Below are 41,425 nucleotides of genomic sequence, written 5' to 3' on the forward strand. Positions count from 1 at the left end.
CGCGGTGCAGCCGTCGGCGTCGAGCACGGGCTCACCCATCATGTGCAGCGTCCGCACGCGCCCGTCGGTCCGGACGATCCGGAACTCGCCGTCGATCGGCTTCCCGTCGACCAGACAGCCCGTCACCATGGCGGTGAGCAGCGCCTGGTCGTCGGCGAACACCATCGAAGGCAGTTCGTCGAGCGACATGGCTCCGCTCTCGGGCGCCCGTCCGAATATCTGGAAGAGCTCCTCGGACCAGTCCACCGCGTCCGTGAGCAGGTTCCACTCGGCGCTGCCGACCCGGCTGAGCAGGGATCCGGGCAGCGGGTCGAGCGCGAGCTCGGGCTGCGGCTCCGCTTCGTCGGTCGCCTCGGGGGCGGGCTCGGGGTGGAGTCCCTCCTTCAGCTGGTCCAAGTGCGTGCCGAGGTCGTCGAGGTGATGGACCGCCAGGTCGCACAGGGCGCGCTGCCAGCGGCCCTGCGGGTCGTCGTCCACGAGCGCGTCCCGCCGTACGGCGTCCACTCCGCCGCGCAGCCGACGGGTCTGTGTGATCAGCGCGTCGACCGTTTCCCGCTCCGGCGGTTGCGGGCTGGGACGGTCCGCGAACAGATGGGACGGCATGACGTACTCCGATACAGGCGCAGCACTGCAAGTCGGAAGGATGGACCGGTAACGACTGTTGCACAGGGAGCGAGGCCCCGTAAGGGATTTGGCAACACTCGATACGGTGGTGCTTCTGGCATATGCCTGCGGCCGACCGGAGGCATTCAGTGCATCCGCCGCCGAACAGGGAAACCATGGGTGCGTGCGGTCCAAACCACCAGTACAGCACCGATTACGAGCGGCAGGGCCGTCCAGGGCAGCGCCCCCGCGCCCGCGTTGTCCAGAACCACGCCTCCGGTGAGCGATCCGGCGGCGATCCCGACGTTGTAGACGGTCGCCTGGAGCGAGGTGGCCACATCGGCGTGCTCCGGTCCCGAGACGTCGACCAGAGCGGTCTGGATCAGCGTCGGGGCGCCGCCGAAGGCCGCGCCCCACAGCGCGACCGCGACCACCAGGACGGCGGGCACCCGACCCAGGGCGCCAAGTGCCGCCATCACCAGGGCGATCAGGGCCAGGGCCCCCAGCAGGGCGGCCCGCAGCCTGCGGTCGGCCAGCGCGCCCGCGAGCCAGATGCCTCCGACGGTCGCGGCCCCGAAGACGAAGAGGACCAGGCCCGCGCGCCCGAACCCGGCGTGCTCGGCGAACGGCATCAGGAACGTGTACACCGCCTGGTGGCCGAGGAGCAGCAGCAGGGTGACGGACAGGACGGTCCGGATGCCCGGCAGGACCGCGATGCGCCGCAGCGGGGTCCGCCCGGCGCTCGGCTCGCCGGGGAAGTCCGGCACGTACCGCAGCGCACACAGGATGAGGAGTGCGGCCAGGACGGCAAGGCCGGCGAAGCCCGCGCGCCAGCCCACGGTGTCCGCCAGCGCGGTGCCCAGCGGCACACCGAGCGAGAGCGCGGCCGTGATGCCCGCGAGGACGATCGCGATGGCGCGGCCCCGGCGTTCGGCGGGGACCATCCGGGCGCCGTACCCCGCGAGCATCGCCCACAGGGTGCCGCCCACCGCCCCGGCGAGCAGCCGGGCCGCACATGTCAGGAGGTAGGAGGAGGAGAGCGCGGTGACGGCGTCGGCGAGCGCGAGGCCGGTGAGCGCGCCGGTCAGGACCGTGCGCCGGGGCAGCCCGCGCAGCAGCGCGGTGAGCGGTATCGCGGAGAGGAAGGAGGCGGCCGCGTACAGGGTCACCAGGAATCCCACCCGGCTCTCCGACACCCCCAGGCCGCCGCCCATGCCCGGGAGCAGGCCCGCGGGCAGCAGCTCGGTCAGCGCGGCGGTGAACGCCGTGGCGGCGAGCGTGAGCAGGCCGCCCAGCGGCAGTGCGGCGGGTCCGGTGGCGGTCGGCGCGGCGGTGCGCGCCACAGGTGCGGTCGACATACGCCCATGATCGAACCCTCACATTAGTGTGAAGGGCAAGTCCCTTTTCCCCGGGGACCGGGCTGACCTGCGTCGGAACCGGTCCCGGGGCGGGGAGCGAGGTTCCCGGCTGTTCATGACATCCTGTGTCGTCACAGCTCGCCGGACAGATCGGCGGACGTCCGGGGGGTTACAGGGGAAGGTCGATGAGGCTCTGCTTTCTGGTGGAGGAGCACTACCGCCACGACGGCATGCCGGTGGAGGTGATCCGCCAACTCGTCGACTGGGGTCATCGAGTGGACGTGCTGCGCCCCGGCGGCTCCCTGCTGCGGATGTCCGAGGCGGTCAGCGCGGGCAGCCATGACGCCTGGGTGCTCAAGACGGTGTCCGGCGGCCCGGGCCTCACGCTCCTGGAGGCCGCCGCCGCGGTCGGCCTGACCACCGTCAACGACGCCCGGTCGATACGGGGCGTACGGGACAAGGCGCTCGCGGCGGCCATCGGCCGCAGCCGGGGCCTGCCGATGCCGACGACGTATGCGGCGGCCGTCCCCGAGCTGCTCGCGGAGATACCCGAGTCCGAGTTCCCGCTGGTGGTCAAGCCCGCAGACGGCAGCGCCGGGCGCGGGGTGTGCCTGGTTCCCTCGCCGGACCGGCTTGCCGCCATGACGGGGCAACTGGCGGGCCAGGGGATGCTGGTGGCTCAGCCGTATGTGCCCAATTCGGGCGTGGACCTCAAGGTGTACTGCGTGGGCGGCGAGCTGTACGCCACCGAGCGCTGCTCCCCGCTCCACCCCGACCACGCGGTGCGCGAGCGGCAGGTGGCGCTGCCCGCAGAGGTGGCCGCGACCGTCGCGCAGGTCGGCGCGGTCTACGGCCTGGACCTGTACGGCGTCGATGTGCTGCTCGGCCCCGACGGGCCGGTGGTGGTCGACGTGAACGACTTCCCGAGCTTCCGTCAGGTCCCCCAGGCGGCGGCGCGGGTGGCGCGCGCGGTGCTCGAACTGGCCCGCACGGGCCGGGGGAGCGGTCCGGACGCCTTCCCCGCCGCCCGCATCCCGGAGCAGCAGCCGGGGGCGGCGGTATGAGGATCGGGCTGATCACGCCGGAGCCCGGCCATCCGCTCCTCGCCGCTGCCACCGCCCTGCTCGTCCGCGAGCACACGGTGGAGCCGGTGGACCCGGCTTCGGCGCCCCCGGACCGCATCGCCGACGTCTACCTGCTCAAGTCCCGTACGCCCCGCGCCCTCGCGCTCGCCCGGGAGCTGGAGCTGCGGGGCGCCGCCGTGCTGAACTCCGCGTCCGCGACGGCCCTCTGCCAGGACCGCACGGCGATGGCGGAGCTGGCCGACCGGGCCGGGCTGCCGTTCGCGGCCACCCGCGCCTTCGCCGCGCTCGCCCAGCTGCCGGACGACCCGGACCTCACGTATCCACTGGTGGTGAAGAGCCGCCACAGCCGCCGCCACGACCTGGTCGCCCGCGCCGACGACGCCGCCGGGCTGCGGGCGCTGGCCGGGGTGTGGGCGCAGGAGCCGGTGGTGGTGCAGGAGTTCACCGCCAACAGCGGCTGGGACCACAAACTGTGGGTGATCGGCGACCGGGTCTTCGCCGCCCTGCGCCGCTCCGAGCTCGCGCCCGGGGGCCGTGGCCCCACCCGCTCGCTCTGCCTCGACGTGCTGCCGCCCGGCTGGGCCGAGCTGGCGCTCCGGGTGGGGGAGGTCTTCGCCCTGGACGTGTACGGGGTGGACCTCATCGACGCGGGCGGTGGGAGCCCGCTCGTGGTGGACGTCAACGCCTTTCCCGGGATACGGGGTCAGCGGGGCGCCCCCGAGGCGCTCGCGGAGCTCGCCCTGGCGGCAGGCGGCGGCCGCCTCATCCCACGGGCGCGGGCACGTCCTGCGAAAGCGTGTTCCACGCCGTGAGCACGGGCCGGCCGTGCTCGGTCCCCAGCCGCGACACGGCCCCGGTGCCGAGCAGGAACAGCGACCCGGCCGAGGCGGGCAGCCCCGGATAGCGGGCCGTCAGGACGCGCAGGAAGTGCGAGTGGGCGACGAGGACGACGTCGCCCTCGGAATCCTCCGGCGAGGCGAGCGCGGCCCGTGCCTCCGCGAGCACCCGGTCGGCCCGTTCGCCGACCTGCTCGGCGCTCTCGCCCGGGTGCGCGGCGGGCGCGTCACCAGGCGCGAGGTGGGGAGGGCGCGGTGGGCGCGCAGGGCGCCCTCGTAGCGGGTGGCAGGGTCGCGTACGGAGTTGAGCATCAGGACGGGCGGCAGGCCCTTGCCGGTGACCTCGACGTGCGGCGGCTTCGAGCGCGGCCAGGACGCGCAGATCGACGCGAACGTCAACTCCAGGGCGCCGGCGAGCGGGTAGGCGCGAGCCGCCTCGGCGCTCTCGCGGACCCAGTGGCCGCTGTCCCGGTTCCACGGAGTGTCGCCGCAGGGTCACGGTGGAGAAGTGGGCGAAGAAGTCCGCGCCCATGGCGTGCTGGAGGCGCCGGGCGAGGGCCTTGCGGTCGGCGGGCGCGGCCGTGTCGGGGTGTTCCAGGACGCCGAGGGGAGACGAATACCCGCTCCCGCCGACCGGTCGGCGAGGAAGGCGAAGGCGCGCAGATCGGAGCCGATGACGTGGTGCTGCTCCAGCGCCGGCGCGGCCAGCGAGGGCACCGTGGTCGAGCCGTCCGCGATCCACGGCACCAGCCGGTTGGCGTCCTTCGCGGGAGCCGGCTCCGCCGTGACCCTCTCCACCAGTTCCCGGGCCGTGCCTGCCATGCGGGACCCCTCCTCCGCCTGAGCTCGTGGTGCTGGGAGCCCCGGGCTCTCATGCGCACACGGGGCGAGACGGCCCAATGCGGCAGAAATCAGCCGGATTGTGCGGCACGGGTGATTCGGCCGAACTCTGCGTAGACTACTTAGCTGCCTTGGGCATGTAGTGGAGATCGGCAAGACGGACTCTTCGCTTGCGAGGTTCACCCATGACCGGATCTGTCTCCTTCCCCCAGGACCGCACCTGCCCCTATCGGCCGCCCACCGCGTACGAGCCGCTGCGGGAAGCGAGCCCGCTGTCGCGCGTGACGCTCTTCGACGGCCGCACCGCGTGGTTCGTGACCGGCCACGCCGAGGCACGGGCGCTGCTCGTCGACCCGAGGCTCTCCTCCGACCGGCTCCACCCGGCCTTCCCGGCGACCACCGAGCGGTTCGCGGCGCTGAACGAACGCCGCACCGAACTCCTCGGCGTGGACGACCCCGAACACAACACCCAGCGTCGCAAGGTCATCCCCGGCTTCACCCTGAAACGCACCGCCGCCCTGCGGCCGATGATCCGGCGGACCGTCGACGGCCTGCTGGACGCCATGGTCGAGAAGGGACCGCCGGTCGACCTGGTCTCCGCGTTCGCGCTGCCGGTGCCGTCCATGGTGATCTGCGCGCTGCTCGGCATCCCCTACGACGACCACGACTTCTTCGAGGAGCAGTCCCGGCGGCTGCTGCGCGGTCCGGCCCCGTCCGACACCCAGGACGCCCGCGACCGACTCGACGGGTATCTCGGCAAGTTGATCGGCCGAAAGGTCCGCGAGCCGGGTGACGGGCTGCTCGACGAGCTCATCGAGGACCAGCTGCACACCGGCGGCATGGACCGGGCCCAGCTGGTCAGGATGGCGGTGCTGCTGCTCGTCGCCGGGCACGAGACCACCGCGAACATGCTGTCGCTGGGGACCTTCACGCTCCTGGAACACCCCGAGCGGCTCGCGGAGCTGCGGGCGGACGCGTCGCTGATGCCGGTGGCGGTCGAGGAACTGATGCGGTTCCTCTCCATCGCCGACGGCATTCTGCGGGTGGCGACCGAGGACATCGAGGTGGCCGGGACCGTGATCCGCGCCGAGGAGGGCGTGGTGCTCTCCACCTCCCTGATCAACCGGGACGGCTCGGTCTATCCGGACGCCGACGCGCTCGACTGGCACCGGTCGGCCCGCCACCACGTGGGCTTCGGGTTCGGCATCCACCAGTGCCTGGGGCAGAACCTGGCGCGGGCCGAGATGGAGATCGCCCTGGGCGGCCTCTTCGCGCGGCTGCCGGGGCTGCGGCTTGCGGCGCCCGCCGACCGGATTCCGTTCAAACCGGGCGACACCCTCCAGGGAATGCTGGAACTCCCCGTCACTTGGTAGTGGAGTGGGCTCATGAAGATCAGCATCAATGGTGACGTCTGTATCGGCTCGGGGCAGTGCGCCCTGACGGCGCCGGGTGTGTTCACCCAGGACGACGACGGCTTCAGCGAGTTGCTGCCGGGGCGCGCGGACGGCGGGGGAGACCCCATGGTCCGCGAGGCGGCCCGCGCCTGCCCTGTACAGGCCATCTCGCTCGCGGACTGAGACCGCGCCGGTGGTACGGCACCGGTTCGTGTGCCGTACCACCGGTGGCCGCGCCGTCAGCGGTCCGTGCGCCGCAGCCGTACGACGGGGATGTCCCGCTCGGTCTTGTTCTGGTACTCCGCGTACGGCGGGAACACCTCCACCAAGTGCGGCCACACCCGGGTCTTCTCCTCCGGGGAGAGGGTCTCGGCGCGGGCCGGGAACCGCTCGGTGCCGACCCGGACGCTGACGTCCGGCTCGTCCACGAGGTTGAGGTACCAGAGCGGGTGGTCGTCGGATCCGCCCTTGGAGGCCACGATCAGATGGTCGTCGCCGTCGCGCCCGTAGATCAGCACGGTGCGCCGTACGGTGCCGGTGCGACGGCCGACGTAGTCCAGGAGCAGACAGGGCGCGCCGTGCAGGGTCGTTCCTTGGGTGCCGCCCGACTCCTCGTACAGCTGGGCCTGTTTGGCCACCCAGCCGGTCGGGCTGATCTCCACCGCGCCGCCTTCTCCGGGTTTCGGAGCCACTGCGTCCTCCCTTGCCGAGGGTGATTCGCCTTCCAGCCTGCCCCACTCGGCGGGGGCGAGTCGTCGGGGCGCACCCGGGCGGCCGGAAACGTTTCCGCGCGGAAGCCCGGCCGCCCGGCCGTCAGCCTCCGGTGGTGGAGCCGGGCCGCAGGATCATGAGGACGGTCACCGCCGCCCACAGGAGGTTGAACACCCCGGTGAACATGGCCAGTCGGACGGTCCGGCGTACGTCGACGGCGGTTACCGGCCCGGTCGGCGCGCCCGTGGAGGCCGCGTCGAGCTCGGTGAGTATCGCGTCCTGGCGGGGCAGGACGAGCGCGATCAGCGCGCCCGCCGCGAGCGTCGTCAGCACGATGGAGACGATCAGCCAGGTGTCGCCGAGGATGTGCATGTTGTTCGCCGTGGCGAACCCGAAGACGGGCACCGCGACACCCACGGCGGCGTAGACCCGGCAGATCCGGTACAGCAGCCGCACCGACGCCAGCGCCTGCGCGTCGTCGGGCGCGGCCAGTGCCCGCCGGGCGGTGGGCGGGAACATGCTGGCGGCCACGGCGACCGGTCCGACGGCGAGGATCGCGGCCAGGATGTGCACGGTGAGGAGGAACTTCGTCACGAGCTGGGCACTTTCGTACGGGTGCGAGGCTCCCGGACGGGGGCCCCGGCCGACGTTATGGCGTGCGCGTGTGCCGGAGAAGTGGCGGGAGTGCCAGCATCCAACGGATTCCCGCCAACTCGCTCGGGCGGGTGCGCCGCCGTCCGTACACAGGGCTCCCGGGGCGTTGTCAGTGCCGGAACCTACGATGGTGGAAGATCACTTCCATTCGGAGTGGTCGCCCGCTCGGCGCCGGAGGTTCGTTGTGGAGCAGAAGTCCGTCACCGTCGTCACCGGCGGCAGCCGCGGTATCGGCGCCGCGGTCTGCGCCCGTCTGGCCGCCGACGGCCACGACGTGGTCGTGGGCTACCGCTCGGACGCCGCGGCCGCCGAAGCCGTCGCCGAGGAGGTGCGCGCGGCGGGTCGCAAGAGCCTGGCGGTGGCGGTCGACACGGCGGACGAGGCCTCCGTGGACCGGCTCTTCGACGCCGCTGCCACGCTCGGCCCGGTCACCGGGCTCGTCAACAACGCGGGGGTCAGCGGCCCCAACGGCCGTCTCGCCGACGCCGACGCGGAGGGGATGCGCCGGGCCATCGACGTCAATGTGCTGGGCTATCTGCTCTGCGCCCGCCGGGCCGTGCGCGACATGGCGGCGCGGGGCGGCGGGGCCATAGTCAACATCTCCTCGGCCGCGGCCACCCTGGGCAGCCCCGGGCAGTACGTGCACTACGCCGCCACCAAGGCGGCCGTCGACGCCATGACGGTCGGGCTTTCCAAGGAGGTCGCGGCCGACGGCATCCGGGTCAACTGTGTGGCGCCGGGCATCATCTGGACCGGCTTCCACGAGGACCCCGAGCGCCCCGCGAAGCTCGCCGACGCCATCCCGATGGGCCGGGCCGGGCGGCCGGACGAGATCGCCGGAGCGGTCGCGTGGCTGCTCTCCGACGACGCCTCGTACGCGACGGGGACCGTCATGCGGGTGGCGGGCGGGATGTAGCCGGGAGCTGCCCCGGCGTCAGGTCAGCGGACCCGGCGAGGGCATCGGTTCCGGTACGGGGTCGGGCCCCGGCGGGTTGGGTACGGGATCCGGCTCCGGCACGGGCAGGGGCCCCGGCAGCGGTCCCGGCCCCGGCGCGGGCGGGCCGGGCGTCGGCCCCGGAGTGGGCGTCGGCGGCGCGGGATCGGGCGGGCCGGGGGTCGGACCGGGGCCCGGGGTGGGCCCCGGCGTCGGCGGGTTGGGATCGGGGTACGGGGGCTGGGTCATCGGGACCTCCTGGCTGCTCCGGCCCTGCTCCGGGCCGATGGGCGGGGCGTCGGCTCCGCGCCCGGGACCTGGCCCGTGCGGGCCGACGCCGTCTCCACTGTCTCCTCCAGCGCGTGCCCACGCCCGTCGGCCGTACTCCATCCGTCGTCTAGCACGGCCCCTTCCGGGCGGTCCGGGGGCCGGGTCAGTCGACGCCGTCCCCGAGGGATTCGAGGAGTTCGCGCAGGGTCCCCGCGAGTGCGTCCCGCCGGTCCGCGCCGAGGGCGGCGAGCAGCCGTTCCTCCGTGGCGAGGTGGTCGGGCAGCGCCCGGTCGATGAGCGCGCGGCCCTCGGCGGTGAGGGCGACCTCGACGACCCGGCCGTCGGTCGCACTCGGGGAGCGGGTCACCAGGCCGCGCGCCTCCAGCCGGTCGAGGCGCTGCGAGACGGCGCCCGAGGTCACCATCGCGGAGCGCATCAGCTCGGCGGGGGTGAGCAGATGGGGCGGCGGGCTGCGGCGCAGGGTCGCGAGCACGTCGAAGGAGGCGGGGTCGAGGCCGTGCTCGGCGAAGGTGCGGCGCAGCTCGGTCTCGATGAGCCGGGAGAGGCGTTTCAGCCGCCCGATCACCGCCATCGGCGATACATCGAGGTCGGGGCGGCGCTCGCCCCACTGCGCGAGCAGGAGGTCCACATGGTCGGTCACGGACCCACACTAGCCAATCTCTTAGTGGTGAGGTACTTTTCCCTTAGCGCTAAGAGAAACCTTCCAGCGCGACCGGACGAACCAGAAGGAGCGGACACTCATGCGTATCACCGTCTTCGGAGCCGCGGGGAACGTCGGCAGCCGTGTCGTGGCCGAGGCCGTCGCCCGGGGGCACGAGGTCACCGCCGTCGTGCGTGACCGGGCCCGCTTCCCCGACCTCCACCCGGCCGCCGTCGCCCGTACCGGCGACGCGCAGAACGTCGACGACATAGCCGAGCTGAGCGCCGGACAGGATCTGGTCATCAGCGCCACCCGGCCCGCCCCGGGCAGCGAGGGCGACCTCGTCACGGTGACCAAGGCGCTCCTGGCCGGGCTCGCCGGAACCGGAGTGCGGGTACTGGTCGTCGGCGGCGCCGCCACCCTGACGCTGCCCGGCGCCGGCGGCGCCACCGTCGTCGACGACCCCGACTTCCCGGCCGACTGGCGGCCCATCGCGCAGGCGTGCACCGAGCAGCTCGCCGTCTGGCGCGCCGAGACCGAGGTCGACTGGGCCTACCTCAGCCCGGCCGCCCTCCTGGAGCCGGGCGAGCGCACCGGCACCTACCGGCTCGGCGCCGACGAGCTCCTGGTGGACGACCGGGGCGAGTCCGCGATCTCCATGGAGGACCTCGCGGTGGCACTCCTCGACGAGGCCGAGGAGCCCCGCCACCACCGGACGAGGTTCACCGTGGCGTACTGAGGCGCCGCCCTCAGTGCCCGAGCAGCACCCTCAACTCGGGCTGGAGCAGCTCCCCGTGGGCCTGGACGAGATCGTCGCACAGGTCCCAGATCCGCTCCACCGGCAGCGTGGCGGCGGTCGCCGCGTCGGTCATCGCGGCGTGCCGCACATGTCGGGGCTCGCCCTCGGTGGCGGCCCGGACCACCAGATCGGTGACGCTCGCGTACGTACGGTTCAGTGCCGCGCACTGCGGCGGGAGCGCGCCGACGTGGGTCGGCTGCACGCCCGACGCGTCCACCAGACACGGGACTTCGACCACCGCATCGGTCGGCAGATTGCTGATCAGACCGTCGTTGGGGACGTTGCCGTAGATCGTGCGGACCGTGCCCGTCACCATGCTGTGGACGATCTGCGGGGCGTACTCCATGGTGCCCTCGACCGGCAGCGGCCGCCCCGCCGCCAGGGCGCTGCGGGTGCGCTCGTAGCTGACCGTGTTGTCCTCGATGATGTCGAGGTACGCGCCGATCGGCAGCCGCAGCCGCTCCACCTCGCTGTCGTGGTGCAGGTACCACGGCACGTATTCGGAGGAGTGCTCGCTGGTCTCGGTGGGGTAGTGGCCGAGCCTGCGGTACATGTCCACGCGGACGCGGCGCAGCAGTTCGCGGTCCTTCTCGATGGCGGCGTCCAGGAGCGGGTGCAGATCCCGGCCGTCGCGCTCGAAGCGCAGCACCCACGCCTGGTGGTTCATCCCGGCGGCCAGGTACGACACCTCGGAGAAGTCCACGCCGACCAGCTCGGCCAGGTCGTGCATCGTCCAGTACACCGAGTGGCACAGGCCCACCGCCTTCAGCCGGGGGGCGATCCGGTGCAGATAGAGGAGGTTCATCGCCATCGGGTTGGTGTAGTTCAACAGCCACGCGTCCGGGCAGAGTTCGGCCATGTCCTCGGCGATCGACCGCAGCACCGGGAAGGTGCGCAGGGCCCGGAAGATGCCGCCGACGCCGAGCGTGTCCCCGATGGTCTGGCGCAGCCCGTAGCGGGCGGGGACGGCGAAGTCGGTGCGGGTCGCCGCGTTCATGCCGACCTGGACGGTGTTGATGACGAAGTGCGCGCCGTCGAGCGCGCCGCGCCGGTCGGGGTGCGCGGTGATGACGGGCGCGACCTTCAGCGCCCCCGCGATGTGCCGGGCCGCCGCCTCGCTGGTCGCCAGCCGCTCGGGGTCGATGTCGTGCAGCGCGATCCGCAGCCGGGTGAACTCGGGGAAGGCGAACAGGTCGGCCAGCAGCCCCTGGGTGAACACCACGCTGCCCGCGCCCATGAAGGCGATCTTCACTTCGGCCGGTTCGGCCATCTCGGTGACTCCAGTCGTCTCGGTCGTCGTCTCGGTCATGCGGAAACTCCGGTAACTCTCGTGACTCCGGTGACTCCCGTGCTCGGAACGCGGGCGACGGCCTCGTCCCAGGTGGGCTGGGCCGCGGTGCCGCCGCGGCCGCGGGTGGACAGCGAGCCGCAGGCCGCTGCGAAGGCCAGCGCGTCCGCGAGGCCGAGCCCGCGCAGTACGGCGGCGACGAATCCGGCGTCGAAGCTGTCCCCCGCCCCGACCGTGTCGAGCGGCTCGACGGCCAGGGCGGGAGCCGTGGTGACCCGCGTTCCGTCGTGCGCGAGCGCCCCCTCGGCGCCGTTCTTGACCACGACGAGCGGGCCGCGCCGGGCCAGTGCGGCCGCCGCCTCGGCCACGCCCTTGGCGACCCCGGTCATGGCGCGCGCCTCGGCCGCGTTGGGCAGTACCTGGTCCGTCACCTTCAGGACCGGGTCGAGCAGTTCCGGGTCCCAGCGGCCGGACGGGTCGTCGTTGGTGTCGAGCGAGGTGGTCGCGCCGAGCTCGCGCGCCCGCGCGAACATCTCGGCAAGCGCCCCGGCGAGCCGCGGCATCAGGAAGAACGAGGCCGCGTGGACGTGCCGGGTCCCGGCGAGCAGCGCCTCGGGGACGTCCCCGGGTCCGGTCGCGGTCAGACACCCCGGCGCGGTGAGGATCGCCCGGTCGGCGCCCCGGGTGAGGACCGCGGTGAGCGGGGTGGCCCGTTCGGGGTCGGTGGTCAGGGCCGAGGTGTCGACTCCGCGTGCGGCCAGGGCCGTACGGACGAAGGCGCCCGCCGGGTCGTCGCCGACGCGGCCCGCGAACGCCACGCGCAGCCCGAGCCGGGCCGCGCCGCACGCCATGATCGCGGCGGAGCCGCCGAGGACGAGGTCGGCCCGCTCGACGAGGTGTTCGCGCTGGCCGTACGCGAGGTCGCGCGGCACCGGGCCGAGGACCACGTCCGGGTTGGCGTCGCCCACGACGAGCAGGTCGAAGGGGCGCGCGGAAGGCGGGGGCGCCGGTGGTGGGGGCGCGGGTGGTGAAGGCATGGCGAAGGGCTTTCTGGTCCGGGGGAGTCGAGTGACGGGATGCAAGGGGAGCGGCGGCTCCGGGTGGCGTCGGCCGGGCGGACGCCCGGCCCGCGTCAGCCCTTCAGCCCGCTCGACGTCAACGACTGGATGAAGGTCCGCTGGGCGAACAGGAAGGCGAGCAGCACCGGCAGCACCGTGATGACGTTGCCCGCCATCACCGCCGCCCACTGGGTGTGGTGCTGCCCCTGGAAGGTGGTCAGCCCCAGCTGGAGGGTGTACTGGGTGTCGTGGTTGATGGCGATCAGCGGCCAGGACAGGTCGTTCCAGGTGGCGAGGAAGGTCAGTACCGCGACCGTGGCCAGCGCGGGCCGGGCCAGCGGCGCCACGATCGAGAAGAGCACCCGCAGCCGTGAGCAGCCGTCGATCCAGGCGGCCTCCTCCATCTCCCTGGGCAGCCCGAGGAAGAACTGCCGGAAGAGGAACACCGCGAACGGCGTGACCAGCGAGGGCACGATCAGCGCGCCCAGCGTGTCGATCAGCCCCAGCCACTTCATCACCAGGAACGTGGGGATCATCGTCAGCTGGAAGGGGATCACCATCGTCGCCAGCATCAGCGCGAGCAGCGCCCGCGAACCCCGGAACCGCATCCGGGCGAACGCGTATCCGCCGAGCGCCCCGAGCACCAGGTTCGAGCCGACGGCGACGACCGAGACGATGCACGAGTTGGCGAACCAGCGCGGGAACATCGCGTTGCCCAGCACATAGCGGTACCCGCCGAAGTCGATCCCCTTGGGCCACAGCGCCGGCGGGAACCGGTTGATCTCGGCGTTGGTCATGAACGAGCTGAGCACCAGCCACACCAGCGGCAGCGCGAAGCAGAGCGAGAGCGGCGCGAGCAGCAAGTGCCAGGCGCTGAACGGCAGTCGGCGTCGCCGAGTGGTGCGCGCCGCCGGGGCGGCCGCGGGTGCGGCGCCCTCGGTGACCACGGTGGAGGCGGTCATCGGGCCACTCCTTCCGCGCGCCGCAGTCCGGGTGCGGCACCGGTGGTGCGCTCCCGGTGGCGGCGGTAGAGGGTCACGGCTGTGCCCGCGAGGAGCAGGGCGACGGCGAGTACGTATGCGGCGGCGGCGCCGTAGCCCGCGGTGAAGGTGCGGAACGCCTGCTGCCAGACGAAGTACACGATGACCGTGGTCGACTCCAGCGGACCGCCCTTGGTCGTCACGTACACCAGGTCGAACACCTGGAGCGCGGTGATGAGCTGCCACAGCACCAGGAACGCGGTGACCGGGGCGAGCGTCGGCAGCGTGACATACCGCAGGACCTGCGCCCGGCTCGCCCCGTCCAGGCGTGCCGACTCGACGAGTTCGGCGGGTACGTCCTGGAGCGCGGCGAGGAAGACGACGACGCAGAAGCCGATCCCGCTCCACAGCGAGATCGCCAGCAGGACGTACAGCGACTGGCCGGGGTCGGTCAGGAAGCCCTGCGGCGAGACGCCCAGCTTGTGCAGGATCGAGTTGGCCGCGCCGAACTGCGGGTCGAAGATGAAGGAGAACAGCACGCCCTGCACGGCGGCCGAGACGACGAACGGTATGAAGACGAGGGTGCGGTAGACGCCGACGAACCGGATCCGCCGGTTCAGCGCGAGGGCCAGCGCGAGCCCGCCGGCCAGGCTCAGCGGCACATACAGGCCCGCGTACGTCAGGGTGTTCTCGACGGCCTTGCGGAATCCGGGGTCCTTCGACAGGGCCCGGTAGTTGTCGAAGCCGACCCAGCGGCCGGGGGTGACCAGGTCGTCGGCGCGGAACGACAGCAGCAGCGACCAGACGACCGGCACCACGCTCAGCCCCAGGATGACCAGGACCGACGGGGTGATGAACGCCCAGGCGGTGGCCTGCTCGCCGCGCGCCCGCCGACGCCGGGCGCGGCGCCGTTCGGCGGGCTCCCGGTCGCCTGGCGCCAGGGTGAGCGGGCGGGGTGCGCCCGTACGGGATCCTCGGTCCACGACGACCCTCCTCATCGGGGAATCAGCAGGGCGGCGTCCGCCTTGTCGGCGCACCGGCGCACCGCCTTGGCGGGGGAGGCGCGGCCGAGCAGCACGGATACCACGGCCTCACCGGTGGCCTGCGAGATCTGCGGATAGGCGGGGTGGATGGGCCGCACCCTGGCGGTCTCCAGGGCCTTGGTGAACACCGGGAGGCCGACGGTGTCGGCGGAGTGCCGCTGCCAGGCGCTCTCGGCCTCGGTCTGTCTGCTCAGCGGCAGACTGCCGCCCCCTACGTCCCAGCGCACGTCCTGCGCGGGAGTGATCAGCCAGCGGACGAACTCCACGGCCGCCCGGGCACGCGCCTTGCCGTTGTCGAAGACGGTCCAGGTGTCGGGCCCGGAGATGGTCAGCGGCTTTCCGCTGTAGGTGGGCATGGGCACCACGTCGTACGGCAGCTTGGACTCCACGATGTTGGGCAGCTGCCACGGTCCGGTGATCACCATGCCCATCCGGCCGGAGGTGAACACCTGGTACATCTGCTCGCTGCCGGGCTTGGGGTCGATGTAGACGCTCTTGTCGGCGACCAGTTGGGCGACGGTCTCCAGGGCCCGCCGTCCGGCGTCGGCGAAGCCGATGCTCTTGCCGTCGGGGCCGATCACATCGCCGCCGAGGTCCCACACCATCGGCCACAGCCGCCACACGGTGTCCTCGTCGCCCGCGCCGGGCCAGCCGGTGCCGAAGACGCCGTGTCCGGCGTCGGTGAGCTTCCTGGCGGTGGCCACGAACTCGGGCCAGGTCCAGCCGGGTTTGGGCAGCGGGATTCCGGCGCGCCGGAAGAGTGTGGTGTTGCAGGCGACGGCCAGCGAGTCGAGCAGCGAGGGCGCGGCCCGTACCTTGCCGTGCAGGGTGACCGCCTCCCTGACGGAGGGCCAGAAGTCGTTCCACGGCGGCGAGCCGTCGTGCAGCGCGCCGGTCAGATCGACGACTTTCGGGCTGCGGGCGATGCTCGCGAGGTCCGAGCCGAAGATGTACGCGATGTCGGGATAGGCACCGGCCGCCAGCGCGGCCGTCACCTTCTGGAGCATCGCGTCCGCGACCACGCCGCCGCCGCTCGCCTTCACCCGGATGCGGGACTGCGAGCGGTTGAAGTCGGCGGCCAGCCCTTCGACCGCCTTGGCACCGATCTCGTTCTGGCCGTGCCACATCTCGATGTTGACGCGGCCGTCGGCGCCGACGCCGTCGGAGGTGGTCGAGGCGCAGGCGTCGAGCAGGGGAAGGGTCGCGGCCCCGGCGACGACGCCTGCTCCGGTGCGCAGCACCCGGCGGCGCGGGAGACCCGGGGCGGGGTGGGGCTTGCTGGTGCGGTCCTGACCGGCGGGCATGGTCGTCCATCCCTTCGCGGATGCGCCCCGCCTCGGACGCGGGACACACGTCCTGGCGACTCGGGCCGGACTCCGGATCGGGTCGGGATCCGCTACCGGCTGGGCGCACCTCTCGAAGCGCCGGGCCGCGTGGGCCCTGCACTGGCTGGATGAAAGCGCCTCGGGGGTCACGCGTCAAGTACCCGAGAGCGGTGCCGCTCCGCGTGCCGTCCGTCACTACACGTCACTCCACGGCACAATGGTGCGCTTCCGGCCCGGGTGGTGATCTTTCGGCCTAATTGCGCGGAGGAGATCTCCAAGTGTCGCCACCACCGCTGGATGTGAGGGCCCATCACGTTGCTCGTCCGCGTTGGCCGTCCCCCTGGCCATCACCTTTCAGGAGGTTCATCGGTGAATCCGTTCCGCAGGCTGCGTGTCCTCATGGGCATCGGCGCGTCCACCGCCGCGCTCGCCGCGACCGGGCTGATCGGCGCCGCCCCGGCGCAGGCGGCCGCGCCCGCCGAGGGCACGGCCGCTAGCGCCAGGACCGCGTCGCCACCGGTTGCCCCGGCGGCCTGCTCGGGCATGTACGAGGGTGACGAGCGCCTCGGCCCGCAGTACCTGCCGAAGCCCTGGCAGGACCCGGTCGGCCCGCTGCTCTTCGGCTACCACCGCACCGGCCGCCTCAGCCCGACGGCGTTCCTCGCCACCTACTGGGACACCACGGCGGGCAGTTGGAAGTACCCGCCCAACGACGGCTTCGCCAACCGCCCCGACGGCAGCCTCGACAAGCGGGTGGTACGGCTGCACGTGGGTGAGGACCTGGACCGCTTCGGCTCCGAGTACGGCGCGTTCCTCGCGCCGGCCGGGGCGGGTTACGGCCGCCGGGCGCTGCCGCCGCAGAGCCTGATCACGCGTGAGGCGGCTTACCCGTGTGCGTACCACGCGTACGAGGTGACCAAGAGCTTCACCGTCTGGGAGGGCCGGATCGCGCCCTGGTTCGAGCAGCGTGGTGGCGGCGAACAGGTGAAGCTGGACCCGACGTTCGTCGACCCGGGCGAGGGCCAGAAGCTCAATGTGAAGTGGCTGCTGGACCACGGGTATCTGAAGGCGGAGACGAATGTGGGGGCGGAGAGGAGTGCGCTGGCGGGGGTGGCGACCGGCTGAGCGCGGGTTCCGGTTCCGGTTCTGGCTTTGGTCCGCTTCCCGCTAGGGGGCGGTGAACACCAGCTCCGACCACCGCACCCCGGGGCGGCCGTGCAGATCGGCGCGGCTGCCCCGGTGGGCGACTCGCAGCCCCGCCGCCTCGGCGAGCGTGAGGGTCTCGGCCTCCGGCACGTCGAACATGCGCCGCCCGGACGGCACCGGGCCGCTGCGTACGGTCATCGCCAGCGTGCCGCCGGGCGCGAGCAGCGCGGCGACGGCCCGCATGCCCCGGGCGCGCTCGGCGGCGTCCAGGTGCATCCACACCGCCGTGAGCAGGATCAGGTCGAACCGCTCGCCGAGCTCGGTGAGCACCGGCACGTCCGGCAGCGCGTCGTCGAGCCAGGTCAGAGCGGGTTCCGGATGCAACCGCTCGCCGTGGAGGCGGAGTTCGGCGGTCGGCTCGACGGCCGTGGCCGTGTGGCCGAGGCGGGCCAGTGCGGCCGCGTCCCGACCGGTCCCGGCGCCGAGGTCCAGGGTCCGTACGGGCGGGGCCGGGTAGAGGTGCAGCAGACCGCCGTGGACCTCCTCGAAGGTCACGCTCTCGTACAGCTCGGCCAACGCGTCGGCGTCAGCGCCGTACCCCTGCGTCCCCGCGACGGTGTCGTTCACACGGTCAGGCTAAACGATCAGTGGCCGGGCATGACCAGCGAGGTAATCGCCAACGGGCCCCGCTCCCCGCACGATTGATCACACAAGCACCGCCGCGCGAGGCGGTCACCCACGGGGAAGGACCCAGCGCCATGCCGTACTTCGAGACCAGCACCGACGGCACCCGCCTGCACTACGTCGACGACGGGCCGCGCGAGGGCCGGACGATCGTCTTCGTCAACAGCTCCTACTTCGGTACGGAGATGTGGGAGTTCCAGATGCTCCCGCTGGCCGCCGACGGCTACCGGTGCGTCGGGCTCGACCGGCGCGGGCACGGGCGGTCCGACGACGTGTGGGACGGCTTCGACCTCGACACCCTGGCCGGGGACGTCGGCGCGCTCCTCGACCATCTCGACCTCACCGACATCACCTTGGTCGGACACTCGATCGGCACCGCCGAGGTCGTCCGCTACCTGACCCTGCACGGCAGCGGGCGGGTGGCGCGGGTCGCCCTGGTGGCCGGGATGGCGCCCGGCCCGGCCCGCTCGGCCGACCACCCCGAGGGCGTGGACCCCGCCCTCATCGCCGCCGGGAACGCGGTCTTCCGCAAGGACCGCCCGGGCTTCTTCGCCGACGGCGCCGCCGCGTTCTTCGCCCTGGACCGCCCGGGCAACGACGTCTCGCCCGCCCACGTCCAGTACTGGGAGAACCGCTGCGCCGGCGCCACGGCCCGCGCCGCCAACGCCCTCGGCGACCTCGTCGTGACCCTGAACGTCGCCCCCGAACTCGCCAAGATCGACATCCCGGTCCTGGTCGTCCACGGCACGCACGACGCGTCCGCGCCGATCGCGCTGACGGGGGAGCGGGCCGCCCGCCTGATCCCGGGCAGCACTTACCACGTGTACGAGGACGCCGGTCACGGCCTGTTCGTCACCCACGCGGACCGGCTCACGGCGGACCTGCGGGAGCTAACGGGCCGCTGACCCCGCCATGGGATGAGCCCGGCCGGCCGACGAAGAGCTCCGCCGGCGCTCAGCCCCCGCCGATGCCCAGCGCCCCCCGCACCTCCCGGAAGAGCCGCTTGTCCAGCCCGTTCACGCTCATCCGGTTCTTCGTCACGGCGAAGGAGAAGCGGTGGGCCGGGTCGGCGGAGGCGGCGCTGCCGCCTGAGCCGTTTGTGCCGAAGCCGCCGTCGGGGGAGCGCACCACCGAGCCCGCGCCGCCCAGCATGAAGCCGTAGCCCTTCAACAACGGGAAGCCCAGGGAGCGGTCCTCGCCGCTCGTCCTCGGGGTCGTCGCCTCCTTCAGGGTGGCTTCCGACATCAGGCGTACGCCGTCCAGCTCGCCGCAGGCCAGCGCCGCGTACACCCGGGCCGCCGCCCGGGCCGTCATCGTCCCGTTGGCCGGGAGCGCCGCCCGGCGGAAGTCGGCGCGGTTGGCCAGCGCGGCCACCGGCAGCACCGGACGAGGGGCGAAGGTGAAGAAGGGGGAGCCCGACGGCATACGGTCCAAGTACGCCGACCAGCCGCCGTCATAGCACGTGGCCACCCGGTCCACCAAGTGGTCAGGGACCGAGAACAGCAGCGAGTCCGCCACCCCGAGCGGCGCCGCCAGCTCCTCCCGCAGCAGCTCGTCGCACGTACGGCCGGTGGCCCGGCGCAGGGCCTCCGCCAGCAGTACGCCGTACGTCCAGCCGTGGTAGCCGCTCGCCGTGCCCGGCTCCCACAGCGGTGCCTGCCCGGCCAGCCAGTCCCCGACCGCCGCCACGTCGAACAGTTCCTCCGGGGTCACGTCGGGGGGCAGCTGCGGCAGCCCCGCCGAGTGCGACAGGACGTGGCCAAGGGTGATCCCCGATTTGCCCCGCGCCCCGAACTCCGGCCAGTGTTCGGCGATCGGGGTGTCGTAGCCCACCCTTCCCCGGTCCACCAGGACCGCCACCAGCGCCGCCGCGACCCCCTTCCCCGTCGACCACGAAGGCACCAGCGTCTCCGCCTCCATCGGACGGCCGCCCTCCACATCGGCCAGGCCCGCCCACGCGTCCACGACGAGTTCGCCGTCGAGATGGGCCGCCACCTGGACGCCGGTCTCCTCGCCGGACGCCGTCACCTCGTCCAGGATCTCCTCGGCCCGGCTCTGGGCGGCATTACGCGGTCGTGCCTCGGTCATCCCACTGCTCCCCACTCGCGCGGACGGCCGCCCGCCGCGCAGAGCGACGGACGGCCACCACATTCGTACCCGCAGGCTACATAGCTACATAGCTACATGCGTCCGAACTCCGTACCCGTGGTCACCTGGAACGGCAGCCACGTCGAAGTCGCCGTCCCCGGCAGGCTGTTCTGCGTGCGCAGCGTCGTCAGCTCGTCCCCCGACAGCGCCTTGCGGATGATCCGGAACTCGTCCAGCGAGCCGGTCAGAGGGTTGGTCCCGTCCGGCTTCGCGCCCAGGCGGAAGCCGTCCACGGCGTACGTGTCACCCGTGGTCACCGAGCCCGCCGGGGCCGCCGCACTGCCCAGCGTCACCCCGTCGACGATCAGCCGGAGCTGTCCGTCCGCCCGTTGCAGGGCCACGTGATGCCAGGCACCGTCGCCGAAACCGGCCGCCCCCGAGTCGTCCACCGCCGCCACCACCGTGGTCGCCGTGTCCGTCTCGAACGCGGCGTACAGCCGGTCCTGCGCGGGCTGCGCCCGCAGCCAGATCTGCCGCTCCGAGGCGCCCGTCCCGTACGCCCACACCAGCACCTGGTCCGGACTGGCGGTGGTGGCCGAGTACTTGAGCCAGGTGCTGACGGTGAAGTCGGCCGAGCCGAGCGCGGTGGCCGCGCCGTACGGCAGGTCGACGGCGTCGTTCGACCCGTCGAAGGCAAGCGCGTTACCGAACCTCCCCGGCACGGTCGCCGCGCCGCCGCGCACGAAACCGTGGCCGCAGTGGACCGTCGAGTCCGGGGTCGCCGGACCCGCCGCGGGCCGCACCACGTCCTTGGCGCCCGTGTACTGGTTCTCGAACGACCACCACAGCGCCGGAAGATCGGCCGGGTAGGAACCGGAGGAGCCCGCCGTGGAACCCGCCACCGTCGAGATCTCCGCCGTCGCCAGCGCCCGGTGGTAGATCCTGAACTCGTCCACGTCACCGTCGAACACACTCGTGTTGTCGAGCTTCGAGCCGACCCGCACCCCCTGCTGGCCGCTGCCCTGCGCGGGCGTCAGCGAGCCGGTCAGACCGCTCACCGTGACCGGCGTACGGGCGTCCACGCCGAGCGAGACCTTGTCGGCCGACCGGGTCAGCGTCATCAGATGCCAGGCCCCGTCCCCGAACGACCTCGTCGACGTGGTGTCCGGCAGCGCGACGGCCGCCGTGCCCGTGTCCGTCTGCACCCAGGCGTAGAGCCGGTCCTGCGACGGCTGGGCGCGCACCCACAGCTGCGGGCTGCTGCTCCCCGTCCCGTACGCCCACACCAGCGCCTGGTCCGGCGTGGTCGAACCCGCCGCGTACCGGAACCACAGGCTGTACGTGAAGTCGCCCGCGCCGACGTCCAGCGTCGGCGAGAACCCGGTCTCCGTGCCCGGGTGGGTGCTGTCGACGGTCGCCGCCAACGACCCGATCCGGCCCGCCGGCAGGGTCGGCACACCGCCGAGCAGGGTGCCGCTGGCGCAGTGGCCGGAGACGTCGTCCTCGATGGTGATGCGGCGCCGGTCCGGGACGACCGCGGTGTCGATCACCTGGAAGGGCAGCCGCGCCCCCATCGAACGGGTGGCCGCGTCCGTGTCCAGCTCCGTCGCGTTGGCACGCACCTGAGCGAGCCCTGCATCCGTCAACGCCGAGCGGTAGACGCGGAATTCGTCGATCGCGCCGCCGAACGCGTCGCTCACCCCCGTGTCCGACTTGGCGCCGATACGGATCCCCTCGACGCCGTTCTGCGGCGCGTCCGTGACCGAGCCGGACACGCCGGTCGCCGTTTCGGTCACCGTGCCGTCGACGGTCAGCCGGATCTGCGCGCCCGAGCGGATCAGCGCCGCGTGGTGCCACTGGTCGTCGCCGAACGCCACGGCCGACGAGTCGTCGGGCAGCGCGAGCCAGGCGCCGCCGCCCGCGCCCTGCACCCAGGCGTAGAGCCGGTCGTCGGCGGGCTGGGAGCGCAGCCACACCTGCGGCTTGGTGCTGCCCTGCCCGTACGCCCAGAACAGCGCCTGCTGCTTGCTCGCGGTCGTCGCCGCGTACTTGAACCACAGGGAGTACGTGAAGTCGCCCGCGCCCGGGTCGATCGTCTTGGCGTACGGCACGTCGGCGTAGTCGCCCGTGCCGTCCAGGACCAGGCCCTGCCCGAACCGGCCGCCGCCGAGGGCCGCGTTGCCCTGGAGGTAGGCGTCGTTGGCGTCAGGACCGGCGTCGGGGCTGGTGCGGCCGGCCGTCGGGCTCTTCTGCGGGGAGCCCTTGCCGGTGAACGTGCCCGGTATCCCGAGTGCGCCCGGCGTGGTCACGTTGAAGCGGATCTCGTCGGCGGAGTTGCTCGGGCCGCCCTCGTAGAGCAGGCCGAGCTCACCCGTGTCCAGCTCGGCGAGGTCGGAGTAGGAAGCCCGGTCGTTGCTGATCAGACCGTTGGAAGCCGCCGTCCACGTGGTGCCCTGGTCGGTGGAGTAACGGATCTTCATCAGCTTGCGGTCGGAAGGGTCCGACGGCGCCGAGAAGACCATGGTGTCGCCGGGCGTGCGCTGATACGTCTGGCGCAGGGTGAGCGCCGAGCCTTGCACCTCCGGGGTGATCAGACCCGGGATGACCGTGGAGGCGGGGACCGTGGTGCCGCCGTCGGTGCTCACCGCGCGGGTGCGGTGGTTGGCGCTGCCGCCGATCTCGTTGCGGGCCGCCAGATACACGCTGCCGCCGGGAAGCTCGGTCACGGAGACCTCGCCGGGCTTGACCGCGCCCGCCACATACGAGTTGGCGGTGGAGCTCGCCTGCCAGGTGGTGCCGTGGTCGTCGCTGTAGAGGACCCCCGCGTAACGGGTCGTCGCGTCGGGGTTCTGGTGGGCGCCGACCACCAGGCGTCCGGCGTGCGCGCCTTCGGTCAGCTGGACGCCGTGCGAGGGGCCGGTGGCGAACCAGCCGGCGTTGGCGCCGGTGAAGGTGGGCAGCGCCTTGGGTGCGCCCCAGCTCACCCCGTCGTCGTCGCTCCGCTGCACCCAGGGGAGCCGCAGGCCGGTCGGCGTCTGCTCGTTGGAGGTGGTCAGGAGGAACACCGAGCCGGTCTCGCGGTCCACCACGGGCGCCGGATTGCCCCGGGTGAAGGGCGCCGTACCGTCGGCCGGGCTGCCCTCCAGAACCACATGCGCCGGGCCCCAGGTGCGGCCGTCATTGGTGGAGCGGCGCATCACCAGATCGATGTCGCCGCGATCGGCGCAGGTGGGAGACTTGCGCCCCTCCGCGAACGCGAGCAGGCTGCCCGCCTTCGTCTTCACCAGGGCCGGAATGCGATAGCAGCCGTAACCGCCCACACCGGAGCGGAACAGCACCTGCTCGGCGCCGACGAGAGCGCGCGTGGACGCCAGCGGGCCGCTCGCGTACGACGAGGGCGCGGCGAGAAGGAGGGAGACGGCCGCGACGGCGAGGGCGAGCAGCCCTGCGAGGGCCCTGGCGGGCGACGGTCTGCACCGTGGGAAGGAAGCGCCACCTGGTGCCGGTGAGTTGTACGGGGTGAACGACATGGAGATCATGGTGGTGATCGTCCCGTACCGGATTCGACCAACACCTGGTGACCAGCTGTTGAACGCCGCGTGAAGGTCTGTTCACTTCCGGGCGAGAGCCGCCCGGAACCGGAGGTGACCGGTCCCGGACAGCCTCGCGTACGACCGTTTCAGTCTCCTGCGCGACCGCTTCTGCGCGTAACGGTCTACGTATGCGGCCGGTGGCTTCTCTCCTGGCGCGGGAACGACTGGTCGGCGCCGGGCAGCGTCGCCACCTCCTTGGGCAGAGGCCTCAGGCCCGCGCCGCCGCCAGCAGCGCGGCCGCCGCTTCGCGGGCCTGGAGCGCGGGGTCCGGGCTGTGGAAGATGCCGGCGGTCACCATCGCGCCCTCGGCGAGGAGCGCCAGATGGTCGGCGAGACGCTCGGGCAGCCCCGCGTCCGCGACGAGCGAGCCAATGTAGTCCCGGAACGCGCTCTTGTGGGCGCGTGCCTGGGCGGCGACGCGCGCCGAGGAGGCGCCGAGTTCGCCGTACGCGTTGATCCATGCGCAACCGCGGAAGCCGGGCTCGCCGAACCAGCCGCGCAGATGGTCGAAGACCGCCAGAATCCGCTCCTCCGGCTCCGCGCGCTGCTCGACGTACTCCGCCAGGCGCCCGCGCCACACCGTGTCCCGGCGCTCCAGATACGCCTCCACCAGCTGGTCCTTGGCGGGGAAGAGGGCATAGAGGCGCTTGAGCGAGACACCGGAGGCGCTGCGGATCTCGTCCATGCCGACGCTCTGGATGCCCCGCCCGTAGAAGAGCGTCCCGGCGGCGTCGAGCACCCGCTCCCGTGCGACTGCGCTGTCCATGGCCTCATCACTCCTTGAACTGAGAACGTTCGTTCTCTAGAGTAGCGGCACCACGGGGAGAACGCTCGTTCTCACTCGTTCCCCCTGCCCGTTCGCGTTGGCGCCATTCGACCGGAGGTCTCGCCATGACCGCTCGCCCGCCCCTGCCCCCCTTCGACCTGCATACCGCCCGGCAGAAGGTCCAAGCCGCCGAGGACGCCTGGAACACCCGTGACCCCGAGAAGGTCTCGCTCGCGTACACCGAGGACTCCCGCTGGCGCAATCGGGACACCTTCGTCACCGGGCGGGCCGGGATCGTCCAGCTGCTCACCGCCAAGTGGGAGCGCGAGCTCGACTACGCGCTGCGCAAGGAGCTGTGGGCGTTCGACGGCAACCGCATCGCGGTGCGTTTCCAGTACGAGAGCCGGGACGCGGCGGGGCAGTGGTGGCGCAGTTACGGAAACGAGCTCTGGGAGTTCGACGAGAACGGTCTGATGGACCGCCGCGAGGCGAGCATCAATGATGTGCCGATCGATGAATCGGAACGTCGGATCTTCGGAACACGCCCCGATTCCGAGCGGGGCGTTGCCTTTCCGCTCCGCTGAACAGGCGAATTTTGGAGTGATCGGCTCGTCGGTCTCGTTCTTCCAGGCGGCACCTGTCCGTCAAGAGGTCCGAGCCCCGGAGGGATGGAAGTACCCAGGAAGCTCACCAAGAGGGCCGGCCTCGCGGCCATGATGACGTGCATGGCCGCGGCGGCGGCGGTCACGCCCGCCGCGGCCGGGTCGTCCGTACCCGTCGCGGTCCCGCTGGAAGGTCTGGAGACGACGCTGCCGTTCGAATCCCCCACGGTGAGCACTGGCGTACCCATCCCGGTGCCGGGTTCCCCGGGCGGGCCGCGCCACGTCGTCGACTCGCTGATGCCGTCGCCGCTCATGTCGGCCCTGCCGGTCACCTCGGAACTGCCGTCGACGCTGGTCAAGGCGCCGCTGACGGATCCGCTCACCGACGACAAGCTCGGCTCGGCGGCCCTGACCACGCCGTCCTCCCCGCTGCGCGCGGAGAGCCCAGGGGTGATCCTCGACGCGCCGCTCAGCCCGCCGCAGGCCGAGCTGTTCGGGCTGCCCGCGCTCGACGAGCCCCAGGCCGGACTGCTCGCCCCGACGCGGCGCGGCGCGCCCACCGCCAACCTCGGCCTCCGGTAAGGCCTTCCGGCGCCCAGGTGCTCCCGTCCACCTCTCAGGAGTCGCTAGCGCATCACGCGTTCATCTGTCAAGGGCACTAGAAATACGTCGACTTGGGCTCGTAACGTGCTGAACAGCCCCCACTGTTGCACGAAGGAGCTCTTCCGTGGACCACTCCCGCCTTGTCGAGGTCAGTGAATACGTCAACCGCAATGCCCCTCACCTCGCATTCGAGAAGTCGTCATTCAGCGACCTCGACCACTCCAAGGATTGCGTCGGATTCGCTGTGGACGGGGAGCGGATCGCCGTGACGCATACGAAGGACGCCGACGCACCGGTGCTCCGGTACACCCGGTCCGAGATCGCCGCCATGGTCCGCGCGGCGAAAGCGGGACAGCTGGACAAGTTCTGCTGAGCCCGTCCTCCCTCCCCAGCCGCCCGCGGCCGCCACCGACGCGGCCGCGGGCGGTGCGGTGTCGTGATCACGACGCCCCGGTGAACGCAATGTTCCGGCCGAATCGGCGCTGCCGCGGCCGGGATTGTGAAGCCTTCACCACAAGCCGCGCCACCCGCCCCGGGGCCCGCGGCACCGCTGGTAAAGGCGCCAGGAGCGGGGGACCAGCCCGTTCGACGAGGAGATCGGCCGTCGCCGTACGGGGTAAGTGATCCGTGCGGGCCTGCGAATTTGCGACACCGTACGCACAGTTTCCACATCCGCGGGCGAATTTGTTCGCGAAGTCGGTCACTATCACGGCCGTTGAGTACGTCATAGATGCGTATACCGAACAACGCCCGGCGACCGGCCGCCGGTGACTGTCCCGACGAGGGGGGCGACATGGAAGAGATCTGCGTTCCGTTGTATGTCGAACTACTGCACGAGGGTGATGCCATGACCCCCGTGGAGGCCTTGATGGCTTACGACCCCGCCGACCCGCTCGCCGTTTCGGTGGAATTCGTCTGCGGCAATGGCATGCATACGACATGGACCATGGGCCGTGATCTCGTGGCGGAGGGGCTGACCTCGCGCTGCCCGGTCGGCCTCGGCGACGTGCGGGTCTGGCAGTACGGCGAGAACGGGCTGCGGATCCGGCTGCACTCGGACGAGGGCAGCGCGGACCTCCTCGCCGAGATCGAGGACGTCGCGGACTTCCTCTCCCGTACGTATCAACTCGTCCCGGAGGGCAGCGAGCTGGACGACGTCGACGTCGACGAGGTGATCCGGCTGCTGCTCGCCACCACACCGGTGCAGGGGCGCTGCTGGTGCGGCCGGGAGTACCCGTGTCTGAACCACGGCGCCGAGTGAGCCCTGTCGCCCCTGCCGCACCAGAGCGCCTCAGCCCAGTTGCGAGGCGCCGAAACGCGCCAGCCGGTCCGCGGTCGTACTCCCCGGCGGAGGGGTGAAGAGCACCAGGCGGTGGTCGCCCTCGGGGGCGAGCAGCACCTGGCAGAACAGGTCGAACGGGCCGAGCTCCGGGTGGAGCACACGGACCCGGTCGCGTCTGCGCACGGCCACCTCGTGCAGCTCCCACAGCGCCGTGAACTCGGGGCTGACGCTCTGCAGCCGGGAGATCAGCCGTGCCGACTCCGCGTCGCCGAAGCGGCGCGCCGCGGCCGCACGCAGATCCGCCACGTGGAGGTGGCTGTAGTAGCTGTGCTCCTCCTCGGGGTACGGGGCACGGGCGGACGGTTCGGTGAACCAGCGCCAGACGACGTTGCGGCCGTGCTCCGTGACCGTGCACACCTCACCCAGGAGCTCCCGCGCCATGGGGTTCTGGACGAGCACGTCACCGAGGTCGCTCAGCACCACGGCCGGGGTGCTGGTGAGCTGTTCGAGCAGATGCAGCAGACCGGGGCTCACCTCGCCGTCGGACGAGTGCGCGACGGGCGGCCGGTGCCCGGCGAGCAGATACAGATGGTCGCGCTCGTCGTCGTTCAGCCGCAGTGCGCGGGCCAGCGCGGTGAGCATCTGGGGCGAGGGCTGCGGTCCCCGGGCCTGTTCCAGGCGGATGTAGTAGTCGGCGGACATCCCGGCGAGCTGCGCAACCTCCTCGCGCCGGAGTCCCGGGGTGCGGCGGCGCGGCCCTGCGGGCAGTCCGGCGTCCTGCGGGGTGACCCGGTCACGGCAGCGGCGCAGGAAATCAGCGAGCTGGCGGCGGTCAGTCGTCATGATCATCATCATGACGGAACCCGGCCGCCGGAACCAGGGACCGTCGGTACCAGGGTCCGCTGGACCCGCGCTCGACCCGGTGCCGGGACGGGAACTCCCGGCCCGCAAGGCAGGTGTAGGGCAACCGACAGAGCCGCGGCCACGATGGGTGCGTGGAGTCTGCGAGGGGGATCCGCGAACCGGCCGAACGGCTGCTCGTGGAGATCGTGGCAGCGGTGCCGACTCGCACGGGGGTCGGGCCGGCCGCCTCGGGCCGTGGAGGCTGCGGGCTGGGTGGTGCTCGCCGACGAACGGCCGGAAATCGCGGCCGAGGCGGCCCGCCAGGCGGCGGGCGAACCCGGCGCCCAGGCCTGCCGTCCGGTCTTCGCGGAGCTCCTGGAGCTGGAGGCGATGTGCACCCGCGAACCCCGCGTACGGGAGCGGCTCCTGGAGGACGCCCAGGCGATGTGGACGGCCGCGCGCCCGTGGCGGTGGCCCGGGAAGGCGCCGCACGCGCCCTGCTGCCCGGAGCCGGCGGCCCGGATCTGCGCGAAGCGGTCGGCGCGCTGCGGCAGTCGGGGGTGCGCGAGCGCGCGGCGGACGCGGCGGGCCCTCCCCGTTCCCGCGCCCGGACCGGTGCGCCCGGGGCCCCGCCCGCCAGGCTCAGCGCGGCCGGGACTGATACAGCCGGGCGTGGTAGCGGCCCGCGCTCTCCAGTCCGGCCGGGTCGTGGCCCGAGAGAACGACCTGCCCGATCGCGTAGTCACGCTCGACCGGGCCGGTGAACAGCCGCTGCCGATAGGCCCGCGAGGCATCCGACAGGGTGACCAGGCCGTGTGCGGCGAGCGCCGAACCCACCGGCGCGTACGAGACGGTGCGCAGGGCGAACGCGCTCACCCACACCGGCAGCCGCGCACACCCGAGCAGCGCCTCGAAGGTGCGGTGGCCGATGTAGCCGATGCCTCCGGTGACCGTGATCAGACCGGTGCGCGCGACCGCCCGGCGCAGCGGCTCGCTCGGCGGGGCGAGCTCCAGGTTCTCGGCGTACGCCTCGTCGAGCAGCCCGACCGCGAGCGCGTAGCCGACGGCGTGCCGCGCCGCGTCCAGACCGACGACCGGGCTCGCGTCGGCCCGGCGCCGGGAGGCGTAGAACGAGCGGTCGTACGCGATGAGTTCGGCCGTCGACAGCTCCGCCGCCTCGGGGCCGGTGTAGTGCGCGTACAGCTCGGCGAGGGTGAGGTGGTGGTTGAGGAGCGCCGCGTTGATCCCGTACGAGCAGCACAGGTCGAGCACCGTGACCGGGCCGCCCGGACCGCAGGCCGCGGCCCGGGCGGCCCGGTCATGACGGAAGACCTCCTGCGCATGATGTGGAATCTCGTACTCCAGCGGGGCGAGGCGGCGGAAGTAGGCGCGGGGGTCGGGTGCGTCGTAGATCTCGTCGAAGCGGGTCTTGCCCGGCGACGAATGGCTCGGTCCTCGGCTCATGGGGCGTACCTCCGCAGGCAGGTGGCGGGTGTTCCGCGGATGAACCTCTATCGGACTCCTGGAGTACGCCGGTAGGCCGCCCGGTCCGAACCGGCCACCGGGGGCCGGGCGGTGGGAGGGCCGACGTAGGCTGTGATCATCATGAGTCTCTTTGCCATCAGTGACCTGCACGTCGGCCACGCGGAGAACCGCGCGATCGTCGACGAGTTGCGGCCGGACTCGTCCGAGGACTGGCTGATCGTCGCCGGGGACGTGGGGGAGAAGGCGGACGACGTGCTCCGGGTGATGGAGCACCTCGCGGGCCGGTTCGACACCGTCGTCTGGGCGCCCGGCAACCACGAGCTGTGGACACCGCCGGCCGATCCCGTGCAACTGCGCGGCGAGGCACGCTACGAGCATCTGGTCCAGCGGCTGCGCGACCTCGGGGTGGCGACGCCGGAGGACCCCTACCGCCAGTGGCCGGGCCCGGACGGACCGGTCGTCGTCGCGCCCCTGTTCGTGCTGTACGACTACACGTTCCGCCCCGAGGGCGCGCACACCAAGGAAGAGGCGCTGGCCGTCGCCCACGGCACCGGCGTGGTGTGCATGGACGAGTACCTGCTGCACCCCGACCCCTACCCCAGCCGCGACGCGTGGTGCCGGGCGCGGCTCGCGTACACCCGCTCGCGGCTGGACGCCGTCGACCCGGCGCTGCCGACCGTGCTGGTCAACCACTTCCCGCTGGTGCGCCGACCCACCCGGATCCTGCGCCACCCGGAGTTCGCCCAGTGGTGCGGCACCGAGGCCACCGCCGACTGGCACGTGCGCTACCGGGCCGCCGCGGTCGTCTACGGGCATCTGCACATCCCGCGCGCCATCGACGTCGACGGGGTGCCGCACCTGGAGGTGTCGCTCGGCTACCCCAGGGAGTGGGGCGGCCGCTCGTCGCCACCCCAGGGGCTCTGCCGCATCCTGCCCGGACCGGCCTCGGTGCCCCGATGGTGACCCGCGCGCTGCTCGAAGGGCTGCTCCCGGTGCGGGTGGTGGTGGCGGAGCTGTTCGCCGACCCGCCCTCGGTCGAGCTGTTCCCGCAGGAGGCCGAGGTGGTGGCCAAGGCCGTCGACAAGCGACGGCGCGAATTCGCCACCGTACGGCTGTGCGCGCGCACCGCGCTCGCCCGGCTCGGGCACGCGCCCGGCCCGATCCTGCCCACGGGGGAGGGCCCGGCCTGGGCCCAGCGCGCCCCGCGCTGGCCGGACGGCGTCGTCGGCAGCATGACGCACTGCGACGGCTACCGCGCGGCGGCCGTCGCCCGCGCCTCGGCCGTCGCCTCGGTCGGTGTGGACGCCGAGCCCAACGCGCCGGTCCCCGACGGGGTACGGGAGATGGTCACCCGGCCCGAGGAGCGCGTCACCCTGGACCGGCTGGCCGCCTCGCATCCGGCCGTGGCCTGGGACCGCCTGCTGTTCAGTGCCAAGGAGAGCGTCTTCAAGGCGTGGTTCCCGCTGACCGGCCGCTGGCTGGACTTCGGTGACTGCGTGGTCACCCCCGACCCCGAACGCGGCACCTTCACCGGTGCGTTGCGGGTGCCGGGCCCGGTGGTCGACGGCGTCCGGATCGACGTGTTCCGGGGGCAGTGGCGCACGGTGGAGGGGGAGAACGGCGGTCTTCTGGCCACCGGTGTGGTCGTGGGGCGGGAGGGCGCGGGGGGATGAGAGGCGGGGGCGTGCCGTGCTCGTACGCCCCGCGCGCCCGCCCCTCAGCCGTCCCCCCGCTCGCCCTTCACCGTGCCGTCGTCGCCTCCACGTGGTCGAGGACCTCCTGTGCCACGGCGGGCAGATGGGCGTCCAGGAAGAAGTGGCCGCCGGTGAAGACCCGCATCCGGAACGCCGCCGAGGTGTGCCGCTCCCAGCGGGCCACGTCGTCCGGGTCGACGACCGGGTCGGCGTTCCCGCACAGGGCCACGACCGGACAGGCCAGCGACCGGCCCGGATCGGGGACGTGCGTCTCAAGCACGCGGTAGTCGCCGCGCAGCGCGGGCAGCACCATGCGCAACAGGCCCTCCTCCGCGAGCAGTTGGGCGTCCGTCCCGGAGAGCTCCCTGAGATGGCGGACCAGCTCGTCGTCGTCCGCCAGGTGGAGCCGGCGGGAGAGGGGGACGGAGGGCGCCGAGCGGCCGGACGCGAACAGACCGAGCGGCCGGACGCCCTTCTCCTCCAGCCGCAGCGCTACCTCGTACGCGACGGAGGAGCCCATGCTGTGGCCGAAGAGCGTGAGCGGACGGTCGGTCCACGGCATCAGTTCCTCGGTGATGCGGTCGACGAGGGTGCCCATGTCCTCGATCGGAGGCTCGGCCAGCCGGTCCTGCCGCCCGGGGTACTGCATCGCCAGCACGTCCACCTCCGGCGACAGCGCCTTGGCGGCGGCGAAGAAGGACGTGGCCGAGCCGCCCGCGTGCGGGAAGAAGACGAGGCGGGTGGGGGCCTGCGGGGCGGGGTGGTACCGCTTGATCCAGGGGCTGTTCACTACCGCTTCGCCCCCACCCGGTGCTGGTGCACCCGCAGGTGCAGCGTGGCCAGGTCGAGCAGCGGTGTGGACACCGACAGGGCGCGGGCGCGTGCGGTCAGGTCGCCGAAGATGTGCTCCACCTCGGTGGGGGAGCCGGACACCACGTCGCGGTACATGGAGGACGCGAAGGCGGAGCCGGCCTGGGTGACCAGGGAGGTGGTGAGGGCCCGTTCGCTCTCGGGAACGGGGAAGCCCGCCGCGGCCGACACCGCGGCGCCCTCGGCCAGGGCGGCGGGGCCGATCCCCGAGCCGCCCGGAACCGCGTTGACGTCACCGACCTCGCCGCGCATCAGACAGGTCACGGTGGACAGGGTCGTGATGAAGACCCACTTGTGCCACATCGAGGCGAGGATGTCGGGCGACACGCTCGCGTCGATGCCCGCCCCGGCCAGTGCGGCGCGGATCTCCTCGGTACGGGTCGAGGTACCGCCGTCCTGCTCACCGAGGGCGAGGACCGCCAGCGGGGCCAGCCGGACGATGTCGCCCTCGTCGTTCAGCGTGGTGATGACCTTGGCCACCCCGCCGAGGACAGGCCTTGTGCCGAAGCGGGCGTTGAGCACGTCGAGGTGGCGTATGCCGTTGAGCAGCGGCACGATCGCGGTGTCCGGGCCGACTGCCGGGGCGAGGTCCTCGACGGCCTGTTCCAGGGCGGTGGACTTCACCGACAGCAGGACGAGGTCGTACGGTTCCGTGATCTCGTCGGCGGTGATCAGGCGCGGTGTGAGCACCTCGTCCTCGCCCGCGCCCGTCAGCCGCAGACCCCGCTCGCGCAGGGCGGCGGCGCGTCGTGGCCGTACCAGGAACGTGACGTCGCGTCCCGCCCGGGCGAGCAGGGCGCCGAAGTAGCCTCCGGTGGCTCCTGCGCCGACGACCAGGATCTTCATGTGCGTACACCTTTCGTCGTGGACATCGTCGTGCGAGAGGTTGTGCGAAGGGTTTCTTTTCGGCCGAGGGTTTCTCGGCCGAGGTCTCTCAGTCAGGGTTTCTCAGTCGGGGTTTCTCAGCCGCGAAGTGGGTGGAGCAGGCGGTGCGGGCGGCTCAGGGCCACCGTCACCGGGTCGTCGTCCTCGCCGCCCGGGCCGAGGCCGGGGCCGGGCGTGACGAGGATGTCCCGCACCTCGACGGCCGTATCGCAGCGCGTGCACCGCCCGTCGGCGGCGATCGGCGCGTCGTCGGCGGTGTGCCGGAAGATCCGGCGCGGGCCGCCCGTCGCGTAGTGCTCGTCGCCCCAGCCGGTGAGTGCCCGCACCACGGGCCACAGCGACACGCCCTTCGGCGTGAGCTCGTACACCTCGCGCCGCCCGGTGCCCGGCACCCGCGCGAGGACCTCCGCCTCGGTGAGGGTGGTGAGCCGGTCGGTGAGGACGGCGCGAGGGACGCCGAGGTGCGCCGCGAAGTCGCCGAAGCGGCGCACCCCGTAGAACGCGTCCCGCACGATCAGCAGCGTCCAGCGCTCGCCGACGATCTCCAGGGAGCGGGCGAGGGAGCAGGACTGGCCGGTGTAGTCGCGGGGCAGGGTCATGGACCGACCCTAACCCAGAACAGTTCGGTGACTGAACTAAAATCTTGAACGTCCTCCACGCCGTGGTTACCTTGGTGTGGACCCCCATGTGCGGCGTGTGTTCGACCTGGTGCACGATCTGGGGGTACGTGGGGAGCTGCGCCGATTGTCGTGACCGCCTGGCGCTGCAGCGTGAGGGGTTGATCAAGCAGTGTTCCGAGTTGCCGACGGCCGTCGTGACGGGGTCCAGGGCGGGCACGCCGACGCGGTCGAGGGGGCCGGCGCGGCGGCTGTGCTGCCCGCGACCAGTGGCGGGGACCCTCGGCGACCGGCCGACCTGCTGGTCCGGTTCGTCCGGTTCATCGCGCGCACCCTGCGCGGCGAGTTCCACGGCATCGTCGTCGACCCCGTACGGCAACTGGTCAACCGCGGCCTGCGCGGCCTCTTCCTCGGTGTGCTCGCCTGCGTCGCGGTGACGGTCTTCCACGCCATCCACCTGACGCGGACCGGCGCGGTGGTGGTCCGGCTGACCGGTGAGGTCAAGGCCGATCTGCCGCTGTGGCTGGCGCTGCTGCGCACCCCCATCTCGCTCTTCGTCCCGGCCCTCGACCTGCCGGTCTGGGCCGGTCTCACCCAGCTGTTCCTCGGGTTCGCCCTCGCCGAGCTCGTGCTCGGCCGGACCCGGACGCTGGTGATCGCGTACGTCACGACGCTGGCCGGGACGCTCAGCGCGCGCGTCATGATCGCGCTCGGCCCCGGCACCTGGGGCGGCCTCGGGCTGCCGCCGGAGATCGGGCGGGTGCTGGACACGGGGCCCTCCGCGGCCGTGGTCGGGCTGTTCACCTATCTCTCGGTGATCCGGCGGGCCCCGATCGTGTTCGCGCTGACCGGCGGCTCGATGCTGTTCGAGGCGATGGTGCGGCCCAATCTGGCCGGCCGTGAGCATCTGATCGCGGTGGGCACGGCGATCGTGCTCGGTCTGCTGCACGGGCGCGTCGACCTGGGCCCGGCCGCGCTGCGCCGCAAGTGGTCGCGTCGGCGCAACCGTCGTGCGATGGCGGTCGTCGAGGCCACGGCTTAAGTATTTCTACACAGAACGCCCAAAAGTTCTGTAGTGATCGGATAGCCGTCTATATGCATATAAAGACCAGATAAGAGCACACTGGAACCGCGACCGGATGTCGCATCGGGGCCAAAAGACTTGCAGGCATCAGAAGGAGGCGAGTCACATGGCCGACATCTCTCACCGACCAGGTGACATATCCGGGCACCCCGACGTATCGGAGATGCGGGACAGGTACGCGGCGATGATGGAGACCCGAGGGGTCGCGGCGGTCGAGGAACTCGTGATCCTCGCCGGAATCTACGCGGCCATCTCCGGCTGGACCGTGCACTTCTCCGGCGCGCTGCCGACGCTCGCCCTGACCAACCTGATCGTCGGTATCGCTCTCGCGGTCGTGGGCCTGTGCATGTCCATCGTCCCGGAGCGGTCGCAGGACCTCAACTTCGTTGTCCTGCTGTTGGGTGCCTGGCTGATCGTCGCTCCTTGGGTGGTCGCCCGCCACCCCGGTACCGGAGCGGTCCTGAGCAACGTCATCACCGGCGCCGCGGTGTGTCTGTTCGCGCTGGTCGCGGGCGGCATGCTGATGACCAGGAACAGAAGGGCGACCTGAGCCACGGCGGCTGCCCGCACAGCCGCCCGCCCCAGGGCCCCCGCCCGCGCGAGCCGCGGCCGGGGGCCCGCACCGTACGGGCGCGTCGGCAGCTTTCCCTATCTGCTGATCGTCGCGGACCGCGACCGAGGTGGGCGTCAACTCCCTTGGCGTACAAAGACGCTGAGGCCACGAGGCGATGTGAGCGGGATCCGGGCGCTCCCCATATCGTGGACCCATGTCTACTGCCGAGTTGATCCGGATCGTCTCGCGCGACTCGCCCATGGCGCTCGCGCAAGTGGAACGCGTACGCGCCGAACTAGCGGCCCTCCACCCCGGGGTGGCCACCGAGGTCGTCCCGGTCAGGACGACCGGCGACAAGTGGATGGGCGACCTCTCGCTGGTCGAGGGGAAGGGCGCGTTCACCAAGGAGGTGGACGCCGCGCTGCTCGCGGGCGAGGCCGACCTCGCCGTGCACTGTGTGAAGGATGTGCCCGCCGACCGCCCGCTGCCCGCCGGGACCGTCTTCGCCGCCTTCCTCAAACGCGACGACATCCGCGACGCCCTGATCCACCCCGGCGGTCTCACCCTCGACGAGCTGCCCGCCGGCACCCGCATCGGCACCTCCTCCGTCCGCCGCATCGCCCAACTGGCCGTCTCCCACCCCGACCTGGACTGCGTCCCGATGCGCGGCAACGCCAACCGCCGCCTGGAGAAGCTGGCCGCGGGCGACGCCGACGCGCTGCTGCTCGCCGTCTCGGGCCTGGAGCGCATCGGCCGTACGGACGTGATCACCGAGGTGCTCTCCGAGGAGGTGATGTGCCCGCCCATCGGCGCGGGCATCCTGGCCCTGCAGTGCCGCGAGGGCGACCGTGAGCTGATCGACCTGGTGAGCGACCTGGGCGACCCCGACGCCCACCGCGAGGCCACGGCCGAGCGGATGTTCCTGCACGTCCTGCAAGGCCACTGCAACAGCCCGATCGCCGGGTACGCGAGGGCGGCCCGCAACGGCGATCTCTCCTTGCGGGCCTGTGTGTTCACGCCCGACGGAAAGACGGTCCTCAACGCCCACGAGTGGGCGGGCCCGCTCGACCCGGCCACGCTCGGCACCTCGGTCGCGGTCACCCTGCTGCGGCAGGGGGCCCGCGAGCTGATCGACTCGATCGCCCACTGAGCGCGTGCCGGCCCGAGTGCCTAAGCCTTTCGGATGAGGAGAAGCGCGACCGCAGACCGATCCGCCGAAGGTCGCCCCGCGGCTAGCCTGGAGCTCGCTCGCCGGCTTCGTCGTCGATGCCCAGTCCATCGGCGAAGCCGGCGAGAGCATAGGTTCAGTACGGACAGGAAAGCGACTGGACCGGAGGACGTCAGCACATGCTCAGCAGCCGTACCGATGAGGTCGAATCACTGATGGCGCGGTTCCCCGGGGTGCCCAGGGAAGCCGTGATCAAGGAAGACCTGCTGCGCGGAGGGGTGGCCTTCGACGAGTCGGCCCTCAGCGACAACGAGTCCGGAGAGGTCAAGCCGAAGTCGTACTTCATCTTCTCCTTCGACCACCGCACCCTGCCGGAGCTGGGCGCCGCCGCGCTGCGCCGCCCGCCGGAGGAGATCGTGCTGACCGGCGGCCCCTACGAGCTGCGCCGTACGGTCGTGTCGGTGCGGGTCAACCCGGCGTCCCCGTACCGGGTCGCGGCCGATGACCACGGCATGCTCGGCCTGTACCTGGACGGCAAGCGGATCTCGGACGTCGGGCTGCCGCCGATGCCGGAGTACTACCGGCACAAGCTGTCCAACGGCAAGTCCGTGATGGAGGTGGCCCCGACGATCCAGTGGGGCTATCTGATCTACCTCACGGTGTTCCGGGTCTGCCAGTACTTCGGCGCCAAGCAGGAGTGCCAGTACTGCGACATCAACCACAACTGGCGCCAGCACAAGGCGGCCGGGCGCCCCTACACCGGCGTCAAGCCGGTCGAGGAGATCCTCGAAGCGCTGGAGATCATCGACCGGTACGACACCGCCAAGGCGTCCACCGCGTACACCCTCACCGGCGGCGCGATCACCTCGCACGTCGGCGGGCGCGACGAGGCCGACTTCTACGGGATGTACGCCAAGGCGATCGAGGAGCGCTTCCCCGGCCGCTGGACGGGCAAGGTCGTCGCCCAGGCGCTGCCCAAGGAGGACGTGCAGCGCTTCCACGACTACGGCGTGCGGATCTACCACCCCAACTACGAGGTGTGGGACCGGCGGCTGTTCGAGCTGTACTGCCCGGGCAAGGAGGAGTACGTCGGCCGTGACGAGTGGCACCGGCGGATCCTCGACTCGGCGGAAATCTTCGGCCCGCGCCATGTGATCCCCAACTTCGTCGCGGGCGTGGAGATGGCCGAGCCCTTCGGCTTCACCACCGTCGACGAGGCGATCGACTCCACGGTCGAGGGACTGCGCTTCTTCATGTCGCGCGGCATCACCCCGCGCTTCACGACCTGGTGCCCCGAGCCGACCACCCCGCTCGGCAAGGCGAACCCGCAGGGCGCCCCGCTGGAGTACCACATCCGCCTGCTTGAGGCGTACCGGGCGACGATGGACGAGTACGGCCTGACCTCCCCGCCCGGATACGGGCCTGCGGGGCCGGGGAACGCGGTGTTCTCGGTGAGCTCCTTCATGGACAGCCTGCCGGTCTAGCCATGGTCTAGCCATGGTTTACAATTCATCTATATGCGGGCCGCGCTGAACCGCCCGCCCATATGCGAGCCCCGGCAGGTCTCCCCCGTCCTGCCGGGGCTCTTTCCTTGCCCGGACGGGCCCGGACGGGCCCGGACCGGCGCCGTCGTGCCGCTTGTGTTGCGCGTTCACCCGGATGGGGTCACGCTGATTGCGTTCCCTCTGTATCTGAATGATTACTTTCCGCTTTCTCGGGGCTGTCATTGTCGAAGCGGCAGCCGGTCCGCCGGCCGTCCTGATGAGGAGAGCAGTCGTGGGCGTGGTCGTGGAAGTGAACCGTCAGTACACCCTGGATCTAGAAGCCGCCCCCGAACGGGTGCCGCAGATCCGCCGGATCGTCGCCGCACACCTTCGGTACTGGAAGCTGGAGTGCCTGATCCAGCCGGTCAGCCTCGGCGTGTGCGAGCTGCTGACCAACGTCTTCCGGCATGCCGAGGGTGACAAGCGCTGCACGCTCGAACTGCGGTGGACGGGGCGGCGCCTGACCGCCGCCGTCCTCGACAACGACCCCCGTCTGCCCGTCCTCGGCGGCGGCGAGCCGCTGGAGAGCCGCGGCCGGGGCCTGGCCATGGTGGCCTCGCTCAGCGACAGCTGGGGCACCCACGGCACGGCCGACGGCAAGGTCGTCTGGTTCACGCTGCGGGCCGAGGCGCCCGACGCGCAGGCTCTGGTCCGGGTACGCCCTCTGAGGGCGCTGCCCGAGGCGCAGCGCCCGCCCACCGCGGCGACACGCCGCCCGCTGCTCCCGCTGGCCGCGTTCGCGGGCGGATAGCGGCGGGCGGGTACGGCACCGGCGCCCTGTTTCACGGCACTTCGCGCAGGAACAGGGCGCCGCAGGTGTGACAGAACGGCCGCGCCTGCTCGGTCCCCCAGGCGTCGGCCGGCAGCTCCTGCTCGTTCATGTCGAGTTCCCGGCCGCACATGGACACGCTCTGACCGGCGCGGACCATGTGCCACTCCTTCAGTGTGCTGCCGCCGGGCTCGGTCATCTCGGCGACGATGTGGTGTTCCATCGTGTGCTGCTCCTTCGTGTGGGCCCGTGGGCGCCGGGCGGGCCGGGCACGGCGAGCGCGGCACCGTCCCCACTCTGAGGCCCGCCCCGGGTGCGCGCACGTCCGGAGGCGCCGAAGGTACGGGTGGAGGGCCTGCTCGTGGACCGAGAATGAAATCGAATCGAAACCTCACTATTAAAGATTCAATGTTCTCGTTGCTTTAGAAAGCAAAGTAGAGGCGGCTTTGCGCCTTCTTCTCTACGGGCGTCCATCAGCCCGTCCGACCGTTCGGGTGGCTGTGGCCTGCAACTTCGAGCGATCGTAGCGTGGCGGAGTGTGACCGGATTTGTATACGGCGGTCTGCGGCACCCCCGGGACTGGACAAGACTCGGGCTCGTTCGTAGGTCTCTGAATGACAGGAGTGTTCGATATGCGTAAGACGCTTGGGCGTACGACTCTGGTGGCCGCGCTGGCGCTCGCCGGTGCAGCGGTTGCCGTACCGGGTGCGGCCGGCGCCGATCAGCACGACACCCGGGGTGCCGCAATGAGCCTCTACCCGCCGTCCGCGCTCGTCCTGACCGTGGCGCCGGGCACGGGCGACGACGGTGCGTCCGTCCTTCGCGCGGTGACGCTCAGCTGCGCACCCACCTCCTCCGGCACGCACCCGGCCGCCAAGCAGGCCTGCGCGGAGCTCGACCGCAACCAGGGCGACTTCGCCGCGATCACGGACGGCCCGCCGCTCGGTGTGGTGTGTACCAAGGAGTGGAAGCCGATGACCGTCACCGCCGACGGCGTCTGGGGCGGCCAGCGCGTTTCCTACCGGCACACCTTCGGCAACCCCTGTCAGAAGCAGGCAGGCCAGGGCATCGTGTTCAACTTCTGACCGACGAGCACGCTTCGTCGCCCGCACGCGACAGCACGAACGGCGGGGCACCCCGAGCGGGGGTGCCCCGCCGCCGCGTCGCCCGGCCCCGTACAGGAGGCGCGTGGCGACTGGCCGACGGACAATGGTGGGCGGTCGGAGGTGTCGATGGATCCGGTGACGGCGTTGAGGCGGATCGCGTTCCTGCTTGAGCGGACGCAGGCCCCCACGTACCGCGTACGGGCGTTCCGTACGGCCGCCGACGTGGTCGAGGAGATGGCGGCCGGCGAGGTCGAGAAGCGGGTGGCCGCGGGGTCGCTGGAGTCGGTGAAGGGGATCGGCCCGAAGACGGCGCAGGTGGTGCGCGAGGCCCTGGCGGGAGAACTGCCGCACTATCTGCGGCGGTTGGAGGAGGAAGGCGCCTCCGCGCCCCTCGTCGAGGGCGGCGAGGAACTGCGCGCGGCCCTGCGCGGCGACTGCCATCTGCACTCCGACTGGTCCGACGGCGGCAGCCCGATCGAGGAGATGGGGTGGGCGGCGGCGGAGCTCGGCCACGAGTGGGCGGTGCTCACCGACCACTCGCCCCGGCTGACCGTGGCCAACGGCCTGTCCCCGGAACGCCTGCGCAGGCAACTGGAGGTGGTGGCCGGGGCGAACGAGCGCTGGGCGCCCTTCCGGCTGCTCACCGGCATCGAGTGCGACATCCTGGAGGACGGCTCGCTCGACCAGGAGGAGGAGCTCCTGGAGCAGCTGGACGTCGTGGTGGTGTCGGTCCACTCCAAGCTGCGCATGGACGGCGCCGCGATGACCCGCCGCATGGTCGCGGCCGTACGCAATCCGCACGCCGACGTGCTGGGGCACTGCACCGGGCGGCTGGTGACCGGGGGCCGGGGCAAGCGGCCCGAGTCGGAGTTCGACGCGGACGAGGTCTTCGCCGCCTGTGCCGAGTCGGACACCGCGGTCGAGATCAACAGCCGTCCCGAACGCCTGGATCCGCCGCGCAGGCTGCTGCGGCGCGCGGTCGACGCGGGCGTGCTGTTCTCCATCGACACCGACGCGCACGCACCCGGGCAGCTGGACTGGCAGGTCTTCGGCTGTGTACGGGCCGAGGAGTGCGGGGTCCCGGCCGAGCGCGTCATCACGACGTGGACGGAAGAGGAGCTGCTGGCCTGGACGCGCGAGGGCAGGACACCGGCGCGGGGCTGACGCGTCCTCCGCGCCGAAGGCCCCGGCATCGGCTTCTCGGGTGAGGCCGGGCCGCGGCCGTGTCCATCGGCGGGGTCCGCCGGTTGTCAGGGCGTGATCTCAACACGACGTGTCGCCACAGTCCTCGCCCTCGCCGCCGGAGTCTCGGGCCTCGGCGCGTCCGCGGCGAGCGCCGCGGGCCCGGCCGGAATCCGGCCCATCTCCCCGGTCGCCGTGCTCGACGGGCTCGTGCAGAGCTCCATCCCGGCGGAGCACCGCGGCGAGATGCCCACCGTGAAAGCCCAGCCCAGCTCAGCCAGTTGAACAAGCTGAACGACCTCAACCAGCTCCACCGGGTCACCGACCCGGTCGCCCCGATCACGGGCCTGCTGCCCGCCGTGGGCTAGGGCAGCACACAGGAGGGGGAACAGACGAACGAAGGCCGAATACGCGTTCGTCACCAGGACTGAAAGGTGACTGTCCGCAGGCCCGCACGTGCCGGTAGTAATTGCTCAGCGCAAGTGACCGGACGCCGACGTCGTCGGCGCATCCCCGCTGCACTGACGAGGAGACCCGACGTGATTCGGACCCGTTTCGCCTGTCTCGCCCTCCTGGCCGCCGCGGCCGGCGTCGCCGGAACGACCCCCGCCAACGCCGCGCCCGGTGACACGCTCACCATGTGCGCCTCGACGCTCACCCCGACCGGCTGGATCGACACCCAGTGGTGGAACAGCGCCGGCTGCGGATCGGGCTTCAGCCCGAACAGCAAGAGGATCATGCAGCTCACCGGCTACCCGGTGGGCACCAGGATCAACGCCTGCGCCTCCACGTACCCGCCCGCGGGCTGGACCATCACCAGCACGTACTACAACAGCTCCTGCCGCTACTCGGTCGTCCCCAGCTTCGACCCCAACGCCTGGACCATCGTCAGAACCGGCTGAGGCGCGCGCACGGAACGGGGGTGGGGGGGACACACAACGCCGGGGAACCCCACCCCGCCCCACCCCCCCGCACACAGGGGCAGTCTGTCTCGTTCTCTCCCCCGACCCGACTCCGGTCCT

44 protein-coding genes and 2 pseudogenes (1 of these 46 only partly in view) are annotated in these 41,425 nt (G+C 72.0%); 23 read left to right on the plus strand and 23 right to left on the minus strand.

Annotated elements, in window-relative coordinates:
• On the minus strand, positions 1–603 hold the start of the coding sequence (locus ACZ499_RS12520) for a PP2C family protein-serine/threonine phosphatase (protein ID WP_468674330.1). Its footprint begins 834 nt before the window's first position; 603 of the gene's 1,437 nt are visible here — the first part of the coding sequence; the start codon lies at positions 601–603; its stop codon lies off the left edge, out of view.
• A gap of 146 nt (positions 604–749) precedes the next feature.
• Positions 750–1,961 carry an MFS transporter gene (locus ACZ499_RS12525; protein ID WP_468674331.1) on the minus strand — a complete coding sequence of 404 codons (1,212 nt, stop codon included), beginning with the start codon at positions 1,959–1,961 and terminating at the stop codon, positions 750–752.
• A gap of 185 nt (positions 1,962–2,146) precedes the next feature.
• On the opposite strand from ACZ499_RS12525, the gene ACZ499_RS12530 reads away from it, so the two are divergent.
• Together ACZ499_RS12530 and ACZ499_RS12535 are read left to right on the plus strand one after the other, a co-directional pair.
• Positions 2,147–3,025 (plus strand): ATP-grasp domain-containing protein, encoded by an 879-nt coding sequence (locus ACZ499_RS12530; RefSeq protein ID WP_468674333.1) that lies wholly within the window; start codon positions 2,147–2,149, stop codon positions 3,023–3,025.
• Positions 3,022–3,858, plus strand: coding sequence for an ATP-grasp domain-containing protein (locus tag ACZ499_RS12535; protein WP_468674335.1), 837 nt, complete (start codon positions 3,022–3,024; stop codon positions 3,856–3,858). Before ACZ499_RS12530 ends, ACZ499_RS12535 begins: the two co-directional genes overlap by 4 nt.
• Here the strand turns inward: ACZ499_RS12535 and ACZ499_RS12540 are convergent.
• From ACZ499_RS12540 to ACZ499_RS12550, 3 genes and pseudogenes are all read right to left on the minus strand, one after another.
• A pseudogene (locus ACZ499_RS12540) lies at positions 3,809–4,123 on the minus strand (histidine phosphatase family protein); the annotation flags it as partial. The gene ACZ499_RS12535 and the pseudogene ACZ499_RS12540 sit on opposite strands and share 50 nt — an antisense overlap.
• Before the next feature lie 38 nt (positions 4,124–4,161).
• Positions 4,162–4,281: pseudogene (locus tag ACZ499_RS12545) on the minus strand (alpha/beta hydrolase); the annotation flags it as partial.
• Positions 4,282–4,377: 96 nt separating this feature from the next.
• On the minus strand, positions 4,378–4,704 hold the full coding sequence (locus ACZ499_RS12550) for a hypothetical protein (protein WP_468674338.1): 327 nt from the start codon (positions 4,702–4,704) through the stop codon (positions 4,378–4,380).
• 203 nt (positions 4,705–4,907) lie between these two features.
• Between ACZ499_RS12550 and ACZ499_RS12555 the strand changes: the two genes are divergently transcribed.
• The gene (locus tag ACZ499_RS12555) at positions 4,908–6,095 is read left to right on the plus strand and encodes a cytochrome P450 (RefSeq protein WP_468674341.1); all 1,188 of its coding nucleotides are present in this window, start codon (positions 4,908–4,910) and stop codon (positions 6,093–6,095) included.
• Between the two features lie 12 nt (positions 6,096–6,107).
• Positions 6,108–6,299, plus strand: a complete 192-nt coding sequence (locus tag ACZ499_RS12560) for a ferredoxin (RefSeq protein WP_468404560.1) — start codon at positions 6,108–6,110, stop codon at positions 6,297–6,299.
• Between the two features lie 56 nt (positions 6,300–6,355).
• On the opposite strand, the gene ACZ499_RS12565 is transcribed toward ACZ499_RS12560, so the two are convergent.
• The gene (locus ACZ499_RS12565) at positions 6,356–6,808 is read right to left on the minus strand and encodes a nitroreductase family deazaflavin-dependent oxidoreductase (protein ID WP_468674344.1); all 453 of its coding nucleotides are present in this window, start codon (positions 6,806–6,808) and stop codon (positions 6,356–6,358) included.
• A gap of 121 nt (positions 6,809–6,929) precedes the next feature.
• Positions 6,930–7,421 (minus strand): DUF2269 family protein, encoded by a 492-nt coding sequence (locus tag ACZ499_RS12570; protein WP_468404556.1) that lies wholly within the window; start codon positions 7,419–7,421, stop codon positions 6,930–6,932.
• A 244-nt stretch (positions 7,422–7,665) separates the two neighbouring features.
• Between ACZ499_RS12570 and ACZ499_RS12575 the strand changes: the two genes are divergently transcribed.
• On the plus strand, positions 7,666–8,397 hold the full coding sequence (locus ACZ499_RS12575) for an SDR family NAD(P)-dependent oxidoreductase (RefSeq protein WP_468674346.1): 732 nt from the start codon (positions 7,666–7,668) through the stop codon (positions 8,395–8,397).
• A 451-nt stretch (positions 8,398–8,848) separates the two neighbouring features.
• Here ACZ499_RS12575 and ACZ499_RS12580 read toward each other — a convergent pair whose 3' ends face one another.
• The gene (locus tag ACZ499_RS12580) at positions 8,849–9,346 is read right to left on the minus strand and encodes a MarR family winged helix-turn-helix transcriptional regulator (protein WP_468674347.1); all 498 of its coding nucleotides are present in this window, start codon (positions 9,344–9,346) and stop codon (positions 8,849–8,851) included.
• A gap of 100 nt (positions 9,347–9,446) precedes the next feature.
• Between ACZ499_RS12580 and ACZ499_RS12585 the strand changes: the two genes are divergently transcribed.
• Positions 9,447–10,085 (plus strand): NAD(P)-dependent oxidoreductase, encoded by a 639-nt coding sequence (locus tag ACZ499_RS12585; RefSeq protein WP_468674349.1) that lies wholly within the window; start codon positions 9,447–9,449, stop codon positions 10,083–10,085.
• Between the two features lie 10 nt (positions 10,086–10,095).
• On the opposite strand, the gene melA is transcribed toward ACZ499_RS12585, so the two are convergent.
• The 5 genes from melA to ACZ499_RS12610 all read right to left on the minus strand — a co-directional run bounded on the left by melA (position 10,096) and on the right by ACZ499_RS12610 (position 15,818).
• On the minus strand, positions 10,096–11,454 hold the full coding sequence (melA, locus tag ACZ499_RS12590; protein WP_468674353.1) for an alpha-galactosidase: 1,359 nt from the start codon (positions 11,452–11,454) through the stop codon (positions 10,096–10,098).
• Positions 11,451–12,470: a carbohydrate kinase family protein gene (locus ACZ499_RS12595; RefSeq protein ID WP_468674355.1), complete on the minus strand. Its 1,020-nt coding sequence runs from the start codon at positions 12,468–12,470 to the stop codon at positions 11,451–11,453. The genes melA and ACZ499_RS12595 overlap by 4 nt, the downstream gene beginning before the upstream one ends.
• Before the next feature lie 95 nt (positions 12,471–12,565).
• Positions 12,566–13,453 carry a carbohydrate ABC transporter permease gene (locus ACZ499_RS12600; protein ID WP_468674357.1) on the minus strand — a complete coding sequence of 296 codons (888 nt, stop codon included), beginning with the start codon at positions 13,451–13,453 and terminating at the stop codon, positions 12,566–12,568.
• Positions 13,450–14,454: a carbohydrate ABC transporter permease gene (locus ACZ499_RS12605; RefSeq protein WP_468674359.1), complete on the minus strand. Its 1,005-nt coding sequence runs from the start codon at positions 14,452–14,454 to the stop codon at positions 13,450–13,452. Before ACZ499_RS12605 ends, ACZ499_RS12600 begins: the two co-directional genes overlap by 4 nt.
• Before the next feature lie 11 nt (positions 14,455–14,465).
• A complete protein-coding gene (locus ACZ499_RS12610; protein WP_468674361.1) occupies positions 14,466–15,818 on the minus strand; it encodes an ABC transporter substrate-binding protein in 1,353 nt (450 codons plus the stop codon).
• A gap of 420 nt (positions 15,819–16,238) precedes the next feature.
• Between ACZ499_RS12610 and ACZ499_RS12615 the strand changes: the two genes are divergently transcribed.
• Positions 16,239–16,964, plus strand: coding sequence for a TNT domain-containing protein (locus ACZ499_RS12615; protein ID WP_468674559.1), 726 nt, complete (start codon positions 16,239–16,241; stop codon positions 16,962–16,964).
• 42 nt (positions 16,965–17,006) lie between these two features.
• Here the strand turns inward: ACZ499_RS12615 and ACZ499_RS12620 are convergent, their stop codons facing one another.
• Entirely contained in the window at positions 17,007–17,612 is a 606-nt protein-coding gene (locus ACZ499_RS12620; protein ID WP_468674363.1) for a class I SAM-dependent methyltransferase, read from the minus strand.
• A gap of 131 nt (positions 17,613–17,743) precedes the next feature.
• On the opposite strand from ACZ499_RS12620, the gene ACZ499_RS12625 reads away from it, so the two are divergent.
• The gene (locus ACZ499_RS12625; RefSeq protein WP_468674365.1) at positions 17,744–18,574 is read left to right on the plus strand and encodes an alpha/beta fold hydrolase; all 831 of its coding nucleotides are present in this window, start codon (positions 17,744–17,746) and stop codon (positions 18,572–18,574) included.
• Between the two features lie 49 nt (positions 18,575–18,623).
• On the opposite strand, the gene ACZ499_RS12630 is transcribed toward ACZ499_RS12625, so the two are convergent.
• From ACZ499_RS12630 to ACZ499_RS12640, 3 genes are all read right to left on the minus strand, one after another.
• Entirely contained in the window at positions 18,624–19,757 is a 1,134-nt protein-coding gene (locus ACZ499_RS12630) for a serine hydrolase domain-containing protein (RefSeq protein WP_468674367.1), read from the minus strand.
• Positions 19,758–19,849: 92 nt separating this feature from the next.
• The gene (locus ACZ499_RS12635) at positions 19,850–23,296 is read right to left on the minus strand and encodes a LamG-like jellyroll fold domain-containing protein (protein WP_468674370.1); all 3,447 of its coding nucleotides are present in this window, start codon (positions 23,294–23,296) and stop codon (positions 19,850–19,852) included.
• A 262-nt stretch (positions 23,297–23,558) separates the two neighbouring features.
• A complete protein-coding gene (locus ACZ499_RS12640; RefSeq protein WP_468674371.1) occupies positions 23,559–24,116 on the minus strand; it encodes a TetR/AcrR family transcriptional regulator in 558 nt (185 codons plus the stop codon).
• Between the two features lie 125 nt (positions 24,117–24,241).
• On the opposite strand from ACZ499_RS12640, the gene ACZ499_RS12645 reads away from it, so the two are divergent.
• The 4 genes from ACZ499_RS12645 (at position 24,242) to ACZ499_RS12660 (ending at position 26,582) form a co-directional block, all read left to right on the plus strand.
• Positions 24,242–24,700: a nuclear transport factor 2 family protein gene (locus ACZ499_RS12645; protein WP_468674373.1), complete on the plus strand. Its 459-nt coding sequence runs from the start codon at positions 24,242–24,244 to the stop codon at positions 24,698–24,700.
• Between the two features lie 84 nt (positions 24,701–24,784).
• On the plus strand, positions 24,785–25,300 hold the full coding sequence (locus ACZ499_RS12650) for a hypothetical protein (RefSeq protein ID WP_468674374.1): 516 nt from the start codon (positions 24,785–24,787) through the stop codon (positions 25,298–25,300).
• A 145-nt stretch (positions 25,301–25,445) separates the two neighbouring features.
• Complete coding sequence (locus ACZ499_RS12655) at positions 25,446–25,694, plus strand: DUF397 domain-containing protein (RefSeq protein WP_385539178.1); 249 nt, start codon at positions 25,446–25,448, stop codon at positions 25,692–25,694.
• Positions 25,695–26,189: 495 nt separating this feature from the next.
• Positions 26,190–26,582 (plus strand): SsgA family sporulation/cell division regulator, encoded by a 393-nt coding sequence (locus tag ACZ499_RS12660; protein ID WP_468404526.1) that lies wholly within the window; start codon positions 26,190–26,192, stop codon positions 26,580–26,582.
• Positions 26,583–26,612: 30 nt separating this feature from the next.
• Here ACZ499_RS12660 and ACZ499_RS12665 read toward each other — a convergent pair whose 3' ends face one another.
• On the minus strand, positions 26,613–27,455 hold the full coding sequence (locus ACZ499_RS12665) for a helix-turn-helix transcriptional regulator (RefSeq protein ID WP_468404850.1): 843 nt from the start codon (positions 27,453–27,455) through the stop codon (positions 26,613–26,615).
• Positions 27,456–28,088: 633 nt separating this feature from the next.
• Entirely contained in the window at positions 28,089–28,910 is an 822-nt protein-coding gene (locus ACZ499_RS12670) for a hypothetical protein (RefSeq protein WP_468674378.1), read from the minus strand.
• 141 nt (positions 28,911–29,051) lie between these two features.
• Between ACZ499_RS12670 and ACZ499_RS12675 the strand changes: the two genes are divergently transcribed.
• A complete protein-coding gene (locus tag ACZ499_RS12675; RefSeq protein WP_468674379.1) occupies positions 29,052–29,894 on the plus strand; it encodes a metallophosphoesterase family protein in 843 nt (280 codons plus the stop codon).
• 8 nt (positions 29,895–29,902) lie between these two features.
• Entirely contained in the window at positions 29,903–30,604 is a 702-nt protein-coding gene (locus tag ACZ499_RS12680; protein WP_468674560.1) for a 4'-phosphopantetheinyl transferase family protein, read from the plus strand.
• Positions 30,605–30,671: 67 nt separating this feature from the next.
• On the opposite strand, the gene ACZ499_RS12685 is transcribed toward ACZ499_RS12680, so the two are convergent.
• From ACZ499_RS12685 to ACZ499_RS12695, 3 genes are all read right to left on the minus strand, one after another.
• Positions 30,672–31,415, minus strand: a complete 744-nt coding sequence (locus ACZ499_RS12685; protein WP_468674380.1) for a thioesterase II family protein — start codon at positions 31,413–31,415, stop codon at positions 30,672–30,674.
• Positions 31,415–32,341: a ketopantoate reductase family protein gene (locus tag ACZ499_RS12690; RefSeq protein WP_468674382.1), complete on the minus strand. Its 927-nt coding sequence runs from the start codon at positions 32,339–32,341 to the stop codon at positions 31,415–31,417. Before ACZ499_RS12690 ends, ACZ499_RS12685 begins: the two co-directional genes overlap by 1 nt.
• A gap of 116 nt (positions 32,342–32,457) precedes the next feature.
• Positions 32,458–32,979, minus strand: a complete 522-nt coding sequence (locus tag ACZ499_RS12695; RefSeq protein WP_468674384.1) for a winged helix-turn-helix transcriptional regulator — start codon at positions 32,977–32,979, stop codon at positions 32,458–32,460.
• 316 nt (positions 32,980–33,295) lie between these two features.
• Here ACZ499_RS12695 and ACZ499_RS12700 point away from each other — a divergent pair, with 316 nt between their 5' ends.
• The 5 genes from ACZ499_RS12700 to ACZ499_RS12720 all read left to right on the plus strand — a co-directional run bounded on the left by ACZ499_RS12700 (position 33,296) and on the right by ACZ499_RS12720 (position 38,097).
• Positions 33,296–34,039 carry a hypothetical protein gene (locus ACZ499_RS12700; RefSeq protein ID WP_468674562.1) on the plus strand — a complete coding sequence of 248 codons (744 nt, stop codon included), beginning with the start codon at positions 33,296–33,298 and terminating at the stop codon, positions 34,037–34,039.
• A 148-nt stretch (positions 34,040–34,187) separates the two neighbouring features.
• Complete coding sequence (locus tag ACZ499_RS12705) at positions 34,188–34,631, plus strand: SPW repeat protein (protein WP_468674386.1); 444 nt, start codon at positions 34,188–34,190, stop codon at positions 34,629–34,631.
• Positions 34,632–34,848: 217 nt separating this feature from the next.
• Positions 34,849–35,784: a hydroxymethylbilane synthase gene (hemC, locus tag ACZ499_RS12710; RefSeq protein ID WP_468674388.1), complete on the plus strand. Its 936-nt coding sequence runs from the start codon at positions 34,849–34,851 to the stop codon at positions 35,782–35,784.
• Between the two features lie 197 nt (positions 35,785–35,981).
• A complete protein-coding gene (locus tag ACZ499_RS12715; protein ID WP_385549266.1) occupies positions 35,982–37,286 on the plus strand; it encodes a radical SAM protein in 1,305 nt (434 codons plus the stop codon).
• Between the two features lie 292 nt (positions 37,287–37,578).
• A complete protein-coding gene (locus ACZ499_RS12720) occupies positions 37,579–38,097 on the plus strand; it encodes an ATP-binding protein (protein WP_468674391.1) in 519 nt (172 codons plus the stop codon).
• A gap of 31 nt (positions 38,098–38,128) precedes the next feature.
• On the opposite strand, the gene ACZ499_RS12725 is transcribed toward ACZ499_RS12720, so the two are convergent.
• The gene (locus ACZ499_RS12725) at positions 38,129–38,338 is read right to left on the minus strand and encodes a hypothetical protein (RefSeq protein WP_468674393.1); all 210 of its coding nucleotides are present in this window, start codon (positions 38,336–38,338) and stop codon (positions 38,129–38,131) included.
• Positions 38,339–38,747: 409 nt separating this feature from the next.
• Here ACZ499_RS12725 and ACZ499_RS12730 point away from each other — a divergent pair, with 409 nt between their 5' ends.
• The 4 genes from ACZ499_RS12730 (at position 38,748) to ACZ499_RS12745 (ending at position 41,305) form a co-directional block, all read left to right on the plus strand.
• Positions 38,748–39,200: a subtilase-type protease inhibitor gene (locus ACZ499_RS12730; protein ID WP_468674395.1), complete on the plus strand. Its 453-nt coding sequence runs from the start codon at positions 38,748–38,750 to the stop codon at positions 39,198–39,200.
• Positions 39,201–39,347: 147 nt separating this feature from the next.
• Positions 39,348–40,385, plus strand: a complete 1,038-nt coding sequence (locus ACZ499_RS12735) for a PHP domain-containing protein (protein WP_468674397.1) — start codon at positions 39,348–39,350, stop codon at positions 40,383–40,385.
• 93 nt (positions 40,386–40,478) lie between these two features.
• Positions 40,479–40,688 (plus strand): hypothetical protein, encoded by a 210-nt coding sequence (locus ACZ499_RS12740; RefSeq protein ID WP_468674399.1) that lies wholly within the window; start codon positions 40,479–40,481, stop codon positions 40,686–40,688.
• 254 nt (positions 40,689–40,942) lie between these two features.
• On the plus strand, positions 40,943–41,305 hold the full coding sequence (locus ACZ499_RS12745) for a hypothetical protein (protein WP_468674402.1): 363 nt from the start codon (positions 40,943–40,945) through the stop codon (positions 41,303–41,305).
• Positions 41,306–41,425: the final 120 nt, after the last annotated feature.

Source organism: Streptomyces sp. NPDC031265, assembly GCF_055570295.1.

Excerpts from the sequence above, each read along its gene's own strand:
- ACZ499_RS12730 (WP_468674395.1), top strand. The coding sequence starts at position 38,748 with ATGCGTAAGACGCTTGGGCGTACGACTCTGGTGGCCGCGCTGGCGCTC.
- ACZ499_RS12525 (WP_468674331.1), bottom strand. The coding sequence starts at position 1,961 with ATGTCGACCGCACCTGTGGCGCGCACCGCCGCGCCGACCGCCACCGGA.
- melA (WP_468674353.1), bottom strand. The coding sequence starts at position 11,454 with ATGACCGAGACGACGACCGAGACGACTGGAGTCACCGAGATGGCCGAA.
- ACZ499_RS12640 (WP_468674371.1), bottom strand. The coding sequence starts at position 24,116 with ATGGACAGCGCAGTCGCACGGGAGCGGGTGCTCGACGCCGCCGGGACG.
- ACZ499_RS12670 (WP_468674378.1), bottom strand. The coding sequence starts at position 28,910 with ATGAGCCGAGGACCGAGCCATTCGTCGCCGGGCAAGACCCGCTTCGAC.
- ACZ499_RS12600 (WP_468674357.1), bottom strand. The coding sequence starts at position 13,453 with ATGACCGCCTCCACCGTGGTCACCGAGGGCGCCGCACCCGCGGCCGCC.
- ACZ499_RS12615 (WP_468674559.1), top strand. The coding sequence starts at position 16,239 with ATGGGCATCGGCGCGTCCACCGCCGCGCTCGCCGCGACCGGGCTGATC.
- ACZ499_RS12555 (WP_468674341.1), top strand. The coding sequence starts at position 4,908 with ATGACCGGATCTGTCTCCTTCCCCCAGGACCGCACCTGCCCCTATCGG.
- ACZ499_RS12675 (WP_468674379.1), top strand. The coding sequence starts at position 29,052 with ATGAGTCTCTTTGCCATCAGTGACCTGCACGTCGGCCACGCGGAGAAC.
- ACZ499_RS12550 (WP_468674338.1), bottom strand. The coding sequence starts at position 4,704 with ATGGCAGGCACGGCCCGGGAACTGGTGGAGAGGGTCACGGCGGAGCCG.
- ACZ499_RS12725 (WP_468674393.1), bottom strand. The coding sequence starts at position 38,338 with ATGGAACACCACATCGTCGCCGAGATGACCGAGCCCGGCGGCAGCACA.
- ACZ499_RS12610 (WP_468674361.1), bottom strand. The coding sequence starts at position 15,818 with ATGCCCGCCGGTCAGGACCGCACCAGCAAGCCCCACCCCGCCCCGGGT.
- ACZ499_RS12645 (WP_468674373.1), top strand. The coding sequence starts at position 24,242 with ATGACCGCTCGCCCGCCCCTGCCCCCCTTCGACCTGCATACCGCCCGG.
- ACZ499_RS12625 (WP_468674365.1), top strand. The coding sequence starts at position 17,744 with ATGCCGTACTTCGAGACCAGCACCGACGGCACCCGCCTGCACTACGTC.
- ACZ499_RS12735 (WP_468674397.1), top strand. The coding sequence starts at position 39,348 with ATGGATCCGGTGACGGCGTTGAGGCGGATCGCGTTCCTGCTTGAGCGG.
- ACZ499_RS12650 (WP_468674374.1), top strand. The coding sequence starts at position 24,785 with ATGGAAGTACCCAGGAAGCTCACCAAGAGGGCCGGCCTCGCGGCCATG.
- ACZ499_RS12535 (WP_468674335.1), top strand. The coding sequence starts at position 3,022 with ATGAGGATCGGGCTGATCACGCCGGAGCCCGGCCATCCGCTCCTCGCC.
- ACZ499_RS12705 (WP_468674386.1), top strand. The coding sequence starts at position 34,188 with ATGGCCGACATCTCTCACCGACCAGGTGACATATCCGGGCACCCCGAC.
- ACZ499_RS12595 (WP_468674355.1), bottom strand. The coding sequence starts at position 12,470 with ATGCCTTCACCACCCGCGCCCCCACCACCGGCGCCCCCGCCTTCCGCG.
- ACZ499_RS12695 (WP_468674384.1), bottom strand. The coding sequence starts at position 32,979 with ATGACCCTGCCCCGCGACTACACCGGCCAGTCCTGCTCCCTCGCCCGC.
- ACZ499_RS12530 (WP_468674333.1), top strand. The coding sequence starts at position 2,147 with ATGAGGCTCTGCTTTCTGGTGGAGGAGCACTACCGCCACGACGGCATG.
- ACZ499_RS12665 (WP_468404850.1), bottom strand. The coding sequence starts at position 27,455 with ATGATGATCATGACGACTGACCGCCGCCAGCTCGCTGATTTCCTGCGC.
- hemC (WP_468674388.1), top strand. The coding sequence starts at position 34,849 with ATGTCTACTGCCGAGTTGATCCGGATCGTCTCGCGCGACTCGCCCATG.
- ACZ499_RS12690 (WP_468674382.1), bottom strand. The coding sequence starts at position 32,341 with ATGAAGATCCTGGTCGTCGGCGCAGGAGCCACCGGAGGCTACTTCGGC.
- ACZ499_RS12585 (WP_468674349.1), top strand. The coding sequence starts at position 9,447 with ATGCGTATCACCGTCTTCGGAGCCGCGGGGAACGTCGGCAGCCGTGTC.
- ACZ499_RS12660 (WP_468404526.1), top strand. The coding sequence starts at position 26,190 with ATGGCTTACGACCCCGCCGACCCGCTCGCCGTTTCGGTGGAATTCGTC.
- ACZ499_RS12630 (WP_468674367.1), bottom strand. The coding sequence starts at position 19,757 with ATGACCGAGGCACGACCGCGTAATGCCGCCCAGAGCCGGGCCGAGGAG.
- ACZ499_RS12560 (WP_468404560.1), top strand. The coding sequence starts at position 6,108 with ATGAAGATCAGCATCAATGGTGACGTCTGTATCGGCTCGGGGCAGTGC.
- ACZ499_RS12715 (WP_385549266.1), top strand. The coding sequence starts at position 35,982 with ATGCTCAGCAGCCGTACCGATGAGGTCGAATCACTGATGGCGCGGTTC.
- ACZ499_RS12635 (WP_468674370.1), bottom strand. The coding sequence starts at position 23,296 with ATGATCTCCATGTCGTTCACCCCGTACAACTCACCGGCACCAGGTGGC.